Raw genomic sequence first — 57671 nt, forward strand, 5'->3', positions numbered from 1 at the left:
TGAGTAAGTCATGGTCTTTATGATAACAATTAGGTTTAATAATTAGTTTATAACACTTTTAAATGGGTTTGGCTATACTTTATTAATATTATTTTTTCTTATTCTTACTCTAGTTCAATCATCTTCTAACATGTATACAACAAGTGCAGTCATTTGGTATCAAGCTACTTTTTTATGCGCATCTTTTACCTTATTCATACAGAGTCATCAAGTTTTCTACTTTTTGAAAGAGAAATTATTTGATATGTCTGATTTTAGAATTAAAGTGATAGAAGGTTTTTTCATTCAGAATGAACTTATATCAAAAGAAATACCTAAACTTATCGAAGAAGTTAATGATAGATTAAGTGAAGATAGAACTAAAAAGTAAATACTAAAAAAACACCCAACCAAGTTGAGTGTTTTTTTATTTTAACCAAAGACTAAGTGATTAATTATTCCCACTCAATAGTAGCTGGCGGCTTGCTCGACACATCATAAGTCACGCGTGAGACTTCAGCGATTTCATTCATAATGCGATTCGATACCGTCTCAATCAAATCATACGGCAGATGGGCAAAGCGTGCAGTCATAAAGTCCACGGTTTCAACGGCACGTAACGCAATCACCCATGCATAGCGGCGGCCATCACCGACCACGCCGACCGATTTGATTGGTTGGAATACCGCAAACGCTTGCGCAGTTTTGTCATACCAGCCAGAACGCTCAAGCTCTTGCATAAATATCGCATCGGCTTGACGTAAGATATCGGCATACTCTTTGGTGACTTCGCCCAAGATACGCACGCCCAAACCTGGACCTGGGAACGGATGACGATAAATCATTTTTGCAGGTAAGCCAAGTGTGATACCCAATTTACGCACTTCATCTTTAAATAAATCACGTAACGGCTCAACCAATTCAAACGCCAAGTCGTCTGGCAGACCGCCAACGTTATGATGACTCTTAATGACGTGTGCTTTGCCTTGATGCGATTTAGCTGATTCAATCACGTCCGGATAAATTGTACCCTGCGCTAAGAACTCAACGACTTTGCCATCGCCTTGCTCACTCACTTGACGCGCGCTATCAGCGAAGACATCGATAAAGGTTTTACCAATGATTTTACGTTTGGCTTCTGGATCAGACTCGCCTGCCAATGCATTTAAGAATAAATCTTCGGCATCGACACGGATGACTTTTACACCCATATTTTCAGCGAAGATTTGCATCACTTGATCGCCTTCATGCAAACGCAAGAGACCGGTATCAACGAACACACAAGTCAGCTGATCACCGATGGCTTTATGCAATAGCGCTGCTACGACTGAACTATCCACGCCTCCTGACAGACCAAGCAATACTTGCTTATCACCGATTTGCTTTTGTAATTGTTCAATACGCATGTCGATAATATTATCTGGCGTCCAGTCACCGGCACAATCACAAATCTGATGGACAAAACGACCAAGTAATGCCTCACCTTGTAAGGTATGAGTCACTTCAGGATGGAACTGGAGACCATAATAATGGCGCGTATCATCGGCCATAATCGCAATCGGACAGCTCGGGGTGCTGGCAACAATATCGAAACCTGCTGGCGCTTCAATCACTTTATCGCCATGACTCATCCATACATTCAGCTTGGCTGACTTGCCTTCCGTGCTACTGTCTTCGATGCCTTCAGTCAGCTGCGAGTGACCATTAACATCAATCGTCGCTGCACCAAACTCATGGATGTCACTGGCATGAACCTGCCCGCCGAAACGATCTGCCATCGCTTGCATACCGTAGCAAATGCCCAATACTGGCACGCCGAGCTCAAACACCGCATCATTGATACGCGGGCTATCCTCAGCATGTACGCTCTCAGGGCCACCCGATAAGATAATGCCTTTTGCGCCAAAGTCATGGATGCGCTGAGCGTCGATATCGTAAGGGAACATCTCACAAAACACCCCAGAATCGCGCACACGGCGAGCGATAAGCTGGCTGTACTGTGAGCCAAAATCGAGAATGAGGATGCGGTCTTCTTTGATAGTAGGTAGTACAGGAGTGGCAGCGGCAGTGGTCATAAATCAATGTCCATCAAGAAAAAATTAGTGGCCTATTTTAACAAGTTTGAGCACATTAATGGCTATTAGATGATTAATTATTCGCAGTTATTGACGATTATTAGTAGTTATTGCCAGTTATTCGAATTTGACGAGAGTAAAAGCGACAAAAGAAGACGCGGTAAGGTCAATAATTAGAAGAATAAAAGCCCGCTAATCATCTTTTATACATAATTAAGTAAATAAAACCATGCATTTATAGCTAATATAAGCCTAGTGCAAAATAAAAGTAACGGAGATAGACGATGACTAAACCATTGCAAGGGCCGTCCAAAGAGCTATCGAAAAGGCCACTACAAGAGCAGCCGAAAGGCACTCAAAACTATGTCCTAAGCAAGTCTGATATCGAAAATACACCTGAGACCAAGCATGTTCACCAGTTCAATGAGCACGCCATTCGGCATACGGTTTCATTGAGTGACATCACTGGTCTGACGAAATTTGGCTTACATCTTGTACGCGTTGAGCCGGGTGATGAGACCACGCAGCATCACTATCATGAAGAGTCAGACGAGTTCATTTATGTACTATCTGGCCAGCTTTCACTGCGTTATGGAGACGACAGTTATCAGTTAACTGCTGGCGACTTCGTAGGTTTCCCCGCGCATGGAGACGCGCATTCTATGCTTAATGATAGCCATACAGACGCAGTCTATCTTATGGGTGGCAACAGACCGCCGATTGATATTTGCAATTATCCAGACATCAATCGCAAAATGTATACTATCCACGGTAAAAAGGAATTTGTGGACTTAGAAAATCTAGGTGAGGTATAAAATTTAACATCCAATATAAAGAGAAAACACAATGAGTAACTCTTTAGCCACTATCTTTACCGCCACGACTTTTGACTCCATCTCTTATATTTTGGCGTCCGTCGTGCAAGTAGAAGTAGACGATGAGCCGCACCGTTGGAATCGCCTATTTTGGGCATTCACGTTGTGTTTGTTGCCCGCTATTTTGATGTTCTTAGGAGACCTGCAAACCTTGCAGACCGCTTCTATCATCGCTGGTGCGCCGCTCATTATCATTCTCTCCATGATGATGGTCTCGGTAATTAAAGCTGCGCATTATGATCTCGCTTATCAGCCTGATTACAATATAAAAACCATTCATATCGAAGAGCTGCCCGATAATGCGCCGTGGGAAGTAGGCGAAACCTCAGTATCACTTGAAGGCTCAATCATGCATCAGCATGAGGAATGGGAGCAAATGCGCGAGGATACTGAAAACAATGGAAGCGAGAAGTAGCTTATGAAAATTGACTGTATTTGAGCTTTTTCTAAAATATCAAATTAAAAGGCTGGGCTACCAACGTAGTCCAACCTTTTTGCTGTTTCTATCTGTAATAGTTAATCTACTTTAAAAAGGAGCTAGAAACGGAGCTGGAAACAAAGGCAAAAACAGAAATAGTGCTAGTGGAACGAATTTTTTGCTAGCTTTATAAGTCCTTAACGACATCACTAAAAGTCGCATAAATACGATTCAACCCTTCTCTCAATAGTGCTTCAGGACAGGCCACGTTAAGGCGCATTTTAAGATGCCCTTCCGCGCCATATTTAATCCCTGCACTCAGCTCAACTTTGGCCTCTCTCAACTTGTCATACAGCATTTGATCATCTTGCCCATACGCCGAGCAATCCAGCCATATCAAATACGACGCCTCTGGGCGCATGACCTTGATATCAGGCAAATGCCCTGCTAAAAAGTCTAGCGTTAATTCGATATTTTTTTCAATATAAACCAGTGCCTGCTCCAACCATTCATCGCCCTCTTTATAAGCACTACGAATCACCTCATAAGCAAACAAATTCAACTCGTACTCGTCATTTAAGTGCTGCTGCTGACTGATTTTTTTGATTAACTCCTCATCTTTAGCAAATATCATCGAGCCTTTAATACCTGCGATGTTAAATGTTTTCGTCATCGAGGTCAGGCTGACTACTTTATGCGCGTAACCTTCTGCTAGCGTTAAAAAAGGCGTAAACGTATGACCGCTCAAGGTCAAATCTTGATGAATCTCATCACTGACAATCGCTACATTGTGCTTTTTACAAATCGACAGCAACGCCTCAAGCTCATCCCTCGTCCACACGCGTCCGCCAGGATTGTGCGGATTGCATAACAAATAAAGCTTTACCTCATGCTCGACTATCTTGGCTTCGATATCAGCCAAATCTAAATGATACTGTCCTTCGACCTCCTTTAGTGCAGAGGTCACAAGCTTACGACTATTTTGCTCAACCTTGGTCATAAAAGGCGTATAAATAGGATCATTGACCAGTACCGCCGCACCTACTTCGGTAAATATATTCATCATTAGTGCCAAGCTTGGCACAACACCCGGAGAAAACAAGATATTTTGCTTATCCAGCCGCAAATCATAACGACTGCCATGCCACTCAATAATTGACTCATACAAAGCCGCAGTAGGTTTGGTATAACCCAATACACCGTGCTGCGCTACTTGTTCAATCGTGTCCAAGATAGGCTGGGCGGCTTTAAAGTCCATATCCGCCACCCACAGCGGAATTGTGTCATCGCTATAATGCCATTTGAGTGACCCCGTATCACGCCTATCAATTATCTCATCAAAGTTGTATAACACCAGCATTCTCCTTTACGGTAGCTTTAATTTATTATAGTCCAAATATTACAGTGGTTTTTATGCTCTAAGCCACTCATAGCATAATGATTCGAGAGGTAATATATACAAGGATTTATCATTACTGCGACTACTGTTACTTCAATCTTTAGTAGCGTCACTTAAGAAAAATCAATTTTTCTTAAGTGACGCTACTGCTTATTGGTGGCACTGGTCATAGCATCTACCAATACCTGACTCACAATATCACTGCGCAATAAGTATATTTTTGCTGCTTAATTTAATAAGCTAATAAGCTAGCGTGTTTATAGACTATAACTGTTCATTCATCAGCTTAAATAACCTTTAAAAATATAACACTATCATTATTTGAATAATGGTTAAAAATTAGTGTTACATTAATATTGCGAATTCTACATATAATTGAGTTATTTATGCCAGAGTGCGCTGATATTGCAAGGATTATGCTCTATAAGCATCCACCCAAACCACCTACTAAGCCAAGATGGCTTTTCTAAAAGGATTTAGCATTATGAAAATGGACTTTTTACCAAACTTAGCACTCAAAATTAGTGCCCTTACTTTAGCAATCGTAGGCGTCGCTTCATGCACGACTATGGCAACAAGCACTGAGCCTCAACCAATGAATACAAATGCTACTAGCAGTACTGCCCTCGCTCTTGGCAATACCGCAACTGCTGGCGGTACGAATGATACCGTTGCTATCGGTAATCAAGCCAATGCAGGACTTAATTCAGCAACCGCTGTTGGTGGTCAAGCCAACGCTGCAGGTCTAGGATCAACGTCTATCGGTTGGCAATCCAAAGCCACCGCTGAACGTGCGCAAGCTTTTGGTCATCTAGCCAATGCTGGTGGCGTTCGCTCTACCGCAGTGGGTGAAGCGGCCATGGCTGGTGGCACAAATGACACGGTCGCTGTCGGTAATAAAGCCAATGCAGGTCTGAACTCAGCAACCGCCGTTGGTGGTGAAGCTAATGCCGCAGGTCTAGGCTCGACGTCTATCGGTTGGCAATCTAAAGCCACTGCCGAACGTGCGCAAGCTTTTGGTCACATAGCCATCGCTAGTGGGGTACGTTCTACCGCAGTGGGTGAGGCGGCAGCAGCACAAGGTGCAAATTCGGTAGCCGTAGGCAATAAATCTATGGCAGGCGGCATGAACAGCATCGCTATCGGTAACGAAGCAAAGGCGACTAAAAACAACCAAGTCGTCTTAGGCAATGCCGGACAAGTTCAATCAAGTACTGCGTCACAGTCAGGTACCGTCAGAATAGTCACTATCGATGATAACGGCACTTTAGGCACTATGCTCGTTGATTACTATAAATCAGCTAAATAGTCATAGTCAAACTGCTAACGCTGGCGCAAATATAACCAATAATACTCGATAAGATAATAAGACCTCGCTATTGCGGGGTTTTTTGATAACTAAAAAAGCTCAATTAGTACTCAGGTTCATTTAGGATTAGCTGTATACCTTATAGCTTTAAACTCTTTAAATAATACTTAGTTACTGCTGTAAGTATAGAGCTTCAACACCTTAAATTCAGTTCTCTCCTCTTAGTTATCGCTATCACGCCCTAGACTCTAAAATCCGACAGTCACCTGCCAATAAATAAGCACCGCACTCATACTAAAGAATGAGCCCACGGTAGAGACGATGACGATAGCAGACATGCGATCAACCAAGCCATAATGCTGACCGATGATAGCAATGGTAGAGAACACCGGCGCTGAGGCAAATAGCATAGCCACATATTTATCTTGTATCGAGCCGCCAGGTATTAATGTGATGGCGAGCAGTACCAACAGCGGATGCAGCAGCAGCTTACTTAAGCCGATGGTGGTGATTTTTGGTAAATCTCCTTTTAACTCTAGCCCATATAGGCTCATACCGATAACGAACAAGGCAAGTGGTGCCGCAGCGCCAGTGAGCATTTGCGTAGTTTGGGCGACAACTTGTGGTACAGGGATACTAAAGATAGAGAAAATCACACTGACCACGATGGCGATGATAAGCGGATTACGAGTGAAGTTTTTGCCAATGCCTAGCAGCACGCTTGCCAGCGACTTAGTTGAAGCAGGATTCATCTCAGCCATCACAAACAGCATCGGTAGGATTAAAAGGCTTTCGATAAGGACGTTCATCGATAAGTAGGCGGCAGCCTTGCTAGACCCGATAACCATAGAGACGACAGCAAAGCCGATAAAGGCGCTGTTAGAAAACGAGAGCGCAGCGGAATTTAAAGCGGCGGAGATGTTGTCTTGTCGCCAGACTGCTTTGGTGAGCATTATGCCAACCATAAAAGCCATGACTGAGCCCAAAGCATAGGTAAACAGATAATGCGGTAGGATAACTTCTTGAAAAGGCGTGCCAGCGATAGCGTTAAACATCAGTGCTGGCAGCGCAATATTCATCACCAGACTACCCATGCCTTTCGCATGCTTGGGGTCAATGACTTTGAAGCGTACACATAAGTAGCCAAGCGCGATGATGATAAAAATAGGGGCAGTGATGTTAATAATATCTAACATAGTAGTGATTGCCCCTTGTAGGCATTGATACAGATGAGCATTGTTATAAACAATCGATTTTAGAATAAATATAAACCCAAAATCTAACGTCCTTCTTTAGCGACCTTTAAACTCAGCATCCCTTCTCTCAACCATCGCCATTGCACCCTCACGGGCATCTTCTGAGTGGAATAAATGCGGCAAATAGCTATGAATATTAGCCAATGCGGCCGCAGTTCCACTACGACTGACATCTTGTGCTGAGGACAGTAGCCCTTGTACGCCAAGCGGTGCGGCTTTGCAAATCTCTTGCGCAATAGTCATTGCCCGCTCGTATTCTTCGCCATTCGGCACTACTTCACTGACCAGATTTAGCCTATCAGCGGTTTGCGCGTCAAAGGCTTTACCAGTCAGCAAATACGGCATAGCTTTTTGCCAACCTGCTGCCTGTATGAAGCGTACCGTTGCTCCGCCAAATGGCATGATACCGCGCTGCACTTCCATCTGTGCAAAGTTGCAGTTATCACTAGCGATAACTACATCACTGTTTAGCATCAGCTCAATCCCAGCGGTAAAGCAGGTGCCTTGTACCGCGACGACGACAGGTTTAGTACGTAATTTACCACTGATGCCCCACGGGTCAATCTCGTCATCGTTAAATTCAAACGCGCCTTTGTCCCACTTATCTTGCAGCTCCATCAGATCAAGACCAGCCGTGAAGTGCTCACCATGGGCGAATATCAGCGCACAACGTAGGTTATAGTCATTATCGTAATGAGTAAGTGCTTCAGATAGTTGTTGAATCATATGACTGTCAAAGGCGTTGCGTTTGTTCGCACGATTTAGTCCGATTAGGCAGATATAGCCGTCCGTTTCATAAGTGATGCGATTGTCTGTACTGTTATTACTTTCCGTAGTCATGGTATTTCCTTTTAAAGTTTATTCCTGTTATGAGGTCAGTGACATAGTTAGACTAACCCACAATAGATAAAGTATGGCTGGAAGAAATTTTTGCAGCCTCTGTCTGGCAAAGCGCACAGCAAGCAAAAAAATCTCTTCCAGCTATACGAAGATAGAGACATTCATTTTGGATTGTATTTATGTAGGGTGTTTTTAATATCGTTCACTTTCAATATAGACATCCGTCCCTTGCAACGCAAGCATGATCTTAGTGTTGAAGTTAATAGCTGCCATCAATATCAGTTGACCTGATTTACGATAAGTGCAACCATTATCCAAACTAAGACTTCACTCAGAGCATTTTATGGAATTTTGGCACGGTTTTTTGCTTATCACCAGCGTCCATCTACTCGCTGCCGCCTCCCCTGGCCCTGATTTTGTCTTGGTTTCACAACAGACATTAGCAAAAGGTCGCCGCACTGGTTTGATTTGTAGTTTGGGTATTACGCTTGGTTTAGCCGTACATATTATCTATTCGGTGCTAGGACTAGCGACAGTCATTGCCCATTCGCAGCCATTATTGACCGCTATTAAATGGTTGGGTGGTAGCTATCTTATTTATCTTGGGTGGCAAGGTATTCAAGCCAAACCTAAGAAGCCGTCAGATTTAGCAGCCTCAACAAATTCGGCAAACTTAGAAAATGCAGGCATTGATATTTCACAATCTGCACCTACCAAGCAAGTACCGCCACTTACTAACGAAAAATTATTAACACAAAGCCCTACTGCTAAAAGCTTGTCTAAGAACCTGTCTAAGAAACAACCCTCTACCAATACTGACTCAACGTTCGCCATTCTGCGACGTGGTTTTTTTTGCAATGTGTTCAATCCAAAAGCACCAGTATATTTCGTGGCGATATTTACCCTCGTATTATCACCCGGCATACCACTGTGGCAGTTAGCTATTTATGGCGTGTGGATGATGGTCTTGCAGATGGCATGGTTTAGCACCGTGGTGATGTTGCTCTCTATTCCTGCGATTCATCGTCGCTTTCAGCGTTTTGAGCATTGGATAGACCGCATATTGGGTACAGCGATGATAGTATTGGGATTAAACCTCATTTTACGTAGCCGATAAGACATTTGTTACCCGCGAAATCTGCTAAAATGGTTGGTTATATTCAAACATCAAAGCCCCACACTATGACCAGTAGACCAAACACTAATAAACACAGAAACCGCTCACCTGAGACCGCGAAAAAACTCGGCCAATTGCATCCGCGCAATCCACATCAAGGTCGCTACGACTTTGCCGTATTGACTCGCGCCTTACCTGAGCTTGCCAAGCATACTATTACCAATCCTAATGGCGAGCCGACGATTAACTTCTCTGACCATCAAGCCGTACGAGTGCTCAATCAGGCGCTATTGGCTCATTATTATGGCGTCAAGTTTTGGGACATTCCAGAAGGCTATCTCTGTCCGCCTATTCCTGGTCGTGCCGATTATATTCATTACATCGCTGACTTATTGGCTCAAACCACGCACATTAATGACGACAATACACCACCTACTGGTAAAGAAATCCACGCCCTCGATATTGGTACGGGTGCCAGTGCCATTTATCCAATTATTGGTAGCCAAAGCTACGGTTGGCGTTTTACGGCTAGCGATATCGACCCTATTTCGGTCAATACCGCAGCGCTTATTTGCGAAGCCAATCCGAAGTTAAAAGGTGCGGTTAAAGTAAAACTACAACCTGAGCCTAAACGTATTTTTAAGAATATTATCGGTCGCCAAGATTACTTTGATGTGGTCGTTTGCAATCCCCCATTCCATGCCTCATTAGAGGAAGCGATGGAAGCCAATACCCGCAAGCAGCACAATTTACAAAGACATCGCGGTAAGAATGAAAATGAGCAAATAAGCCGACACTCAACGAAGACTGGTAATGCCGCGCAAAACCTAAACTTCGGTGGTCAGCATAAAGAGCTGTGGAGTGAGGGCGGTGAGATTGCCTTTTTGACCAAGATGGCAAAAGAGAGTCAAGACTTCGCCGAGCATGTTGGCTGGTTTACTACCCTCGTCTCCAAGTCGGAAAACGTAAAACCTTTGCAACTACTGTTAAAACAACTCGATGTCGCCCAAATGCGCATTATTGAGATGAGCCAAGGTCAAAAAAACACCCGTGTATTGGCATGGCGTTTCAACACTGACGAAGAGTAATCGTTGGTCATATAAATAAAAAGTTTCACGTGAAACCAAATAAAGCACCGCTCTGGAGTCCAGAACGGTGCTTTTTATTGAGAAAATAAAATGTTTTTTTAGGCGAAAAACATAACTTTTAGCCCAATTGCGATAAGCACCAAGCCGCCCAACGCTTCCGCTTTATCCTCTAGCCATGTACCTGAGCGCCAACCTAAATAAACACCAAACAAACCAAATCCAGCGGTTACTAGCGCAATAATTAAACAAGCTAACCACGCATTAAGCGCCAATAAATTAAGGGTAAAGCCTGCTGCCATCGCATCAATGCTAGTCGCAATCGCGAGCGTAAACATGGTGCGATGATTGATAGTTTGATGACCCTTATTAATAGCCTCAATAGTCGTAACTGCATTATTAGCATCGGCTTTTAGATGAAGCGCACTATCTACCGCATCTTCCCCATAGCCAGCAAAAACCTCATAAAGCATTTTACCACCGAGACCGATAAGTATAATGCCTCCTATCCAAGGTGCAGCAGCAGCCAGCCAACCTAAGAGGGCCGCGCCTAATAAATAGCCGATAAGTGGCATCACTCCCTGCGCAATCCCAAAATATAACGCAGCATAAATAGCTAAACGCCATAAATATTGCTTACTCTGTTTTTGCGACTTGGCACCCAGCCCAATCGCGACGGCGAATGCGTCCATTGCTAGAGCAACGGCAAGTAACACGACTTCGATCATTTTATTTTTTCGCTTATACTAATAATTTATAACTGGGACACTTTAGGAAAGTGTCTATAGTCGATTAAATTTAAAAAGAATTCAGCGCTGCTGGAATAAATTTTGCGAAGCCTCTGGAGTGCGAAGCGCACAGCAAGCAAGAAAAATTTATTCCAGCAGAACGCAATTCTTAATTAAGTTTCACGTGAAACAACTCTAATATTAAAAAACCACCGCCTTAAGTGTCAAAGCGGTGGTTTTTATTATTTAACAGTTATTAAGCAACTTTCATAGCCAATTTAAATATCTAAATTAGAGACTGTCAACGCATTCTCTTCAATGAAGATACGACGCGGCTCAACATGATCACCCATTAAACAAGTGAACATATGGTCGGCAGCGATAGCATCTTCAATCGTGACACGTAGCATACGACGGTTTTCAGGATCCATCGTAGTGTCCCAAAGCTGATCGGCGTTCATCTCACCTAGCCCTTTATAGCGCTGAACCGATAGACCACGACGCGCATCTAACATCATCTGTTGCCACAGATAATCAAAGTCACGTATTGGAATGTCCTTACTAGCGCTAGTACTATCGCGACGGATAAATGCGCTGTCCTCTAACAAAGTATTCCACTCGCTTGATAAGCGTAGCAGCTTGCTATATTCGCCCGAGTTAATAAAGCTAGAGTCGAGCAGATAATGATGTGCCAACTGATGCACATAGACGGTTATCCGTGGCAACCATTGTGCTTTAGTAGATAACGCCTCATTATTAGACGCTTCGCCTGCTTCAGCTTCTACTACTGGCTTCATACCCAATAAATCTGCTGCCGCTGCATCCATATTTTTCGGTTGCGGTGCATGAATATTGACCAACTCAATCTCAGGGCTCAAATCACTACCAAAGTTATTAAGCTGAGCTTGCATGGCTTCTTTCCATGCTTGCATAGCAGACTTATCATAAGTCATGTCAGTACTAAGCTTTGGCGTATGCGTTAAAGCATCCAGAATCACTGCTGGAAAACGAATCTGCAAACGCGCTTTAATCAGTTGCGTTTGGTTATAGTCATTCAGTAGCGTCTCTAACGCATGCCCAGTAATGGCAGGGGCGTCAGCACTGATATGTAGCTTGGTATTATCAATCGTCGATGACAATAAATAGGCTTTGAGTGCTTCGTCATCTTTTAGATAGAGCTCTTGACGACCTTTTTTCACTTTATATAACGGTGGTTGAGCAATATAAATATAACCACGCTCAATCAGCTCAGGCGTTTGACGGAAGAAGAAGGTCAACAGCAACGTACGAATGTGCGACCCATCGACGTCCGCATCGGTCATGATGATAATTTTATGATAACGTACTTTATCAGGGTTATACTCATCAGGGCCAATACCGCAACCAAGCGCAGTGATTAGGTTGCCTACTTCAGCAGATGATAACATCTTGTCAAAACGTGCACGCTCAACGTTTAAAATTTTACCTTTTAATGGCAAAATTGCTTGGGTCTTACGGCTACGACCTTGCTTAGCTGAACCACCTGCAGAGTCACCCTCCACAATATAAAGTTCTGATAAGGCTGGATCTTTTTCTTGGCAGTCAGCTAATTTACCAGGCAGACCTGCGATATCCAAAGTAGTCTTACGACGCGTCATTTCACGTGCTTTACGAGCTGCATCACGTGCACGAGCTGCATCGATGATCTTACCAGCAATCGCTTTACCAGCACTTGGGTTCTCTTGCAGATAGTCATTGAACTTATCATGCATCGCTGATTCAACAGCAGATTTAACTTCGCTCGATACCAGCTTATCTTTGGTCTGACTTGAGAATTTTGGATCAGGCACTTTAACCGATACAATTGCCGTCAAACCTTCACGTGCATCATCACCGGTCGCGACCACTTTTTCTTTTTTGAATAAGTTTTCGCGATCCATATAAGTGTTCAAACAACGAGTCAGCGCTGAGCGGAAACCAGATAAATGGGTACCACCATCACGCTGTGGAATGTTGTTAGTAAAGCAAAGCACTTTTTCGTTATAAGTATCTGTCCACTGTAGCGCGACTTCGACACTGATACCGTCGGCCTGCTCACTGTTAAAGTGAAATATCTCATTGACGCTGTCTTTGCCCGCATTGATATAGCTGACAAACTCCGACAATCCGCCTTTGTGTTCAAACTCATGACGCTTATCAATACGCTCATCCGTTAAGACGATGCGCACGCCCGAATTAAGAAAAGATAATTCACGTAAACGCTTAGCTAAGATGTCATATTCAAAGATGGTACCCGTAAAGACATCGGTACTAGGATAAAAGCGGATCTGAGTACCCGTTCTATCAGTTGCTTCCATTTGTTGAATGTCAGCATCAGGCACGCCATCGGTATAAGTCTGATGATAGTGATAACCTTCACGCCAAATATTCATTTCAAGCTTTTTAGACAAAGCGTTAACCACGGAGACACCTACACCGTGTAGACCGCCTGAGACTTTATAGCTGTTATCATCGAACTTACCGCCAGCATGCAGTACGGTCATAATAACCTGTGCTGCCGATACGCCTTCTTCTGGATGGATATCGACAGGGACGCCGCGACCATTATCGCTAACACTCACTGACTCATCTTCATGAATGATGATATCAATCTGATCACAATGACCAGCAAGTGCCTCATCGATAGAGTTATCCACTACCTCAAAGACCATATGATGCAAGCCTGTGCCATCATCGGTATCACCGATATACATACCAGGACGCACGCGCACCGCTTCTAACCCGCGCAATACACGAATATCTTTGGAGCTATAATCAGATGGAAGTCCTTCAGGAACAACAGCGGAGGCAACAGTCTCAATGACAATATCTGACACCATAGTATCTGACGTCAGTTGTTCGTAATCGGTAGGTAATGAATCACTCATGTGCATTCCTTAATCTAGCCATAATCAGCCATATATCATCAGCTCACCACTACGGTGACACCTTATGACGTTATCTTAGACTTAACGTTTTACGGTCGAAATCTTTAATGCATATTATTAGCTAAAACACTGTTAGCTAAAGCTTTGTAACATGTAATATAGACTTAAAACTAGTACCTCAGTTTTAAGTCAAAGCTTCCGTTTTGTTTTAAACATTATTGAAGCTCGATAAAAAACGAAACGTATAGTTATCAAACACTTAAAAGCTTATAGATAATAAAAAACATCTATATAAATTCACAAAATAACTTGCTGAGAATAGGACAAAAATAAAGCCCCATTTTAGCATTTTTTTGCTTCTAAGTCACTGTTTACTGAGAGTTTTATCACTACTACTTGGTCTCTGAAGATAATAATGATTATAAGAAGACGGTAGGATAAATAACGAACAGTTTGGGAGGTAGATAGGGTTTAAAAGAAGATAATTGTGAGTGAAAAATAAATAGATAAGTGAAGATGTTTATCGAAAATCAGGTTAAAAAAGATAATACGCTACTCAAATAATAAGATATTACCTAAAACGAGTAATTTCACCCTGTTTCACATGAAACACTTTAGGTTCTGACCAGTACTGATGCACTAAGGGTAAAATATCATCCATCAAACTGGTCATAAACACCTGACATGGTAGCTGCGCTAAAGTCAACAATAATATCTCTATTGCTCTGCTATCTAGCTCTGCAGTAATATCATCTAGCAGTACTACTGGTGTCACTCTTGATTGAAAATCGCTGTTAGATGAAGAGACGCCTTTTTCAGTTTCAAGCAACAGTGGTAACTGAGACAAACGCAAAGCAGTAATCAACAGCTTTTTTTCACCGCGAGATAACACATTAGCTGCCTGCTCTTTTAAGACAGGCAGTTTAGGATTCGCTTCAACTTTTGATACTTTACCTATATTTTCATCTTCATCTTCACTGAAACTTGTCTTTTCTACTGAATCGATAGAACGCCAATGCACGTGAATATCGGCACGGTGGTTACCAATACGAGTATATCCTAACTGTAAATCCTGCTCTAGCCGCTCATTGAGCTGTACGTCTAGCCCAACATTAGTATCATAGCCAGCGTTATAACTCAGGCTCAATTGATCAGCATAAGCAGGCAATAACTGAGCGATACTTTGAGCAAAATAAGGCTGCCATTCAGTAAATATCCGTTCACGATAATGATGGATAAGTGCAGCATGATTACTAAGACCTTTGTCCCATGACTTTAGCTCAGCAAGCTGTACTTGAGTCAAATGACGCGTCTTTTTTAGCAAACTATTGCGCTGTTTCAATAGTCGTTGATAAGCAACCCATTGTGGATGAAAGCCCTGTTTCATGTGAAACACTAGCCAGTCTAATAATTGTCGACGGCTAGCACTACCCTGCTCTAACATATCCATCGTGGATGGATCTATCAGTAACGTTGGTAGCTGTTCAGTTAAGATACTTTGATTATAAACGGTGTTTTGATTAAGACGTAGAAGTGTTGTAGCATCGGCTTGTTTCTGGATAGCTAATGTACTGTTATCGTTGAGCTTAGAATGTACGATGGTAGTATTCTGATGGTGCTGAATATAACGTTTAGGCTGATGGTGGCGAAAGCTTTTACCTCTTGAAAGTAAAAATATAGCTTCAAGTAATGATGTTTTGCCACTACCATTTGCACCGATGATGACGTTGCAAGCAGCACACTCTAGATCGACCTGAGTTAAATTACGCAGATGTGAAACTTGTAGACGTTCAATCATAGTACCGACAGCCGCCTATTTTATAACTTGCTTAATAGCAGGCAAAAGTTTAATTCAATAGTAATTTTCTTAGTGATTTAGAGTTAGACTTTAAACGTAGAAACTTGCTAAAAACCGTTATGCGAAGAAAGTTTTACAGCCTAACTCACCGTCTTTTTAAAAACCAAAAATGCTATATACGCATTGGCATGATGACATATTGATGGAACTCATCATTAAGCTGATTGACCAGCACTGAGGCATTTGATTGGCTCATATGCATTTGTAGATCACCTTGGATCACGCCTAAAACATCTTGTAGATAAGCTGCATTAAATGACAGCTCCATCGGCTCACCTTGATACTTAGCTTGTATCATCTCGACGGCTTCATCTTGCTCAGCGTTATTAGCACGGACTTCTACCATACCGTCGCTGGCAAAATTAAAGACTACACCACGTGATTTTTCGTTACTTAAAATCGCGACACGGCGTAGCACATCAGTCATTTTTTCTTGATTGAATAAGGCCAGCTTATCGGTATTACTTGGCATAACGCGGCGATAATCAGGGAACTTGCCATCAATCAAACGCGCGGTAAAAGTAACCATTAAGTTTTGACTCACCTGTCCTGCACTATCAACTTCACCAAATGGTAGGCTAACTTGCAAGAATTCACGACCGAAGCTTAAAGTAACCGGATTATCTTGATCGCCAAGCATCTTACCAAGCTCAGACGCCAAACGCTCAAGCTCAATCACTGCTTTACGTGGCAAGATAGCCTGCATATTAAGATCAGCACTTACATCGATGACACTACGCGCCAACGCTAGTCTGTGCCCATCGGTAGCAACCGTAGTTAGTTGCTGCTGTGAAACATCAAATAGCATACCCGTTAGATAATAGCGTACATCCTGAATTGCCATCGCAAACTGGGTTTTATGAATCAGATCAGTAAGACGACTACGGCTGATGGTCAACGGTGTAATATTTTCTGGATTACCCAAGCTTGGATAATCTTCGCTAGGCAACGTACCTAAAGTAAAGCGACTCTTACCACTAGTCAGCAAGCAGCGCTCGTTTTCTTGAGTGGCAAGGTTAACTTGTGCTTGGTTAGGTAGTGATTTACAGATATCTCTTAACTTAGTAGCTGGTAAAGTCGTTGTACCTGCTTCAACACAAGCACCAACCGGCAATTTCAATGTCGATGTCAGCTCTACTTCTAAATCAGAGGCGGTTAAAATAAGCTCAGATTCAGACAACTGCAGCTTAATATTACCCAAGATAACCATATTATGGCGCTTGTCAGCAGCCTTGGCGATCAAGTTAATAGCTTTTAGTAACGACTCTCGATTAATCGATAATTGCATGCTTAGTTACTCTTATTTGAATGATTCTTTTTATAATGATATAGATAATGGTTCGATACTGTCCACCTAATATAATCCATATAGTAGATAGATGCTGAGACTATTATAAACCATATCACCCTACTAAAACATAGTGATCCTAGGCTCCTCTAAGCCGCTTGTAACATCAGCGCTAGCGTCTTATAGTCCTTATCGAATGCAGGATCCGCTGCTCGTAGTTGATTAACTTTATCACAAGCATGCATCACCGTTGTATGGTCACGCCCACCAAATGACTGTCCAATCTCTGGAAAGCTATCACCTGTTAACTCACGTGCTAATGCCATCGCTATTTGACGGGGTCTTGCAATACTACGAGTACGTTTACGCCCCATGATATCTTTAACTGTTACATCATAGTACTCAGCGACAACTTTACGAATATTGTCCATATTGACCGCTTGTACGCGCATAGCGACGATATCTTTTAGCGCATATTGCACCATCTCAAGAGTAATCGGCGCTCCAGTCAAATTAGCGTTTGCAAACACCTGATTCAATGCACCTTCCAAACGCCTAACATTTGAAACGACATTTTGAGCAATAAATAACGCGCATTCTTTAGGAAGTGCCATTCCATAAGATGCCGCTTTCTTTTGTAAGATTTGCATGCGAGTGTCGATTTCTGGAGGATCAACAGCTACCGTTAATCCCCAAGAAAAACGTGATCTAAAACGTTCGTCGAATTCAGTCATCTGTGATGGGTGACGATCAGAAGCCAAAATTAACTGCTTATCACCACTAGTAAAATCAGCAAATAAAGTCAAAAACTCATTGCTGCTTTTAGTCTTTCCAGCTAATACGTGAATATCATCTACAATTAATAAATCTACTTTTTTTATTTTCTTTTTAAAATCTTCTATTTTATTATTTCTTAATGAATAAACTAATTGATTAATAAATTTTTCAGAAGTGAAATAATAAAAACTTCTATTATTTTTTAAATAGCGATGTGCTACAGAATGCATTAAATGCGTTTTTCCCAATCCTGAAGGACCGTATATAAATAAAGGATTGTGACGATTCTTTGATTGGCGCTTACTAAGCTCATAACATGCCTTGTAAGCTAAATTATTAGACTTACCGGTGACAAAGGTTTCGAAGGTAAAATCAGGGTTAAGATAACTTAATGACTTAGCATCGGCTGAGTCGACCAATTCTGCATGACGCGTGTTGGCATCAATATCTGCTCTAGCAATATTATTATGCGTCGTTTCAAAATTGTGATCTGCAAGGGTAGGGGAGGGCTTATCTTCTGCAAATAAGGAACCTGACTCAAGCTGATTATTATCTTCAATGTCACGGCCAGCGTTATCAACACGCACAATAACTTCTTCAATACTGCCTTGGCTATGCTTAGCTACCAGCTGCTGAATATCATGCAAATGGTTTTTTTTGATATACGTTACAAAGTAATCATTAGGGGCAAGAATAATAAGTGTCTGCGCTTCTTGATGTGCTGATAGTGGTCTTAACCACATAGTAAATACATTATCTTTAACGTGATAACGTAAATCGTTTAGGCATTTATCCCAAATAGCTGCTGTATCTATCATGAAAAGTACGAACCCCATAACCTAAAATAAATAAGTGTGCATCAACGCTTTTGCTTGTAACTCTTTAGTCGCTATAACTTATGCGTACTGCATAAAAGTAATAGCGTTGAACAAGCCAAAACCGCACATCAAGCTGGGGGCTAATTTAACACAGATAGCCTGTGGATAACATCCTGTTTTTTGTGGATAAGACTGTGGACAGTTTTGTGGATAAGTCAATAAGCCAAGTTATCCATATTTCACCCACAGGTTATCCACAGGTTTACCCATAGCTTAGTATTTTGATAACAAACAATAAATTCGACTTAACCACAGATAATATGGTCCCCAATAACAACAATACTTATATATATTAATTAATTAGTTATTATAGAGTTCGACTAATTCTGTGGATAACTTTTGCACAAGATACCTATCAAATAGATATTTAACCATTCAATTTAACAAATAATAAGTGAGTAAAAACTGGTCATCACTTGAATAAAAATGATGGGTTAATAACACAGTAAATTAGTTTATTGACCAAAATATAATGGAATGGTATAATCCTCCGTTATTACGAATTTAGTCCATTATTTTGATAGGTGAGTTATGAAACGTACATTCCAACCAAGCGTGATCAAGCGTAAACGTACTCACGGTTTCCGTGCTCGTATGGCAACTAAAAAAGGCCGTCAGGTCTTAGCTCGTCGCCGCGCTAAAGGACGTCATCGCCTTACTGTATAATCAGTAGATTGCGATAAGCATGGCTAATAGTGCTTGTTTTGTATTTATTAATTATAGATTGCGATAGTCAATCATCACAACTGACACGTAGCCATATATTAAAAGCGCCCACATCGGCGCTTTTTTTGTTTCTACATTTTACTATTACATCTGATGTTGTCATTAGCTTCTATTTTAGGTTGTACTATGCCCAATACTAACTCAGCTACACCTACCGCCCGCTTCACTAAAGAGCAACGTCTACTGACGCCTGCTGCCTTTCGTGAGGTATTTGATGCACCTGAGCGTAAGCTCCATCAGAGTCATTTAATGGCTTTCGTACGCACTAATACTCATGAGCAACCACGTGTGGGCATGGCTATTACTAAACGCAAAGTACCTACTGCTGTTGCTAGGAATTTAATTAAACGTCAAATACGTGAGCAGTTTCGAACAAAGTCTTTTATATTAGAAAATAAAGATATTGTATTTATTGTTAAAAAATCTATAAAAGGCATAGATAATAAAGAATTAAAAAATCAAATAAATAATATATTTAAAAAAATAGAAAAAAAATAAAATGAATTATTTTTTTAAAGCTAAAAAAAATTTTATTTATAAGTTTTTATATATCTTAATTATTTTTTATCAAAAGGTAATAAGTCCAATATTACCTGCCCGTTGTCGTTATTATCCAACGTGTTCGAACTATGGCAAACAGGCTTTGGCATGGCATGGGGTTCGGGCAGGGAGCTGGCTGCTGTTAAAACGTATTGGAAGCTGTCATCCTTTAGGTGGGCATGGTATTAATTTTGTACCCTTACCTTTAGCGTCTTATAGTTATCAATATCTACCCTCTACTACATTAGTTAATTTCAGGGCACAAGGGTTTGGGGTGTACAAAGATAGCCAGAGTTATGTTTCACGTTTAAACTACTTGATGAAGTCAATCTCTTAAGGTGCGCCACAATAGACTCCTTATTATGTTTGCTGTTGGCATATTATTTCATCACTTCTATTTAGTTACCCACAAGTTATCCACACTCTTGGTATCATTCGAGACGAAATTTTAGTAAAATGATGCACATTTTATGTAAATGACTACCAATACAGTTGTCAGTTATGAATATAGCTGTGCTGTAAAGTCAGGACACATGCCCTAATTTTTCATTCCCTAATTTTTTAATCTAGGAAAGGTTTATGCAAAAGATATTTCGGGTGATGATCATCATTGCGATGCTAATCACCGCTTATCTGCTGATTTTGGCATGGCGAGATGATTATGCTGATGCACCAGCTGTAGACACTGCGCCAGAAGCTGCAACGTCAGTAGGTGCTGACATTCCATCTACTACCGGTGCAGCAGGTGATATTCCAGTGCAGACATCACCTGTCGATACTGGTGCTGTGACTACGACACCTGCTAAAAATTCAGGTCTAATCACGGTAACGACTGATCGCTATGACATCAAAATCAATCCAGAAGGCGGCGACATCGTCTATGCTGCTCTTAAGCAGTATGACGCTACGCTCGATAGCGATGAGCCTTTCGTATTGTTAGAGAATAACAGCAATCGTGTTTACGTCGCTCAATCTGGTCTAATTGGTCAAGATGGTATTGATACAGCAGAAGGCCGTGCTAATTACAGCCATACTGCTAGCAATTATGCGATGAACGAAGGGCAAAAAACGTTGTCAGTACCGCTAACTTATAAAAAAGATGGCGTGACAATTACCAAGACTTTTACCTTCACCCAAGATAAATATCCTATTGATATTAGTTATCAGATCCAAAACGCTTCTGCGAATGCTTGGCAAGGTCAAATGTTTGCACAGTTAAAACGCGACGATAGTAAAGATCCTGGTATGTCTGATAAAGGTGCGCTGAGCATGGCGACCTATTTGGGCGGCGCTTGGGGTACACCTGACGATCCCTATAATAAGCTGAAGTTTGGCAAGTTTAGCGATGGTGAGTTGACTACTACCAGTGACAAAGGTTGGGTTGGAATAGTGCAGCATTATTTTGTATCTGCATGGACCCCTGAAAACTTTACAGGTAAATTCTTTAGTCGTGAAACTGGTAGTGATTATTTTATTGGCTTTAATAGTCAGCCTGTCAATGTTGCGCCTAACAAGCAAGTAACGTTAAATGCAACATTATATGCAGGACCAAAAGTACAGTCTGAGCTTAAAGACGTAGCTGTAGGTCTGAACAAGACCGTTGATTATGGACTATTATGGCCAATATCAAAAATCTTATTCGCCATACTTGATGGTATCCACAAAATCATTGGTAACTGGGGTTGGTCAATTATTGTTCTGACTATCTTGGTTAAATTTGCCTTAATGTGGTTCTCTAATAAGAGCTACTATTCGATGGCAAAGATGCGAGCTATTGCACCGAGATTGGCGGCGCTTAAAGAAGAGCATGGCGACGATAGAATGAAAATGTCGCAAGAAATGATGGGCATTTATAAAGAAGAAAAAGTCAATCCAATGGCAGGTTGTTTGCCAATATTGATGCAGATGCCGATTTTCTTAGCGTTATATTGGGTATTGGTCGAAAGTGTTGAGCTGCGTCATGCGCCATGGATCTTGTGGATTCAGGATTTATCAGCGATGGATCCGTGGTTTATATTGCCACTACTGATGGGTGCTTCAATGTTTGTACAGCAGCAGCTAAACCCGCAGCCAGCTGATCCAATGCAAGCGAAAGTCATGAAGTTTTTACCGATTATCTTTACCGCTTTCATGCTGTTCTTCCCAGCAGGTCTAGTGTTGTACTGGACGGTGAACAACTTATTTAGTATGACGCATCAATACATTGTAAACAAAAAAGTAGAAGAAGAGCAAAAACAACGTACTGTTAAAGTTCTTGATTGATAGCTAATTAATACATGTAAATAATAAGGACCATCGCGCAAGCGGTGGTTTTTTTATACGTGACAATCTTATATCGCATTCAATTGACACTGAATAAAAAAGAGTAAAACAACATCAGAATATTGCTATTTAAAGTTTGCTTTGTCAGTCTGTCTTCAGCCGTCTATAATGGAGTTTTTAGTTAATGAGAGTAATTGTGGATTCCTTAGAGTTGGCATTAGCCGTACCTGATTCATCTAGAAAGTCTAACTCATCTGGATTGGCCACGATTGCCGCCATCGCCACACCGCTTGGACGTGGTGGTGTGGGCGTTATACGTCTGTCAGGTGCGCGTGCTTATGATATTGCCTGTGTGCTAACTGGTAAGTCTGCTTTTACGCCACGTATGGCCAGTTTTTGCCGTTTTTATCAAGCTGATGGCACGGTCATTGATGAAGGGTTAATACTGTACTTTAAAGGTCCGCATTCATTCACAGGTGAAGATGTGATTGAGCTGCAAGGGCATGGTGGCATGATTTTGCAAAACCAGTTGCTAGCGCGAGTATTTGAGCTAGGCGCAAAACAAGCCAGTGCAGGCGAGTTCTCTTATCGTGCTTTTGATAATGATAAATTGGATTTGGTGCAAGCAGAAGCTATCGCAGATGCTATTGACGCGACCAGTGCCGCTGCTGCTAGTAGTGCCATTCGTTCACTCAGTGGTGAATTTTCACAAAAGATTAATCAGCTATTAGAGCAACTTATTCATCTGCGTTTGCACGTTGAAGCTGCCATTGATTTCCCTGATGAAGAGGACGTAGACTTCTTATCTGACGGCGTCATACAAAATAAACTTGAGCAAACACAAGACAAGATACAGCAAGTGTTGGCGACGGCAAAACAAGGTCAGTTATTACGTGACGGTATTCATGTGGTCTTAGCGGGCAGACCAAACGCAGGCAAATCAAGCTTGCTCAATCGTCTGGCCGGACAAGAGCGCGCTATCGTCACTGATGTAGCAGGTACGACTCGTGATACGCTGCAAGAGACCGTCGTGCTTAATGGTCTAACACTGCATCTCACCGATACGGCAGGTCTACGTGACACAGAAGATACCGTAGAGCGTATAGGTATTGAGCGTGCGCGTACTGCCATTACACAGGCTGATATGCTGTTGATGGTCTACGACGTTACTCGTGATCTTGAAGAAGAGAGTACACCATTACAGCTTGCAGAACAGCTATTTGGTGAGCTACCAGAGGCCAAACGCTTATTGATTATTGCTAATAAAAGTGATTTATTAAACGATACTAATAGTGAAAAAACAATCTCTGTGTCGCAAAATGAAGTAAAAGACCGAGGTTATGAACAAGTCAATGTTTCATGTGAAACAGGCGCTGGCATCGATACGCTAGTTGAAGTATTGTGTGCTAAGGTAGGCTTTCATCCACCAGAAAACAGCCTCATTGCCCGTACACGGCACTTAGATGCGCTGAGGCGGACGGCTGATTATTTAGCAGAGGCGCACGAACAGCTAACTATTTTTCAAGCAGGTGAGCTCGTTGCTGAAAGCTTACGTCAAGCTCAGCACAGTTTGGGTGAGATCACTGGTGAATTTAGTGCTGATGACCTATTGGGTAAAATATTTGGCAGTTTTTGTATTGGTAAGTGATTAGCAGATGTATTTATTTTTGACTACTCTATATAAAATGTTAAATTTTTAACGTTTTGGTTTGATGAATAAAGGCTCTTGCTCTTAATATTAAAATAAGGAAAACGCTATGCACTGCCCGTATTGTAACGCGTCAGAGACCAAAGTTATCGACTCGCGTCTTGCTGCGGAAGGTGCGCAAGTGCGCCGTCGCCGTTCCTGTAGTAGCTGTCAAGAGCGGTTTACGACCTTTGAGATGGTAGAAGTCGTGATGCCAAGAATTATCAAATCAAGTGGCAAGATTGAGCCCTATGATAATGAGAAACTGCGTCGCTCCATCTTATTACCCTTACAGAAGCGCCCCATCACAATTGATGAGCAAGAGGCAATGATTAGCCGTATTGAGAAGCGGGTCAGACAGATGGGTGAGCGAGAGATTAGTAGTAAGGTCTTGGGCGAGATTATTATGAGTGAGCTTAAAACATTAGATGATGTTGCTTATGTGCGCTTTGCCAGTGTCTATCGTGATTTTCAAGATATCGATGCGTTTCATCAAGAGATTGCCAACATCCGTCCTAATGAAAAATAAGCTATAGTCGATACCAAATAAAATCAATACGTTGTAATGTGATGCGCAACTGGTATAAATTTTTCTTGCTTGCTGTGTCTACGCTGACAGAGGCTGCAAAAAATTTATACCAGTCTCGCTGTATCGTTTTTATAGCGAATTTACTATAACTTGCTTCAATTTTCTCTTATAAATTAAGTCTACCTCTATGTCGATTCCAAATCACGCTCAAGATGCGCAAGACTGCTACTTTATGATGCTCGCTATTGAGCAAGCTAAGCAAGGTTTATATACCACTAGGCCTAATCCAGCCGTAGGCTGTGTCATCGTTCAAGCAGAGACGATAGTTGGTCAAGGATTCCATCCCAAAGCTGGTGAGCCCCATGCGGAAGTATTTGCGCTCAAAGATGCTGGTGCGCAGGCAATAGGAGCAACCGCTTATGTGACTTTAGAGCCTTGTAGTCATACAGGGCGTACGCCACCATGCGCTTTGGGTCTTATTAAGGCTGGTGTAAAACGTGTCGTGATTGCCGGTCTTGATCCTAATCCACAAGTTGCTGGACGCGGTGTGAGACTTTTAGAGCAGGCCGGCATTGCAGTCACGGTTGGTGTACTAACAGAGCAAGCAGAGGCATTGAACCGTGGGTTTTTAAAGGCGATGCGTACCCAAATGCCTTATGTACGTCTCAAAATCGCCACTAGCCTTGACGGTCGTACAGCGATGGCGTCTGGGGAGTCGAAATGGATTACTTCGACAGCGGCTCGTGAGGATGTACAAAAGCTACGTGCGCAAAGTGGCGCAATCATTACAGGCAGTGAGACCGTTATTGCTGACAATCCACAGCTTAACGTGCGCTCTACTCAATTAAGTGTGCCTGCTGAGCAAGTTCCGGCTCCAAAGATAGTGATACTCGATAGACGCCAGCGCTTAGAATACAGTCTACAGTCTGATTATCAGTTATGCCGCCAAGCAGATACGCTTTATTGGCGTGAAGATAACTTAACGGCATTACTTAAAAATTTAGTCAGTGAGCATCAATGCTATGACGTATTGGTAGAAGCGGGCGCTAGCGTCGCTGGTAGCTTTTTAAGCCAACAATTGGTAGATGAGTTAATTGTCTATCAAGCACCTTGTTTATTAGGAGCGCAAGCACGACCGATGGTCGATTTCAATCCCTTAACTTTAGCTCAGCAGCTACGGTTTGATATTCATAGACATGAACAACTAACTCCTGATCTTAAACTGACCTTGCACCCTCTATAACTTGTTATTTATAAACAGCTTATCCACAATCTGTGCTAAATATGTACTAAGTGTGGATAAGTAGCTGGTTTTACATTGGGTTTCACATGAAACTGTGTATAACTTTGTTTCACATGAAACTAATAGATCGAAATTTTTATTGAAAAATAAATAAAAGTACATATTAATCAATGGCTTGGGTTTATAGTTCAACAAATTCCTAATTTTGGTCAAAGTTTGGTTTTCTGTGGATAACTTGACGGAAACAAAGGTTTTTAATGTGCCCTAGGTTGATTTATGGTTACTTATCCACAACTTATCCCCTAGTGAGCTTAAAATGAGATCGTGTTTCACTAAAAATCTAGTTCAGACAAATGCTATCAATAAATCAAAATACGTTGTCGATAACGGCAATATAATAATGAGATGAGGTCTATATGTTTACCGGAATTATAGAAAGTGTTGGAAAGGTTAAATCCATGCAGCCTACGGGCGGTGACATACGTTTGACGATAGAGTCTGATGATTTAGATTTTGGTGATGTAAAGTTAGGGGATTCTATTTCTTCAAACGGTATTTGTTTGACAGTCGTAGAGTTTGGTAGTAATCATTATTCTGTTGATGTCTCACGTGAAACGATTGCTCGTACAGCGCTTGAAGAGCTAAAAGCAGGTCATATTGTCAACTTAGAAAAGGCGATGCTCCCAACGACTCGTTTTGGGGGACATATCGTTGCCGGTCACGTTGACGGAGTAGGGGTGGTCAGTAAGCTACAACAAGATGCGCGTTCTATCTATATCGAAATTGAGATACCACAAGAATTGGCTCACTATACGGCGACTAAAGGCTCTATCACGGTTGATGGTATTAGCCTGACGACCAACCTTGTACGTGACAACATTGTCTCTTTAAATATCATTCCTCATACCGCGCAAGTGACCAATATCGCTAAGCACTGGCTGGTTGGCAGCAAAGTTAATATCGAAGTGGATATCGTTGCGCGCTACTTAGAACGTTTAATAAACAAGTCGCAAACTAGTGGCATGAATGCGCCAAGTCCGCAAAGCCAGATTACAGAAGCTTTTTTAGCGGATAATGGCTTTATGAAATAACAAATATTTTGTTAAATACTAGGGCGTGTCCTCATTAAAAGTTCGTTCATTCAGATTGAGGACTCGCCCTAAGACAGTTATCAGAGCTATTGAAAATAACGAAAGCAGAATGAAGTGATAGTCGATAATAAGTGATAGATAGCTTATTCGGTTGTCATTAGGCTTTGCAAAACCGTCTGCAATTTATCTTTGTTGATAGGTTTGGCCAAAAAATCATCCATTCCCGCCAAGCGACAGGCCTCACGATCATCTTCTGTATTATTGGCAGTTAATGCGACGATAGGAATATTATCTCCTTGTGATCGTATGATTTGGGTAGCTTGCAAGCCATCCATAACTGGCATACGGCAATCCATAAGAATTAGGGCAATTTGTTGTCTCTGAACATCAAGTTGCTCTAAGGCTTGTCGGCCATTATCTGCAACCAAACAAGAATAGCCTAATTTGTCCAATAGCTTACAAGTAATCTTTTGATTGGTCGAGTTATCATCGACAACTAAAACCAAAGGAGCTGTAGATGCTTCCTTAGTATTAATCTCTACAGTGAATTCCTTCTTACTCTCAAAATCGTCAATAGTATCTTTATTTTTCTGAGTAATGGTTGCTGGCTGTGCTAAACGTATTAGCTCAGATAGTAACAATGCAATATCTAAAGGTTTATTCAAAAATCCGTCAAATTTGTCCAATAACGAAGAAGTAATACTGCGTTCGGGCTTCATGCTCAATAAGAGTTTTGGTAAGGAAGTATTATTCAGTAAGTCGTTAATAATATTGCTTTTTTTATTATCATTGGGTTTCGCTGGGCTACCTGTTTTTGAGCTTTCAGTAGCCACTGGAAGATGAGCTGGTAAAAGGCTGTGAGTCTCATAATATTCATAATCTAGTAGCAATACTGGTTTTAGTATTTGTGCTTCCTTTTCTAGCTGCTCATATAACTGTTGGGCAGCAGCACTGTCTAAATTGGTATAGATACTGACAGGCAACGATAGATGTGAGCACACCTGCTGTAGAAATGTTGCGCAAATCTCTTGTTCAACTACAGCAATGAGGCGAATATGGGTTAGGCTGCTGTGGAAATGATATATCGGCTGATAAGTTGGCGTATGACAAGGTAAGTACAGAGAGAAGTTACTGCCTATGCCAAGCTCACTATCTAGTTGAATAAAGCCACCTAATAACTGTGCGAAGCTATTGGAGATAGCAAGACCGAGTCCTGTACCACCAAATTTTTGGCTAATTTGCTTATTTGCTTGATTGAAGTATGAAAAAAGTCTGTGCTGCTCAGAATCTGCAATGCCAATACCTGTGTCTTTGACGCTAAAACGCATCCATTGATGGTTATCCCCAGTATTAACGACCGTATTAGGTAGGCGGTTATCAGATGCTAAGTTTTGGTTACGTGCAGCACTGGTTAAGGTGCGCTTACTGTTAAGACTAGTGATAAAACACATCTGCTCATAAGTAATGGGTTCAACAATTAACGCCACATAACCTGCTGGGGTGAATTTGATCGCATTATCTAGTAAGTTAAGCAGAATTTGGCGTAGGCGGTTGCCATCAGTGCTGACATAGCGCGGACAGTCAGGGGCAAAGAAGTACAATAAATTAATGCCTTGCCTGCGCGCGCTACCGACCATCAAATCACTAATATGTTGCCCAAGTTTAAAAATATCAGTAGGCTCATTGACGATATCAGCCTTACCTGCTTTTATTTTTGCCATGTCGAGCATATCGTTCAGCATCGCTAGCATTGACTGACTAGACTGACTCAACATGGATAGCACTTCTTGCTGACCTGGCGTTAAGCGATTCGCCTCTATCAACTCTAACGTACCAATAATTGCGTTTAGCGGGGTACGTAATTCATGACCAATAATAGATCTAAGTTTAGCAAATTCTTTTATTTGTAATTGCGCTTGCTGGTTTTGAAGCTGTAGGTCATCTGCTTGTTTAACGAGCTTATCGACGTTATTGAGTAATACGGTAAAGCCATGAACTTGTCCGTGTGCCCCAAACCATGGAGTGATATGTAACTGATAAGCTTGTTTATCTTCTAAGCCATAAACTAACAGATTACGAGTAACGCGTAGAGTAGATAGTTTCTGTAATAGTTGTTGGGTCGCTTTATCACTGCCAGTCAAAAAATCCGTTAAGCTATAATTAGAGTCACGCTGGAAAGCGGTAGTAAAAACTTGTTCAAAGCGTTGATTAAAAAAACTTATGTGACCTTGGCGCATGACCATAAGCATTGGCAAAGGTGCTTGATTAACCAAATGTTCCAAACGCTGGCTAAGCGTTTTGATGCGTCGATGATGATCGTGTAGCTGATAGCTGACTCGGCTTAGAGAATGACCTAAGCGCAAGAATTCGGGGGTGGTTTTTTCCTTTACAAACGGTGGCGGTAAATAGGCTTCCTTAGATGACATCGTCAGGCTTTCTGTATACTGTACTAACTGGTCCCAATTAGTCCGGCGTTTGAGCATATAAAGTAGTGCTAGACTAAACAACATAATTGCTGTCATCAAAGGCAACCAAAATCGGTAAGATATCCAATTTATATCAAGAGGTTGGTGGCGCAATACTACATATATCTGATGACCACTTTCAACCTTAATCTTACCTGTCAGCGTATCATTATTTATCTGATATGAGCTGGTGGCAGTCTTAGATGTAGTCGTAAGTGTAGGAAAAGTGATATTAGAAAATTTTTGTTCAAAAGGCTGAGTGTGACGATAGACGTATGTCTGCCCAGAAGGCATCATGAGAATTAGCTGATAACTGATATCCTGAAAAAAAGGTTTGGTAAGTATTTTTTCGATATCAGCCTCTGTCGGTACGGCATGATCAGTCGTTTCATGTTTCAGCGCCGTAAAAACAACTTGGCTATGTTCTTGGCTTTGGGTTTTGAGTGCCGAAAACATCATGGCATAGTATAAGACCAGCATTATCAGCAGCGTCAAGATGTAAAAGAAAAGCAGACGTTTTAATGACTGAAACTGTTGCATGGGGATATTATCCTATACCTGCGCGACAAGGTAGTGCGATGGTAAGCTAAAATAATCTACTCTAATAATTGGATGGTACGTTTTAACCGCTAGTTTTCACCTATAATTCTTGAATTTTATTGTTAAATTTTTTTAGATTATTGTGATAAGCAGTAATATAGATTACTTATAGTAACAAATTTACTACCAGCGCGGTTATGGTAATCGTACTAATTTAGCAGCTTAGCGAACTTTTAGGTCAGGAAAAAGAAGTTTATCTAGTCAAATATTTAAACATAATGTGATAAGTATGGGTTAATAGTTAGTTTTGATAAACTTATGTCGATATAGAATAAATCAGTAATATAGATTGCAAATATAACCCAAAATAGACTGCTATGGTCTTGAACCACAATCATAGCACTACACTGTAAACTCACCTATAATGTAACGACTACTAATCTAATATGTAATATGGGTGTTATGACCACAATTAACTCTGCTTCTGAAAGTATTGTACGACCCAATCGCTTGCGCATAGTGTTTGCAGGCACGCCGGAATTTGCCGCTTCTAGTCTTGAGTCATTAATTGCTCAGCAAGAGCAGCTTAATATAGATGTGGTCGCGGTATATACGCAGCCTGATCGGAAAGCGGGACGTGGCCAAAAGCTGGCTGCGTCTGCGGTCAAGCAAGTAGCGCTCACTCATGACATTCCTGTTGAACAGCCTGCTACCTTCAAAAAATCCAGTGGAGAAGGTATGGCCGCAAGGCAAACGTTATCAAGCTATCAGCCTGACGTGATGATTGTTGCAGCATATGGTCTTATTTTGCCCATTGGTGTGTTGACCACACCTACCTATGGTTGTCTAAATATTCATGCCTCACTACTGCCACGTTGGCGCGGTGCTGCACCTATCCATCGCGCGCTATTAGCAGGAGATTCTGAGACCGGCATTACCATCATGCAGATGGATAAGGGGCTGGATACCGGCGATATGCTCCATAAAGTAAGCTGTACTATCGCTGATAATGATACGGCGGCAAGCTTACATGATAAATTAGCCGACTTAGGGGCAACTGCTATAAGCACTGTCCTACAAGATTTGCCAAGCTACCAAGCAAAAGCAATTGCCCAAGATGACAATCAAGCCAATTACGCTGAAAAGCTGGTAAAAACTGAGGGTGAAATTGATTGGACGCAGTCTGCTAGCGTTATTGAGCGTCAAATTCGTGGTTTAACACCGTGGCCAGGTGCTTATACTTTTTTAGATGGTGCACGTGTAAAGATATTAGAAAGCTTAGCAGTTAATCCGTCGCAGCAAACGACAGAGCCAGCAGGCAAAGTTATTAGTGTTGGACGTAAAGCCATTTTAATAGCCTGTGGTAACAATCAGCAAGCCGACGATAAAGAACAACCTGCTAGCACGCTCGCCATAACCAAATTACAGTTTGCTGGTAGCAAACCCGTTACCGCTGAGCAAGTCTGTCATGGCAATCAGCTTGATGATGGTGACCAGTTTACGACTGATTCGAAATAATTCAATTAAGCTTAATGTACTTTAATTATAAGCAATCCCACTTGCACAAGACGCTATCGATCATGCGTCAAGGAAATCAAATTTAATGAGACAAACCAGCACTGCGCCAAGAAATAATAAGCTCAAACGTTCAAGCAATCTCATTATGAATGGCAGCGTACGCGTACGAGTAATTCGCACCTTACTGGCTATTCAAAATGGTCAGTCGCTCTCAAGCGTTCTTGACCCATTGTTAAACAGTTTGCATGATGGCGATAAAGGCTTTGCACACGCCCTATTGCTAACCACTCTACGTCAATGGCATGCACTTGCACGATTGCTCGATAGCTTGGCAGATAATCCTATCGATGAGATTGAGGTGCGCACCACCATTCAAGTGGGCCTAGTACAACTACTATACTTAGAAGTCGCTGACCATGCGGCCATTCATGAAACGGTCGAAGCGGCGAAAGAAATCGAGTTTGCGCATGCGACAGGTCTTATCAATGCCATCTTACGTAAAGTAGCTAAGAACCCAAGCAAGTTCCGTAAGAAGTGCGACAAAAAGCATAGTCTACCGAATTGGCTCGCCTATCAGCTTAAGCAAGACTGGAGCGAGCAGTATGATGAGCTGACCCAAGGTTTACGCCAAGCTGCGCCGATGTTTTTACGGGTAAACTCAGGAATTAGTTCAGTAGAGGATTACCAGCAAGCATTGGATGGGGCAGAGATAGAAGCGGATTTGGTTGAGCTAACCAGTGGTTTTAACTTAACGAGTTCGTCAGATACAGCCACGCTTACAACATTATCAACCAAAGGTCTTAGGTTACATCAAAGCACTGCAGTGAACGCTTTGCCTCATTTCGCTGAAGGTGCTGCCAGCGTACAAGATATGCATGCTCAACTTGCTGCGCCACTCATTCATACCGCTTTAATGAATAAAGTTAGTGCTGATAAGTCTAATACCGACATTGATTCAGACGCTGATAATAACCAGCTACACATTTTAGATGCTTGCGCTGCACCCGGTGGTAAAATGGCTCATTGGTTAGAACTATTGAGCTCAGATGAGTCGTCGTTGTTTCACGTGAAACAAGAGGATGTTGAAACGTCACCTGTGATTAATAACATCAAGGTAACGGCTATCGATAATGAAGCACCGCGTATCGAGCGTATTTATGAAAACTTACAGCGCCTAAATTTAACACAGCAAGACTTAGAGCAAGCTGAAAAAAACATCGCGCTCAATATTGTTTGTGCGGACGCCACGACATGGCAAGGGGCTGGTAAGAAAAAGAGCAAGCTCGTATTTGACGCTATATTACTAGACTCACCTTGTACAGCTACTGGGGTGATTCGTCGTCATCCTGATATCAGTATCTTGCGTACGGAAGAAGACGTCGAGCAAACCGCACTGTTACAAGCGGATATCTTGCATAATCTGTGGCCACAACTTAAAGTCGGTGGCTATCTATTATATGTGACTTGCTCTATCTTAAAGCAAGAAAACGTCGAACAAATGCAAGAGTTCCTCACTCACTATAACAATGCGACTGCCATTGAGTTTACCGAGGATTGCAACTGGGGCATCGCGCAAGCTATCGGTCGTCAGTGCTTACCGATTGATAATATGGGTGGCGATGGTTTTTATTATGCTTTGCTGCAAAAGACGGCTCAATAAAATACAATATTATAGAACCTCACTCTCAGCCTTCTAAATTCATTGATATAGGCTGGTGCTTACTAGCCAAGCATAAACCTTTGCGCAAGCAAAATGCTAGGCTAAAAACACTAGTCTACGATAGTTTATACGATGTTGAGACTCAGGTACTAATTCAGGTACTAAAGACTAACTTTAGACGTTTTAAGTAGGGAATAACCATGAAATATATCAGTACCCGTGGTCAGACAGCGCCGATGGATTTTAGTGATGTGCTCTTAATGGGGCTTGCACCTGATGGTGGCTTGATGTTGCCTGAACACTATCCAAATATCGATAATGCGACGCTTGATGGATGGCGTACGCTTAGCTATCCAGCGTTAGCGCTAGCTATCATGCAGCGCTTTGCTACCGATATTCCTTATGCTGATCTAAAAGATATTGTAGAGCATACTTATACGACTGAGGTATTTGGCAGTGCAGAGATTACGCCAGTACGTAAGCTTGAAGATAATCTCTACATTTTAGGATTGTCCAACGGTCCAACGCTAGCGTTCAAAGATGTGGCGATGCAGTTTTTGGGCAATGCTTTTGAGTATGTACTTAAGCAAAAAGAGGCACGCATTACCATCATTGGTGCGACCAGCGGTGACACGGGTAGTGCGGCAGAATATGCACTGCGCGGTAAAGAAAACATCGAAGTCTTTATGCTGTCACCACATGGCAAAATGAGCGAATTCCAGCGCGCGCAAATGTATAGCTTAACGGATGACAATATTCATAATATCGCTATCGACGGTATGTTTGATGATTGCCAAGACATCGTCAAAGCCTTACAACAAGATGCAGAGTTTAAAGCCGCTTATAATTTAGGCACGGTCAACTCCATTAACTGGGGTCGTATCTTGGCGCAGATTGTTTACTACTTTAAAGCTTACTTTGCAGTGACAAATAGCAATGATGAACAAATCAGCTTTAGTATTCCTTCAGGTAACTTTGGTAATGTTTGCGCAGGTCACATTGCTCGTGAGATGGGGTTACCCATAGGGCGTTTAATCGTCGCGACCAATGAGAACGATGTGCTCAATGACTTCTTTAATCAAGGTGCTTACCAGCCACGTGCGACCGACAAAACCTACGTGACCTCTAGCCCTTCAATGGATATCTCCAAAGCTTCTAACTTTGAGCGCTTTGTTTATCTATTACTAGAAAAAGACAGTGCGCGTGTTCATGAATTGTTTGAGGGTGTAAAATCAGGTCAAGGTTTTGATTTGTCAGATGTACTGGATGCCGTTAATAGCCGTTATGGCTTTGCTGCGGGCAAGTCTACCCACGCCGACCGTTTACAAACAATCAAATCTTTATATGAACAATATGGCGAATTGGTCGACCCACATACGGCTGATGGTATCAAAGTCGCCAAAGAGCTTCAGCAAGAGGGCGAAGTTATTATTTGCGCAGAGACTGCGTTGCCAGTCAAATTTGCAGAGACTATCGTTGAAGCTATTGGCCCAATAGATATCGCACGTCCAGTCCACACTGAAGGTTTGGAAGATTTAGAGCAGCATGTTGTTATCTTAGACAATAAAGCAGAGTTGGTCGCTGAGCAGATTCGTCAGCATGTACAACCAACTCTAGCCTAAACAATCCGTTTCACGTGAAACTTTGAATAGTTAACCAAAAGCCTCATTACCTAAATAATCTAGGTAGCGGGGCTTTTTAATGCTTGCTTAATAATAATGAATAAACCATGAATAGCACCACTCAACAACCAGTATTACTGGTTGAAAATAATAGGAAAAAAAGTCACGTACTCTCTTTCGGCATCGGTAAAACAGATTTTTTCAAATGAATCATTGATTGGTATTATGAGTGATATAGGTCTCATACATACCTCTTATCTATTCAAGAATCAATAAAATATTCTGCAGGTTAACTTTATGTAAACAGATGTCTAATTATATGCTAATGTGTATATAATTGTAATTTTAACTGTCTTGGCGATTAATCCACCAACTAGGTAACTTGTTGGATTCAATCTTGCAGGGATAAGTAATAAAACAACAAAAACCCTATTTACGCGGTACCTTAAAACTTGTGGATACAACCATGAAAATGAGCCTAAACTCTATAGCAAAAGCGCTGCTTATCACAGCTTTCAGTAGTGTAATGTTGATGAATACTGCTCAAGCTAATAACCCAGCCCCAACCATTAAAGCAGATGCGCCCAACCGCTATATTGTCAAAAAAGGCGATACTTTATGGGATATCTCAGGGCGTTATTTAGACAGCCCATGGCGCTGGAAAGAGATTTGGGCAACCAATAAACAAATTAAAAACCCTAACCTTATTTATCCTAATGACGTACTCATTTTATGCGTCATTCAAGGTAAGACGTTAATTGGGGTCGATACAGGCGAAGGTTGTGCTGGTATCGAAAAGCAAATAACAGGCAATGTAGTCGTTAGCACGGTTGCGGTTACTTCAGTAGCCAATAGTATTCCACCGATTCCACGGGCAGCGATCCAGCACTGGTTAGATAAAACGATTATTGTGAATCCAAAAGATTTCAACACTACCCCTTATGTCTTGGCGTCCAAAAAGCGCAACCTGATTACTGCTAGTGGCGATAAGATTTATACCAAAGGAATTCCGCTTATCGTTGGACAACGTTATGGCGTATATCGTGAAGGTGAGCTGTATGTCGACCCCAGAACCCAAAAAGTTATTGGTCTTGAAGTCACCCAAGTAGCAACTGGCTTGGTAACTAGCGTTGAAGAGAACGGCGTAAGTAGTTTGCAACTTACCGACTCTTATGGCAAAGAAGTACGTGAAGGCGATCGCGTGTTTGTAGAGCTGGATAATTCTATTCCACCAGTGTTCTATCCTGAGCCTGCAACTGTAAATCGTGGTGGTTTGATTGTTCGGGTTATGGATTCAATCAGCTCAGCGGCAAAGGGTAGTGTGGTAGCTATCAATTTAGGTAGCACGCAAGGCGCCAAACCTGGTGATGTGCTGTCTGTCTACCAAAAAGGGCCTTTAGTACGTGATACTAAAGATAACGACACGCCTGTACGCTTGCCAAGCGAGCTGTCTGGTATGGTGATGGTATTCAACACTTTTGATGATATCAGTTACGCTTATGTTTTAAGCTCAGAGCTACCACTGAATGTTGGCGATCAACTGTTACCACCGCCTTATCTATAAAGCTTCTATAGCAATTATCTACGAGTAAAACAGTCATGACGGTACATTTACTTCCTTTATCAGTTGAACAGCGCGCTATATTGGCATTGTGGTATGAGGTAAATGCATCATTGTCTGCTTATCATAAGCTTATTATGTCTTTTGGTGATGCACAGCTTGCTTGGCAGGCTACGGTAGAAGCATGGCGACAGTTGGGTATTCACCACACTCATCTCAAACGTCATGAGCAGCCAGAGCAAACGCTCACCAATATCGATAAAATTCAGCAAGCGCTGATAGAGAAACGTTATAGCCTGCTATTTGCCGATCAACCCGATTATCCTGTTCAGCTCCTACAGATTTATGATCCGCCACCATTGCTATTTTATCGTGGTAATAGCGCGCGCTTGCAGCAAGCACAAATCGCTATCGTGGGTAGCCGAAAACCCACCGCCCATGCGCAAAAAATCACTTTTGATATAGCACAGTACTTAGCGCAGGCAGGTTACGTCGTCACAAGCGGCCTTGCAATGGGCGTCGATAAGCGGGCGCATTTAGGTGCGTTAGCTCAAGCCGATCGTGAATATCAAGGTCGTACCGTTGGTGTCATGGGTACGGGTATTGATGTGTACTATCCCAACCATCATGATCAATTATTTGCTCAGATTATCGAGCAAGGTGGCTGTATTATCAGTGAGCTATTACCACACACGCAGCCGCACAAACATACTTTTCCGCGTCGTAACCGTTTAGTTGCTGGACTGAGCTTGGCGACGATTGTAACAGAGGCTACTGTTCAAAGCGGTTCGCTAATTACTGCGCGTCTAACCTCTGAGCAAGGCAAACAAGTCTTTGCGATTCCAAGTCATATTGATAATAGTAATGCTGAAGGCTGCCATCACCTGATACGTGAAGGCGCGACTTTGATTTATCATCCTAAGCAAGTGCTAGAAGATGTTAATGGTCAGCTGGATTATGATAGTAAAAACTATCAGTCAGTAAATATACTCAAATCTAACAGTAATCAATTGCAGAGCGTCCCGTCCTCTAGCTCTATAGACACTAGCGAAAATCTTGTCGCAAATGCTAGCCTACCGGCATCGTCTAATATCAAATCTCCTCGTAGCGCAATAGTCGTACCTGAGCACTTAAAGGTCGTTTATGCTCAACTTGACTGGCATGGACAAGATTTAGATGCGCTATTGGTTGCCACTGAGATTGTACCGCCGCAGCTCATTGGGCAGTTGATGGAGCTTGAGTTATTGGGCGTTATCAGCGTGCAGGGCGGGCGTTATTTGCGCGTCTAAAGCCATGTTTTATTTACCTTCAAACTTTTCTGTTTATCAATTTCTAAGTCGTTGAGCTGGGTACAGTTTTGGCAGTTTTCAAATTCTGTCATCCTAGTCTTTCTTTATCCTGTGTTATTATTAGTGCTTAATCTTCTATTATCCTGAAGTATTCAAGTCATGAAACAATCCGCACCATTCATTACCGACTCTGTCGTTCAAGCTGCTAAGTGGCTTAAAGAAGGGCAGCTACTTGCTTATCCAACGGAAAGCGTTTGGGGTATTGGCTGTGATGCTTATGATGAAGCGGCAGTTCAGCGCATTTTGAATATCAAACAGCGTCCACAAGCTAAAGGTATGATTGTCATTACCGATAGTGCAGAGCGTTTAATACCTTTATTAGAAGCTTTAGAAGATGATCAACGTGAGCAAGTAATCAACAGCTGGCAGACAGATAACAATACTGATTATACTCAAGAGCAGCAAGCGCATACTTGGTTATTGCCTATTCCGAGCACACTTGCTACAAGTATACCTCCTTGGATAACTGGCCAGCACCAAACTGTCGCTGTTAGAGTTATCGCTCACCCTATTATCCGTCAGTTATGCCAACAGATGGTAAGTGCTCATAATCCGTTTGGGCTATTAGTTTCCACAAGCTGTAATCCATCAGGGCAGCCCCCTGCTATGAGCTTTACTGATGCCTATGCTTATTTCGGCGAGCAAATCAGCTACTTAAAAGCTGAGACCCTAGGTTATACCTTACCAAGCCAAATTTGTGATGCAACCACAGGTCTCATCGTTCGTTAGGGGGTAGCAATCATTCAAACAGTCAGTATGATTACTTAATTTCACTATTGACAGAAATAAAAGAATGGCGCACTATGAGTCAAGAAGGCAGTTATAAATTCTAGAAAATAGTGAGTAGATATCAATCATGAAACTAAATCCTGTGACCGAAAAATTTATTTTACATTGGGGCGAAATGGGCTCGCAGTGGGGTGTCAATCGCACCATGTCACAAATTCATGCATTGTTATATATCATTGGTAAGCCGTTAGATGCTGAAGAAATCACCGAAATTCTTGGGGTTGCTCGCTCTAATGTTTCAAACAGTATTAAAGAATTGCAAAATTGGGGATTGGTACAAAAGGTTTCGATATTAGGTGACAGGCGAGATCATTTTACGACCAATACTGATGTTTGGGAGCTCGCACGTATCATTGTAGTTGAACGCCAAAAGCGTGAGCTGGATCCAACAGTACAGTTTTTACAAGAACTGATGAATAGCCCTGAGTTTGAACATGAAAATAGCGAAGTAAAAGCACGTATTCGTGATACCCAAGAATTCGTTGATACAGTTACCACTTGGTCATCTGAGATGCTTAGACTACCGACTAGCGCCCTTAAAAAAATTTTGAAACTAGGCGCGAGTATTAAAAAGGTTCTAGGATAATCTAACTATGTAAAAATAAAAAATTTTGAGTACATATTTCTGTTTTAACAGAAATTAATGTAATGATGTAGCACTTATATAGACTCCCTTTATTAGCAGTAATGACAAATGGATGTGTGAAATGAAAGCAAATAAAACACATGGTAATAAAGAGCAAGCGATCAAAGATGCTGTTAGCTCAGTAGAGTGGAAAGACTTGCACCAGCTGACTCGCGGCCAAATTGCTTATAACCTTATTTTGCCTTATCCGTTTTTATTGCTGTCATGGTGGTTTGCCAGTCAATCTTGGTATGTACTAGCGTGCGGCGCGTCGTATCTGTTTTTTGCTGCGGCCTTTCGCCAAGCTCACGATGGTTATCACCATAGCTTAGGTACAGGTAAACGCATGACTACCGCCATATTACTGTTGCTTAGTGTGCTATTGGTGACCAGCTTGCATAGCATTCGAGCTACTCATATGGCGCATCATCGTGACCCCCTAGGCGATAGTGATATTGAGGGCAGTCTAGCAAAAGTGTCATGGTGGCAAGCGATGTTGGGTGGCATAACCTATCGGTTCGATATCTATCGTCAAGGACTGCGTCTAAGCAATCGCCGCAATCAAAACTTGGCTTGGTTAGAGTTTGGCTTAATTGCTTTAGTCATCTTAGTTGCCCTTGTATTGACCACGCTTACTATCTCAATTCTTGCCATGTTAGCGCAAGTGTTGATGTATCACTTGCTGACCATGACGTTGGCAAATGCTAGTGTCGGAATCATTGCTGTGTGGGGTGTGCATCATGATTGCGATGAAACGATAGCCCGCACTGAGCGTAACCCATTGGTCAACATACTAACTTTTAACTTACTCTATCACGTAGAGCATCATCTATTTCCTGCTGTGCCATCCAATCATTTACCTGAGTTAGCCAAGCGTTTGGATGCAGTAGCGCCACACCTGACCGATCAGCATGTATTGCCCAATATATCTGTTGTTATGGACTTTATAAATAATCGATGGAACAAAATAAAAGATAGCTATCATCATAGTAACGATGATGGTGAGTGTCCTATTCGTAAGCGCTTTGCATAGTAGGTAGGCTAGATAAAACTGAGATACTTATCTATTAATTATTCACGATGAATTCACTAACCACTACCGACGCTCTATACTTTATGTTGGGTTACTCAGTTTCCTTCCAGCGCTATTGACGGGTGTTATTATCGCCAGCAAAAAGATATGGCTTGGTGATCATAAAAGTATATGTATGTCTTTTTTAATTGGATTTATGATATCTGCATTTTATATGGGTTCAATCGTCATCTATTTAGGTATAAATTCATGGATAGAAATAGGAGTGTTGTTGGCTTTTATGTTTATCGTAGGTCTGTTCGGCGCTGTAAATGCTGTTATCGCTAGTTGCCTTGCTTTACCAAAAGTATGTAAAAGTGGTTTTGATATAACATCCGAAAAGGAAGAGGATAGTTACAAAGGATTAATTTCAACTGAATGCTAAGCAAAAGATATAGGGAGTAAGGTATGAATATTCTAATCAGTGGTGGCTCAGGATTCTTAGGTAGTGCATTTAGTCGTGAGCTGATGACACGTTACCGCTCACAGAATAAAGAGCTGCATATTACTTGGTTGACTCGTGATAGCAGCCAAGCACACCCTGACGATATCGCTATGATGACTTATGATGAGCTTGCAAAGACTGATAAAAGCTTCGATGTCGTTCTAAATCTAGCAGGTGCTGGGATTGCAGACTCGCGTTGGAGCGATACCCGTAAAGAGCAGCTAATGGCGAGCCGCGTTAAGCCTACCGAGTCAATATTAGCATTTATTGCACGCAGTAGCGCCAATCCTAAACTGCTAGTTAGCGGTTCAGCGATTGGCTGGTATGGAGTGCAAGGTGATAAGCCATTGACTGAAAGTAGTAGTTTTGAGACGGATTTTGCTCATAAATTATGTGATGATTGGGAGCAGTTAGCGCTCAAGGCCACTGAACATGGCGTACCTGTAGCTATTGTGCGCACTGGTGTGGTGATTCATCCTGATGGCGGTATGCTGGGTAAGCTTTTAACACCGTTTAAGATGGGCGTCGGTGGACAATTGGGTGATGGCAATCAAATTATGAGCTGGGTCAGTCGTGAAGACTGGGTAGGGGCTGCGATATTTATCATTGAAAAGCATTGTACTGATTATACGAACGGTCAGACCACGCAGGATAACTCGCTAAAAACCACAAATGATACGCCAGCGCTGGTCTATAACCTCACTGCGCCTAACCCAGTAACCAATCATACTTTTACCAAAGCACTTGGATCATGGCTAAATCGTCCAACGTTTTTCACTTTGCCAGAGTTTTTGCTTAAGCTTATGTTCGGTGAGATGTCGACGCTACTGATTGATGGGCAAAGGGTATTGCCACAAGCATTACAGGACGCAGGATATGAGTTTAAGCAACCAACGTTTAAGCAGGCGTTAGAAGATCAGAAATAGTGAAGATAGCAAAAATTATAGAAGGTAATACTGTTTCACGTGAAACCTATACAGTAGATATATATCCTAATAAGTCATTAGATTTTGTAAGGTAAGGATGATAAGAATAAAGGCTCGAACAAAGTTTTTGATAAAACTGGGGCATGTCATCATTTAGATTTTAAGACTACTAATTTTATAAATGTGCTAATTGATGACACGCTCTAATATTAGTAGGCAGAAAGTGGAATATCTATGAAAAAAGTTTCAGCAATACAGATTCGCATAAATTTGTTATAAGATGATGCCATCTTTATGCAATCAGATATTATTATGTGGTTTTTCTTTATTATCATCACCCAACTGCTGGCGTTAACCACAAGCGTTATCTTATGGTGGCTCATTAAGCCAAAACGTTCGATTATAAAAAAAGCAATTTTACCATCCATTTTCATCATTAATAATGTGGCGCTCGTTTATGGGCTTAGTGATTTTTGGCTCGCACCTTTTCATATCTATTTAGTCGTGGGTATTTTGCAAGGCTTTATGATCTATGCTGCGCTGATTACCGCCGCTATTGCTCTGATATATTATAAGTTATTGAAAGGTCAGCGCCGACCTAAGCTCATACGTAGTTTCGGGGTAATGATATATATTGGCATCGTAAGTTTAGCTGTGTTTAATGCCTACTCGCCAGTGGTACATCAGTTAACTGTTACGACAACCAAGCCATTTAATGAGCCAATAGATATTGCCTTAGTATCCGATACGCACTTAGGTAGATGGTTTGGCAATCGACAGATAGATAGGTTGGTCAATCTCATCGATGCTCAGGATGCTGACATGGTAGTGCTGGCAGGTGACATTATGAATGATACTACTATCTATTACGACAAAACCAATATGCATGAGCGATTATCAAAACTGCGAGCGCCGCTTGGCGTGTATGCTGTATTAGGAAATCATGATTATTTAGGGTACGAAGAAGCAATCGCTGAAGCGGTAACAGATGCAGGTATCACAGTACTGGATAATGAGAGTGTATTGCTTAACGAGTCAGTGTGGTTAGTCGGGCGTTCAGACGATGTAGATTCTACACGCTTATCAGCATCAGAATTACTGTCGAAGGTTGATACCGATAAGCCGACTATATTTTTAGAGCATCGTCCTACAGCGCTAGAAGAGATCAGCGATTTACCCGTAGATTTGCACTTATCGGGACATACGCATGGCGGACAGATATTTCCATTGACGATGCTAAAACAGTGGTTTCAACCACTGGTACACGGTACCAAAAATATAGAAAATACGCAGTTTCTAGTATCTTCAGGCTATGGTTTTGGTCCTGTACCATTTAGGCTAGGAACGCGCTCTGAGATATGGATGATTAGGTTACAATCTGCTCCATAAACTGTTTAAATAAATGACCTAATGCCCATGCTAAAAGCCTCTACTATATAAGCATAGTAGAGGCTTTTTATACGTTACCAAACTTCCGCTTAAACTTTTTTGTCTTGTCTAAATTTCTTTAAATACCAAAATCACTCTGGAATTACTCATGCGCTACGCATTTTTTATCACCATTTTTGTACTGTTGCAGCTTTTTAGTTTAGGAGCTGCGCTAAGCTTACAATGGTGGTTACAGCCTTGGATTGATATCGCGCTACAAATTTTCATATGGATTGCTATATTTATCATTACCAATAGTTTGCTGCTACTGAGTGTAAAAAGGGTGTTTGCCAATAGCTATCGCTGGGTGAGTGGTTGGATGTTATTCATGCACTTTATGGTATTAACCGCGCTGCTAATCAGCTTGTTATACGGAGGTTATTGGTTAATAGTAACCTTTACTGACTACCGTGTTCTTAATCCTTCGGTAGTGGCAACGGGGTTGCGAGTACTTGCTCTGCTTATCTTTATTGGTCTATTTATTTATGCTTTATATAGCGCCTACGTACCTGTTGTGCGTAAAAAAACGATTCATATTAATAAACCGATGGTAGGGCAACTGCGTATTGCGGTGGCCAGTGATTTACATATCGGTCGACTGTTTGGTAGTGGAGCGATAGATAGGCTACATCGCCTTGTCGTCCAGTCTGAAGCGGATATAGTGTTAATGCCGGGCGATATTATGGATGACAATACCGAAGCATTTACAGCCTATGATATGCAGGCAAACTTAACTGAACTATGTGCCAGCCTGCCTTACGGGGTCTATGCGACGCTAGGTAATCATGATCTATACGGACATGAGCAGCCCATTAGTCACTCATTGCGTAGTGCTGGCGTGCATTTATTGAACGATGATGTAGTCTGCTTAACGCATCAAGGTCAACCGATTTGGTTGGTTGGCCGTTTTGATAATCACAAACGTGAGCGCGTAGCGACGACAGAATTACTGGCGCAAGTAAATGTAGATGAGCCCATCATATTACTAGACCATCGTCCTAGTGATATCGTTGAACATAGCCAGCTACCCATTGATTTACAAGTGTCAGGACATACTCATAATGGTCAAATATTTCCCGCTAATTTTATCGTCAGTGCTATTAACCGTCTAGGTTATGGTTATGAAGCCATTGGCAAAGGACACTTTGTGGTGTCATCCGGCTATGGTTTTTGGGGTATTCCATTTCGCTTGGGTTCGCGCTCAGAGATTTGGTTAATCACTCTTAGTGGTAAGTAATTGACGGACAAAGCTGGCAAACTTGTCAATAATACCAGCCGTCTCATGACCAAGACCTTTATGAATACTCATTAAATGAATGAAGCCATGCGGCGCGCCTAGCACAGTGTAGGTCTTAGTCGCGATACGACTATCTTGTAATTGGTCAGCATAAATCAAAGCCTCATCACGTAAGATATCTAATTCAGCCGCCACAATATAGCTTGGACACATGCGCGTGTTATTGCCGTGCATAGGCGATGTAAGCGGGTGTGAGCCTGGCAAAGTACTATGTTGCATGTAGGCTGTGTCAAACACTTCCACATCATTGTAATCGAGCAATAACCCTTTACCGTATAGCGCCCAGCTAGGATAATTCGCATCAATATCGGTGACAGGATAGAGAGGCAGTTGGGCTAGTGGACGAGGCAAGTCTTGCAACTTATTAATCATGTCTTCTTCATCTAACCCTAAATTTAACCATTGCGTAGCGTCTGGCGCAGTGACTTGCTGAGCGACCAAGATTGCTAAGCAACCACCGGCACTGTCACCCGATAATACAATACGTGAGGGCAATGCACCCAAAGTATGGCAGTGCTCAGCTAACCATTCATAAGCAGCTAGACAGTCTCTAAGAGCGGTTGGGGCAACATACTCTGGCGCCAATCGATAGTCAACACTGACCACCGACCAGCCTGTTTGTCTGCAGACTGCGTGACAAAACTCATGATGAGTATCAAGGTCGCCAATACAAAACCCGCCGCCATGAAAGAACAACATGACTGTTTTATCGCGGTTAGTTTCATCAACACTTTGCCCATGCTGCTGATAACAGCGCACCGTCATATCATCGCCGTCAGCGTTAGCTATTATTTCATCTTGCCAGCGAACCGTTGCGCCAGTTTCTGCCTTACGTTGTGTGCTAGTTTTCGCGTTATTTTTTGCGTTGATTTCTGCATTATCTTTAATCGGCAGCTTTAAATCATTATCCAGTTGTTGCCAGACGTTTGGCGCTTGCATAGCGACTGTGTCAGCTGCAAATTTATGTCGTAACGTAGTCAGTTTATCGATACGTAGCGGGCGCTTAAGCTTATTATTTAGCGCTATAATCAAACGCAAGTGGGCATCAGCATGTGGGTATTGCTTAGTGTTAGAACCCTGTAAAGAGGTATTAAGCCTTTCAAGTAGGGGCGTAGGCAGATAGCCGAGACCTTTTATCACATAGTGAAATGCATGCTTTTGATAGCGCGCTTTTGAGTGGTGAATATCACTAGAAAGGCTATTGTTTAGATGATTAATTAGCAGTTTACTATCTTTTGCTGAACTGCCTTTTGATGGACTACGCTCTGATGCATCACTGCTTGCTCGACTGCGTAGCGCTTTTATTGTATTAGCAATTTTACTTACCAGTACATTTACGGATGGAATTGGTAGGACTGGCATAACATTCCTTAGTAAATTCAACCAAGTGAGAGAATGAGTTCGAAAATATATAAAGGTTAACAGCCTATGACAGATAATAAAATTATCATTTTATTGAGCCACTGACTCTCAGCTTTTAGTATCTTTTAAGTCCATCGTTGTCTATTAAAGCTCATTATTTCATCAAAAGCTAAAAATTCATCTTATTTAGGCTTGAAATTTGCCTCTATGGCCTTTATCAAGCAGCTATCAGAACATAATTATATAAAGTATTTATTTCCAACAAATCTATTGATAACAAATCCGCGCTTAGCGGTTTTATTTTACATTAAGTTTAAGACTCATTAATAAAATCATAAGGAGCTATCATGACTGAACAAGCACCCAACCACGAGTTTGACGCAAATGACCCAAAAGCGGCACAGAGCAATATCGACCGTGATGAAAGCATTTTAGAGGAAACTATGAAAGAGTTTAATCCAGGAAATAACTCTGGCGAAGACAATACTATCGAAAACGATATCGATATCGATGCTTTTCACACGCGTATCGCTGAGCTTGAAGGTGAGGTCAAACAAGCTAAAGAAGGTACCGCTCGAGCCAATGCTGAAGCTTACAATGCGCAAAAGCGTATGGAGCAAGAAGCGGATAAAAGCAAAAAATTCGCTTTGCAAAAATTTGCTAAAGAATTGTTAGAGGTCGTCGATAACCTAGAGCGTGCTGTCGAGATGGCTGATCCTGAAGATCCAGTCGCTGAAGGTGTTAAATTGACTCATAAAGCGCTGCTAACCGTACTCAATAAGCATGGCGTAGAAGTGGTTGATCCACAAGGCGAGAAGTTTAATGCTGATTTCCATGAAGCAGTAGGTATTGACCCAGAAGCAGAAGCGGATATCGTTGGCACTGTGTTGCAAAAAGGCTATAACTTAAATGGTCGCCTATTGCGTCCCGCTATGGTACGTGTCGGTCAGTAATCGAAGTGGGAATGAAGGTAAGCCTTAGCAAAAGTAGGGATATTCACAAAACTTCACACAAAACCGAGTTAATGTACTGTCATTGACTTGAAAAACCATAAACGTAAACCGATATAAAGCAACAAGTGACCACTTAAGGTCTGATATACCAAGTCTAGTCGCATTTATTCAGTACAGCTCAATAGTATGAACAGTAAATGCGCCTAGCAACCAACATACAAAGTAGCTTAGATAAGCAGCAATCTTATAAACAGTAATCTAGAATAAATTTGGAGTAATTAATTATGGGTAAAGTAATTGGTATTGATTTAGGTACAACTAACTCGTGTGTAGCCGTAATGGAAGGTGATAAAGTTAAAATCATCGAAAACGCTGAAGGTACACGTACTACACCATCTATCGTCGCTTATAAAGATGACGAAACGCTTGTTGGTCAGTCAGCCAAGCGTCAAGCAGTCACCAACCCAAACAACACTTTGTTTGCAATCAAACGTCTGATCGGTCGTCGTTTTGATGACAAAGTTGTGCAAAAAGACATCGGCATGGTGCCATACAAAATCGCTAAAGCTGATAATGGCGATGCTTGGGTCGAAGTTAACGGTAAGAAATTAGCACCACCACAAGTTTCTGCTGAAATCTTGAAAAAAATGAAAAAGACCGCCGAAGACTATCTTGGTGAAAGTGTGACTGAAGCGGTTATTACCGTACCAGCTTACTTTAACGATTCACAGCGCCAAGCAACTAAAGATGCGGGTAAAATCGCTGGTCTTGATGTAAAGCGTATTATCAACGAGCCAACAGCGGCTGCACTTGCTTATGGTATGGACAAAAAGCAAGGCGATAGCACGGTTGCTGTTTATGACTTAGGTGGCGGTACGTTTGACGTATCAATCATCGAAATCGCTGACGTTGATGGCGAGCAGCAGTTTGAAGTACTAGCAACCAATGGTGATACATTCCTTGGTGGTGAAGACTTTGACTCAGCTTTGATTGAATATTTAGTTGCTGAATTCAAAAAAGAGCAAGACGTGAACCTTAAAGGTGACTCTCTTGCGATGCAGCGTCTAAAAGAAGCGGCAGAGAAAGCTAAAATTGAGTTATCAAGCGCGCAAAGCACTGAAGTGAACTTGCCATATATTACTGCTGATAGCAGTGGTCCTAAGCATTTAGTCGTCACTATCAGTCGCTCAAAACTAGAGAGCCTAACTGAAGAGCTAGTTCAGCGCACGATGGGTCCTTGTAAGATTTCTCTTGAAGATGCTGGTATTAAACTCAGCGATATCGACGATGTTATCTTAGTCGGTGGTCAGACTCGTATGCCACTAGTACAGAAAAAAGTACAAGAATTTTTCGGTCAAGAGCCACGTAAAGACGTGAACCCTGACGAAGCAGTAGCCGCTGGTGCAGCGATTCAAGGTGCGGTATTGTCTGGTGACAAAACTGACGTACTATTGCTTGATGTTACGCCATTGACACTAGGTATCGAAACGATGGGCGGTGTAATGACGCCTGTTATTGAGAAAAACACCATGATTCCTACCAAGAAATCACAGGTATTCTCAACGGCAGAAGACAACCAGCCAGCAGTAACGATTCAGGTGTATCAAGGTGAGCGTAAAATCGCCAATCAAAACAAACAGCTTGGACGTTTTGATTTGACTGAGATTCCACCAGCGCCACGCGGTTTACCACAGATCGAAGTAACTTTTGATATCAACGCTGACGGTATCATGAACATCTCAGCAACTGACAAAGGTACTGGTAAAGCACAAAGCATCCAGATCAAAGCAGACTCTGGCTTGACGGATGAAGAAGTTGAACAAATGGTGCGTGACGCTGAAGCCAACGCTGAAGAAGACGAGAAATTTGCTAACTTAGCGCAAGTTCGTAACGAAGCTGATGGTCGTATCCATGCGGTTCAAAAAGCATTGAAAGAAGCTGAAGACAAAGTGACTGATGAAGAAAAATCAACAGTAGAAACCGCTATCTCTGAGCTTGAAACAGCTGCTAAAGAAGATGATCATGATGACATCAAAGCGAAGCTTGAAGCGTTAGACAATGCTTTCTTGCCAGTCAGTCAGAAGATTTATGCTGAAGCCGGTGCTGGCGCTGAAGGTATGGATCCAAGTCAGTTCCAACAAGGAGCTGAATCAGCTGATAGTAACCAAGCTGATGATGACGTGGTCGATGCTGAGTTTACTGAAGTAAACGAAGACAAAAAATAAGAACTTATATAATCATAAGTAATTAAATTAAAAAAACGCATCCTTCGGGGTGCGTTTTTTTTATGGTTATTATCATTACTACACGATACGTCGTGTTTTTATGGTTTAAAAGCATTCACTGTCAGTACCTCATAAGTCAAATTAACGTAAGCCTGACTATCTTCATCTTGTGCTGAAAAATGCTGCCAATAATCCAGCTCAAATTGTTTTAAACGTGCTTTTGTCCATATAAAAGGTTGGGAGTTAGTAGATTGGGTCTGCGTTAGATTGGTCGACACTCCTGTCAGTTTCATATGTTTCAATACAGCGTAGGGATTAGCAAACGGTAAATCAAAGCGCTGAGTCGATAGCTGAATTTTCTCAAAGCCGGCATCAGCCAGTGCAAATCGCCATTCATCAACATCTGGATAGTGTAGTCCTTGACCAGTTAATGCTTTAACTTGGAGAAAGTTATTTGAAGTAAAGGTATTAAATAACAATTGACCTTTAGCTTGTAAGCACAATGCTGATTGCACTACAAAATTTAAAGGGTTATCAAACCACTGTATCGCATTGGCACTAATGATCAAGCTATGTAGTCTCTCGAAATCCATCGTCTCAGCATCACCAATCGCTATTTTGGCGGTTGGTAAAATTGATTGCAATGTAGTAGCTTGTTCCGCGCACAACTCATTGATAAGCCAATGCTGACTTTGAATACATGCCGCTAGTAGGCGTGTCATTTGACCGGTGCCTGCACCAATTTCTAACACACTATCTTGTCTGTTATGAGCAATACTGGCCAATAAATACTGACAGACTTGCTGCTGAATATTGGCATGTTGGTCATAGTCGCTGGCATTAGAAAAATGACGAGCGATGGTCTGTTTTCTGGCGCTGAAGTTATAAGGTGTGGCGAGCATTTCCATATTGTTTATCACATCCAAGTAAGTCAATTGTCGCTTGATATAGTCAATCCTATCTAAATCGGATACGGTGTCAGGCGCTCTCAGTCTACTATTGGCAGTACTTGTACTCGCCTTCCTAGTATTCAAATTATCTTTGAGCGACTCTATATAGTCGGCCTTCTGCTGAATAATAAAATCATAATTGTTGTATTAGTCGCTCGCAGTCTTCATTCGTCAGTTTGGCATTCATGACTAGACGAATACGAGCCGTGTTTGCAGGAACGGTAGGCGGTCTGATAGGCAATGCATAAAATCCAGCCGCTTGCAATTGTTGTGCTTTGGCCAGAGCACGCCCATTATCACCCAATATATAGGGCACAATAGGTGAATCATAGCTTATATTTTGGGTAGTGGACGACACACAATGTCTGTGATTGATGGCTTGACTGAGCTTTATAGATAACTGTGCCAGATGTGTGCGTTGGTCATTTAGCTTTGGTATTTTTGCCAAAATAAAGCGTGTCCATGCATGATTGATGGGTGGTAATGCGGTACTAAAAATCAGCGGGCGCATGGTGTTAATCAGCCATTGCTTGACGATATCATCACACATTATATAAGCACCAACTGAAGCAAATGCTTTCCCAAAAGTACCGACCAAGTAATCAATGTCGGTCAATGTTTGTGTTTCTTCTGCTAGTCCCAAACCCGTAGCGCCTAAAATACCGACTGCATGTGCTTCATCAACATATAACTCAATGCGAGAATCTTCGGCTTTTAATTGCACTAACCGCAGCAAATCAGCACGGTCACCATCCATACTAAAAATACTTTCGGTGACAATAATAATGCGCTCAACAGTTGGATCTGCTTGCGCAATAAATTTGGCTAAATGCTCATAGTCATTATGACGATAGCGACGATAGGTGACCAGCTTGCTTTGGCTCAAACGTAATCCATCGATGATACTCGCATGTACCAGTTTGTCTGCCAAAATAAGTGTCTTGATTGGCAGCGCAGTTAGGACTGGCAAAATGCCAATATTAGCATGATAGCCACTGTTCAATACCAATACCGATTTTGAGTTATCTATATCCTGTTTATGCACTGCTGCTTGATACCAATCTTGCAACTCAGATTCTAGTGCTTGCAACTGTGTATCATTCCCTGTGAGCAGCCGTGAGGAAGTTGCACTCATCTTAGGTAGCTGTGCCAATGGTAACTGTTCTACTTGATTGAGGAACTCAGTTTGCAACTCAGTGTCGCAGCCTAGGCCTAAATAGTCGTTACTCGCAATATTAAGTAGGGTGTTGCCTTGGCTGATTACGTAACGCCCCTGATGCTCTAGGCTTGGCAAACAACGATATTGCTGCTGGGATTTTAAATGCGCTAACGATTCTTGCAATTTCGTCACTATAGGACTTGCCATATTTATGTATTCCTCTACCTTACTTTTGATTTTTGGCATTAATTATCCAACTAATAAGTGGGAAGTATTGCACAAAACAGCTACTTGTAACAAAAAATTTCATATCTTGGGGTTTGTAACCAGAGTGATGATAAACACTTGCAAATCTTAACCCTCGTACCATTAAACACTGACAGAGTCTTTGAAATAGTTTGTTACTATGTACTCATCGTTAGCAAACAAGGCGATATGGCTATAACAGCCAACACTAATAATTAACTTGTTTGTCAAATTTCGTTTCAAGGAGATAACAATGAAAACTCTACAAAAAACTCTACTTGCGTTAGCAGCTGGTTCTTTATTAAGCGTGAGCGCACAAGCCGCTGTATCTTATGGTAATGGCTATACTGGTCAACCATACGTTGGTGTAAAAGTTGGTCAGTTTGACCTAGATGTTAATGGTGCTGATGATCCAACAGCGTACGGTGTATATGGCGGTTATAACTTCGATCCTAACTTTGGTATTGAAGCTGAGTATGTAGGTTCAGATGATGCCGATTATAGAAATGGTGACATTGATGCTAAGACATACGGTGCCTATGGTACTTACCGCTACGCTTTCCCAAATACTGGACTATACGCCAAAGGTAAACTGGGTGTTGCAAAGACTGAAGTAGAAGGTAATTACACAGTCGGTACTAACCGAGTCTCTTTCTCAGACGATGATACCAGTCTTGCTGGTGGTGTAGGTCTAGGTTATTCAGTAAACCCTGACTTCAGTGTTGAAGCTGAGTATGACGTATTAGGTAGCGATGCGGACCTTATGACAGTTGGTGCACATCTAAAATTCTAAGCTTATCAATAGATAAGTTAAGAAAATTAGGCCTCAAAGCCTAGCAGAAAAAACGATCACTCAATGTGGTCGTTTTTTTTTGCTTAAATTTATTCAAAAAATATATCTTCATGAACTAAGTAGTATCTTACTATAAACGACAATACGGTATTGATTTTTAAGACATTATTAAGCGTCAAAATGTGCTACATTAAAAGCTAGAACTGCAAAGGAGGGTACGGCGATGATTGAAGCTATTTGGATGATTGAACCTTGGCACTGGCTCGTATTGGGCTTTTTATTAATGATTGCTGAGATATTTATTCCTACCTTTGCAAGCCTTTGGTTTGGTGCTGCTGCTATTATCGTTGCTGCGCTATCATGGCTGTTACCCGTTCCTTTAATACTGCAAGTCATTATCTGGCTAGCTTTGTCGGTATTGTTTATGTTTGCTTGGGTCAAATACATCAAGCCATTATCGGTAGACCGTACAAAAGCTGGACTGGGTGGCAGTGTGATTATCGGTGAAACTGGTATGATTGTCGTTAAGCCGCAAGCAGGTAAACTTGGGATGGTACGTTTCAATGTACCAATTGTGGGTGCAGATGAATGGCCATGCCGGACAAATGATGAAGCGGTAGAGGTGGGTGATCGAGTTGTCGTCACTGATATCAGTGGTAACGAGCTGATTGTTGCGCCAACCAAGCGTATAGAAGCGCCTATTATTAATCAGCCTAATATTACCCCTGCTGTTGGCAGTCATTCTGTCGCAGGTAAAGCTCAGGTTAATAGGTTAAATCTCAATAAACCGGGTCTTGATAGAGATCGCCTAAAGAAAAAATTCACTGACAAGTGATAGGTTTAAGTGTTTTATTGGTAACGTTTACTTAGTAGCATGAGATATTACTTCCTTTTCAGCATAGCAATTACTTTTAATATCGTAAGATACATCGGATTTGTATAGATTAAATAAATAAGACATTGCTGCACCATTGATGGCAATGGTTCAAGGAGAGCATTATGAATAGTATCTTGAGTGGCATGAATAGTATTAGTATCGTTATGCTGGTATTGGTTGCCCTAATTGCCTTTACCGTCTTTAAGGGCGTGCGTATTGTACCGCAGGGCTATAAGTGGATTGTGCAGCGCTTAGGTAAGTATAACCAAACACTAGAGCCTGGTCTGACGTTAATTATTCCTTTTATCGATACGGTGGCCTATAAAGTTACGACCAAAGATATTGTATTAGACATTCCGTCACAAGAAGTGATTACCCGCGATAACGTAGTGATTATCGCTAACGCAGTCGCTTATATCAATATCGTACGTCCTGACAAAGCGGTCTACGGTATTGAAGACTACGAGTACGGTATTCGCAATCTAGTACAAACCTCATTACGTTCAATTATCGGTGAGATGGATCTTGATAGTGCTTTATCTAGTCGTGATGAAATCAAAGCTAAGCTTAAGCATGCGATTTCAGAAGATATCTCTGATTGGGGTATCACTCTAAAGACCGTTGAGATTCAAGATATTAACCCATCAGCAACCATGCAGATGGCGATGGAAGAGCAAGCAGCTGCCGAGCGTCAACGTCGTGCAACAGTGACCCGTGCTGATGGTCAAAAGCAAGCAGCTATCCTAGAGGCCGACGGTCGCCTAGAAGCCTCACGCCGCGATGCAGAAGCGCAAGTCGTACTGGCCAAAGGGTCTGAAGAATCTATTCGCTTGATTACTGGTGCAGTAGGAGAGGAAGAGATGCCGATTGTCTACTTGCTTGGTGAGCAGTACATCAAAGCTATTCGCGAGTTAGCTGAGTCTGACAACTCGAAAATGGTTGTGATACCTGCTGATATTTTAAGTACGGTTAAGGGTATGGTTGGTGATAAATTAAAAGTTTAACAGACGATAGACGACTATAAACATACACGAAAAAGACCTCAACTGAGGTCTTTTTTATGGCTACTTTTTAATTTAGAAGATAATAAAATTAAATCACTTTAGAGAAGCGATTTTTATGTTTCTTATCAAGATATTCATCAAACACCATGGCCACGTTACGCCCTAATAGACGACCTTTCGGTAAGACACGAATACCGGCGGCATCCATATCGATGAGCTTATCTTCTTGCATCTCGCCCAACTGTTGAATTTCATCAATAAAGTAAGTAATGGCATCGATACCGAATTTCTGATTAACGTCTCTAAAGTCAATATAGTCATGACAGAGTAAATTCATAATCACATATTCACGCAAGCGATCTTTAATAGACGTTTTAATAACTTTTACCGCTGGCATGACAGTAGGGTTGTTTTGCGCCGCATCGATACTGGCTTGATAAGTTTGTAGATCCGTATCGTTTTGTAGGATATAGCGGGTATTGGCATTGGCAATTTGACTGATGGATGAGACGCCAAAGCCTAGCAAGTCACAGTCACCCATGATGGTGTACCCTTGGAAGTTACGGTGTAATTTGCCTTCGCGCTGTGCGACAGCCAGTTCATCATCGGGCTTGGCAAAGTGGTCAATGCCGATATATTGATAGCCAGCTTCGGTCAGCGTATTGATGGTATTGCCAAGCATAGTGAGCTTAGCTGCTGGATTTGGCAGGTCTTCATCTTTAATTTGACGTTGGGCTTTAAAGCGCTCTGGTAGATGCGCATAGTTAAATACCGATAGACGATCTGGCGACATCTCGATGATACGGCGTACCGTTTTGTCCAAGGTATCTGGCGTCTGATGTGGCAGGCCATAGATCAGGTCAATATTGATAGAATGAAAACCTAAGTCACGTGCTTCAATGAGCACGTTTTCAATCAACTCTGCTGAATGTACGCGATTGACCGCGATTTGTACGGTCTCGTCTAAATCCTGCACGCCCAAGCTGACTCGGTTAAAGCCAAGGTTGCGTAGAGTCTTTAGGGTATTATCACCCAGCTCACGTGGATCGATCTCGATAGAGTAGTCACCTTCATTTTTAGGTAAAAACTCAAACTGCGTCTGTAAAAACTCCCAAAGTTGTACCATCTCATTATCACTAAGAAATGTTGGCGTACCACCGCCTAAATGCAACTGTTTAACGAGTGGCTTGCTACTATCTTCTGGCGCAGATAATAAGCGACGTTTGTGCTTAATCTCTTTGATGAGATATTGAAGATAATCGCCTGAGTCGCTATTTTTTTTGGTGATAATTTTATTACAAGCGCAGTAGTAGCAAAGATGACGACAGAATGGAATATGAAAATATAAGGATAGTGGAGCGCGAGCTTCTCGATTTTGCAGGATTTTTGTCTCAAGGTCGTCAGGTATCGGTGAGAATTCTAAAGCGGTCGGGTAGGAGGTATAGCGTGGCCCTGAACGGTTATATTTATTGATTATCGTTTTATCGAATGCTGGTAGCTGTTTAGTCATGATGCTGCCGCGCGTACTGGCATACGGATTATCAGGCTGCATGACAGGGCGTACCGTAGTAGGCTGCTCATTAGCATGGTTGTAAGGCTGCTGGGTGTTACTGTTCACATCACTCATGGGGCATTCCTTATACCAAATCCATCTATCTAAGATAAAAATAGCTATACTTTAAAGGCTAAAACATGGTCTATCAAAGTTTTTGATAGGGTATTAATGGCTAAATATATAGTGACTATTATAGCAAATCCTTACTATTATTGTGGTGGTTGATTGATTTTTGTACCCTCACACTTGACTCAAGAGCTATGAATTAATTGTTTAAAGAATTATTGTCCAAAAAAGACTGTAAATATTGGCGCTCACTGATTGTCAATTCGTCTTCTGCCACTCTGATTTAACCTCGTAGTATAGAATAAGGGCTAATAGTCTATTTAGTTTTTAGAAAACTACGGTCGTTGTTAATCAGTTATTAGATATACTTTTTCGATGATAAGCAAAGAACCCCAGAGTTTATCTGAGGTCTTATGTATGTGTTTATAATATTTACTTCAATTTACCCTAGAGCTATTCTCTTAATTTAATCTTATTACCAACCGCTTGATTGGAGATTTCACTAGCGCTAAAAGGTAGGCGAATCCACTCTTTATTCGAGTAGCGACGCGTTTGGTCACGGTGATACGGTCTTGTGGTATCCGCCGATTGCGAGTAGGCCAGCAACGCTTCTACAACAGGCCCTTTATCATCAAAGGTCACTGTCTGCATATAAGTTGGACCGTTACTAATTGGTTTATAGGTACCATCCTCATTTAAACCTTGACCTTGTGCAACGTTGAATATTCCTTCACGTCCCAGCCCGCCATGCATAGGGATTTTTGCGTTGTTCAAGCCTGCATCGATTACATATTGTAGATCCGCTAACTTGGCATCAAGGGCTATGTTTTTGCCATTAAAAAACGCGATTGAATCACCTAAAGCTTTACGCGTATCACTATCGATGATTAAATCGCGAGGCGTATTGAGCGGATCATTCACATCAAATTTAACATTAAACGCAGCATCAGTTGTTTCAGTGAAGTTGACATTACGCCAGAACTCTCTAAATACGTGAGCGCCTTTGCTATCAAGATTGTCACGACGATCCCAGTTGGTTAGCACGTTACAAGCTTGAGTAGCATCGATGGTTGCACCACTAGTTAACGGCATGATTGGATTGGCATTACAATCCGCTAATACATCGTCAAGTACCAACTCGGCAACATAACTGCGATTGCCATAAACGGCATCTTGAAGGTTGTCTACAGTAAATTTAGTACCACCAAGACCGTCCGAATTGTCGAGTCGATCTAATATCTGCTCAAATGCCATGCGAGTACGCATCAGCAGCGGCACACCGTTTACAGGATTAGGCCCTACAAATGGCTGCAAGCGTCGACGTAGCAGTGGTGAAAAACCAGTTAGTGGCTCTTCAGGGTTGCTCAACCAATAACTGTCATTTGAGTTGGCGACATAGTCATTACGAATTAAGAATGGCAAGTTTGAGCGTCCAAAGATGCCCGCTTGTGGTGAGTCTGCATCATTACCCCATTCACAGTCAGCCGTGCTGCCGTTTAGTGCTGGCAAGTCGAAGCTAACCAACGCTTGTAGATATGGTTGATTGGTAATACAGGTATTTAATTTTTGTGTCGTAACATGAGGTACTGTCGAGATATCAGCGTAAAGTGCTTTGCCATTTCTGTCAGTGGCAATGGTATTAACAAACCCTAAGCCGACGATATCTTGCATACTATCTTTTAAACCTTCAACACTGGTGGCTTTGTTTATGCCCAGCCATTGATTAAGTGATCGTGGGTTCTCCGATGCTGCATCACGAATCGTAAATGCCAAATTATTAGCACCCCAAGCTGGCAAGCCACCGTTAACCTTATCAACCGCTAGCATAGGACCAAAATGCGAAAGATAGATGGGCTGCACCAACGTTTCATTATTAGGCAATTGGATAGTCACATCGACCTTCTCGATGTCACGTTGTTCGACACTACCGTCACTATTTTTATAGTTGTACTTCATGGGGTCGCCGTTCACTAGGCTCAACTGATAAAGAGTAAAGCGTTTGGCGGTAGAAACAGTATGACTCCAAGCGACATCTTTGTTAAAGCCGATATTGGGGAACGGTTGACCTTGTTGGGCAGCACCCATGACGTCAAGCTCACCGGGTAAGGTAAGATGGAATTGATAAAAGCGCTGGACTCCGTTCCACGGTTCGTGTGGATTGCCATATAATATACCGCTTTTGGTATCGGTCACATCTTTGCCTAACGCATAAGCATTACTGCCGCCATCTAGTACATTGATGGTGGTCATATCAAATTCAACTTCGGGTTCTGGGCCAATAGAACGCATTCTAGAGCTACTCATTATGCTGTTCTGTG

At 41.8% G+C, this 57671-nt stretch carries 44 protein-coding genes and 1 pseudogene (1 of these 45 running past the window's edge); 30 read left to right on the plus strand and 15 right to left on the minus strand.

From position 1 onward, the window contains the following. Nucleotides 1-434: 434 nt before the first annotated feature. Complete coding sequence (guaA, locus tag AAEY87_RS10990) at nt 435-2054, minus strand: glutamine-hydrolyzing GMP synthase (RefSeq protein ID WP_350657199.1); 1620 nt, start codon at nt 2052-2054, stop codon at nt 435-437. Nucleotides 2055-2338: 284 nt separating this feature from the next. Between guaA and AAEY87_RS10995 the strand changes: the two genes are divergently transcribed. Further along, a complete protein-coding gene (locus tag AAEY87_RS10995) occupies nt 2339-2869 on the plus strand; it encodes a cupin domain-containing protein (protein ID WP_350657200.1) in 531 nt (176 codons plus the stop codon). Nucleotides 2870-2900: 31 nt separating this feature from the next. Further along, nucleotides 2901-3344 (plus strand): BCCT family transporter, encoded by a 444-nt coding sequence (locus AAEY87_RS11000; protein ID WP_350657201.1) that lies wholly within the window; start codon nt 2901-2903, stop codon nt 3342-3344. Between the two features lie 190 nt (nt 3345-3534). Here AAEY87_RS11000 and AAEY87_RS11005 read toward each other — a convergent pair whose 3' ends face one another. Continuing rightward, nucleotides 3535-4707, minus strand: coding sequence for a MalY/PatB family protein (locus AAEY87_RS11005; RefSeq protein WP_350657202.1), 1173 nt, complete (start codon nt 4705-4707; stop codon nt 3535-3537). Nucleotides 4708-5230: 523 nt separating this feature from the next. On the opposite strand from AAEY87_RS11005, the gene AAEY87_RS11010 reads away from it, so the two are divergent. Then, on the plus strand, nt 5231-6055 hold the full coding sequence (locus tag AAEY87_RS11010) for a hypothetical protein (RefSeq protein WP_350657204.1): 825 nt from the start codon (nt 5231-5233) through the stop codon (nt 6053-6055). Between the two features lie 248 nt (nt 6056-6303). Here AAEY87_RS11010 and AAEY87_RS11015 read toward each other — a convergent pair whose 3' ends face one another. Both AAEY87_RS11015 and AAEY87_RS11020 read right to left on the minus strand, forming a co-directional pair. After that, nucleotides 6304-7251 (minus strand): AEC family transporter, encoded by a 948-nt coding sequence (locus tag AAEY87_RS11015; protein WP_350657205.1) that lies wholly within the window; start codon nt 7249-7251, stop codon nt 6304-6306. 96 nt (nt 7252-7347) lie between these two features. Next, nucleotides 7348-8151 carry a crotonase/enoyl-CoA hydratase family protein gene (locus tag AAEY87_RS11020; protein ID WP_350657206.1) on the minus strand — a complete coding sequence of 268 codons (804 nt, stop codon included), beginning with the start codon at nt 8149-8151 and terminating at the stop codon, nt 7348-7350. Between the two features lie 343 nt (nt 8152-8494). On the opposite strand from AAEY87_RS11020, the gene AAEY87_RS11025 reads away from it, so the two are divergent. Together AAEY87_RS11025 and rlmF are read left to right on the plus strand one after the other, a co-directional pair. After that, complete coding sequence (locus AAEY87_RS11025) at nt 8495-9268, plus strand: LysE family translocator (protein WP_350657207.1); 774 nt, start codon at nt 8495-8497, stop codon at nt 9266-9268. A 29-nt stretch (nt 9269-9297) separates the two neighbouring features. Then, nucleotides 9298-10356: a 23S rRNA (adenine(1618)-N(6))-methyltransferase RlmF gene (rlmF, locus tag AAEY87_RS11030; RefSeq protein WP_350657208.1), complete on the plus strand. Its 1059-nt coding sequence runs from the start codon at nt 9298-9300 to the stop codon at nt 10354-10356. A gap of 98 nt (nt 10357-10454) precedes the next feature. On the opposite strand, the gene AAEY87_RS11035 is transcribed toward rlmF, so the two are convergent. From AAEY87_RS11035 to dnaA, 5 genes are all read right to left on the minus strand, one after another. After that, a complete protein-coding gene (locus AAEY87_RS11035; RefSeq protein WP_350657209.1) occupies nt 10455-11081 on the minus strand; it encodes a manganese efflux pump MntP in 627 nt (208 codons plus the stop codon). 278 nt (nt 11082-11359) lie between these two features. Then, entirely contained in the window at nt 11360-13987 is a 2628-nt protein-coding gene (gene gyrB / locus AAEY87_RS11040) for a DNA topoisomerase (ATP-hydrolyzing) subunit B (RefSeq protein WP_350657210.1), read from the minus strand. 571 nt (nt 13988-14558) lie between these two features. Further along, the gene (gene recF, locus AAEY87_RS11045) at nt 14559-15785 is read right to left on the minus strand and encodes a DNA replication/repair protein RecF (RefSeq protein ID WP_068325268.1); all 1227 of its coding nucleotides are present in this window, start codon (nt 15783-15785) and stop codon (nt 14559-14561) included. Between the two features lie 172 nt (nt 15786-15957). Next, nucleotides 15958-17133, minus strand: a complete 1176-nt coding sequence (gene dnaN / locus AAEY87_RS11050) for a DNA polymerase III subunit beta (RefSeq protein ID WP_068033534.1) — start codon at nt 17131-17133, stop codon at nt 15958-15960. A gap of 149 nt (nt 17134-17282) precedes the next feature. After that, entirely contained in the window at nt 17283-18728 is a 1446-nt protein-coding gene (dnaA, locus tag AAEY87_RS11055; protein ID WP_068329983.1) for a chromosomal replication initiator protein DnaA, read from the minus strand. A 591-nt stretch (nt 18729-19319) separates the two neighbouring features. Between dnaA and rpmH the strand changes: the two genes are divergently transcribed. The 8 genes from rpmH (at nt 19320) to AAEY87_RS11095 (ending at nt 26866) form a co-directional block, all read left to right on the plus strand. Continuing rightward, nucleotides 19320-19454 carry a 50S ribosomal protein L34 gene (rpmH, locus tag AAEY87_RS11060; protein WP_007394757.1) on the plus strand — a complete coding sequence of 45 codons (135 nt, stop codon included), beginning with the start codon at nt 19320-19322 and terminating at the stop codon, nt 19452-19454. A 186-nt stretch (nt 19455-19640) separates the two neighbouring features. Beyond that, nucleotides 19641-20012: a ribonuclease P protein component gene (gene rnpA / locus AAEY87_RS11065; protein ID WP_068038808.1), complete on the plus strand. Its 372-nt coding sequence runs from the start codon at nt 19641-19643 to the stop codon at nt 20010-20012. A gap of 1 nt (nt 20013) precedes the next feature. Continuing rightward, nucleotides 20014-20391: a membrane protein insertion efficiency factor YidD gene (yidD, locus tag AAEY87_RS11070; RefSeq protein WP_350657211.1), complete on the plus strand. Its 378-nt coding sequence runs from the start codon at nt 20014-20016 to the stop codon at nt 20389-20391. Between the two features lie 242 nt (nt 20392-20633). Further along, entirely contained in the window at nt 20634-22316 is a 1683-nt protein-coding gene (gene yidC / locus AAEY87_RS11075) for a membrane protein insertase YidC (protein ID WP_350657212.1), read from the plus strand. Nucleotides 22317-22500: 184 nt separating this feature from the next. After that, nucleotides 22501-23964, plus strand: coding sequence for a tRNA uridine-5-carboxymethylaminomethyl(34) synthesis GTPase MnmE (gene mnmE, locus AAEY87_RS11080; protein ID WP_350657213.1), 1464 nt, complete (start codon nt 22501-22503; stop codon nt 23962-23964). A 109-nt stretch (nt 23965-24073) separates the two neighbouring features. Continuing rightward, nucleotides 24074-24532 carry a transcriptional regulator NrdR gene (gene nrdR / locus AAEY87_RS11085; protein ID WP_350657214.1) on the plus strand — a complete coding sequence of 153 codons (459 nt, stop codon included), beginning with the start codon at nt 24074-24076 and terminating at the stop codon, nt 24530-24532. A gap of 187 nt (nt 24533-24719) precedes the next feature. Beyond that, entirely contained in the window at nt 24720-25775 is a 1056-nt protein-coding gene (ribD, locus tag AAEY87_RS11090) for a bifunctional diaminohydroxyphosphoribosylaminopyrimidine deaminase/5-amino-6-(5-phosphoribosylamino)uracil reductase RibD (RefSeq protein WP_350657215.1), read from the plus strand. 416 nt (nt 25776-26191) lie between these two features. Then, nucleotides 26192-26866 carry a riboflavin synthase gene (locus AAEY87_RS11095; protein WP_350657216.1) on the plus strand — a complete coding sequence of 225 codons (675 nt, stop codon included), beginning with the start codon at nt 26192-26194 and terminating at the stop codon, nt 26864-26866. A 143-nt stretch (nt 26867-27009) separates the two neighbouring features. On the opposite strand, the gene AAEY87_RS11100 is transcribed toward AAEY87_RS11095, so the two are convergent. After that, complete coding sequence (locus AAEY87_RS11100; RefSeq protein WP_350657217.1) at nt 27010-29871, minus strand: response regulator; 2862 nt, start codon at nt 29869-29871, stop codon at nt 27010-27012. 462 nt (nt 29872-30333) lie between these two features. Here AAEY87_RS11100 and fmt point away from each other — a divergent pair, with 462 nt between their 5' ends. From fmt to AAEY87_RS11160, 12 genes are all read left to right on the plus strand, one after another. Beyond that, entirely contained in the window at nt 30334-31389 is a 1056-nt protein-coding gene (gene fmt / locus AAEY87_RS11105) for a methionyl-tRNA formyltransferase (RefSeq protein ID WP_350657218.1), read from the plus strand. Nucleotides 31390-31474: 85 nt separating this feature from the next. After that, nucleotides 31475-33049, plus strand: coding sequence for a transcription antitermination factor NusB (locus AAEY87_RS11110; protein ID WP_350657219.1), 1575 nt, complete (start codon nt 31475-31477; stop codon nt 33047-33049). A gap of 200 nt (nt 33050-33249) precedes the next feature. Beyond that, nucleotides 33250-34671: a threonine synthase gene (gene thrC / locus AAEY87_RS11115; protein ID WP_350657220.1), complete on the plus strand. Its 1422-nt coding sequence runs from the start codon at nt 33250-33252 to the stop codon at nt 34669-34671. Between the two features lie 466 nt (nt 34672-35137). Next, on the plus strand, nt 35138-36235 hold the full coding sequence (locus tag AAEY87_RS11120) for a LysM peptidoglycan-binding domain-containing protein (protein ID WP_068038776.1): 1098 nt from the start codon (nt 35138-35140) through the stop codon (nt 36233-36235). Nucleotides 36236-36270: 35 nt separating this feature from the next. Further along, entirely contained in the window at nt 36271-37521 is a 1251-nt protein-coding gene (gene dprA / locus AAEY87_RS11125) for a DNA-processing protein DprA (protein WP_350657221.1), read from the plus strand. 159 nt (nt 37522-37680) lie between these two features. Then, a complete protein-coding gene (locus tag AAEY87_RS11130) occupies nt 37681-38310 on the plus strand; it encodes an L-threonylcarbamoyladenylate synthase (protein ID WP_068329944.1) in 630 nt (209 codons plus the stop codon). A gap of 127 nt (nt 38311-38437) precedes the next feature. Next, the gene (locus AAEY87_RS11135) at nt 38438-38956 is read left to right on the plus strand and encodes a GbsR/MarR family transcriptional regulator (RefSeq protein ID WP_350657223.1); all 519 of its coding nucleotides are present in this window, start codon (nt 38438-38440) and stop codon (nt 38954-38956) included. 121 nt (nt 38957-39077) lie between these two features. Next, nucleotides 39078-40028 (plus strand): fatty acid desaturase family protein, encoded by a 951-nt coding sequence (locus AAEY87_RS11140; protein ID WP_350657224.1) that lies wholly within the window; start codon nt 39078-39080, stop codon nt 40026-40028. Between the two features lie 175 nt (nt 40029-40203). Next, nucleotides 40204-40452 carry a hypothetical protein gene (locus tag AAEY87_RS11145; protein WP_350657225.1) on the plus strand — a complete coding sequence of 83 codons (249 nt, stop codon included), beginning with the start codon at nt 40204-40206 and terminating at the stop codon, nt 40450-40452. 23 nt (nt 40453-40475) lie between these two features. After that, nucleotides 40476-41438, plus strand: coding sequence for a TIGR01777 family oxidoreductase (locus tag AAEY87_RS11150; protein WP_350657226.1), 963 nt, complete (start codon nt 40476-40478; stop codon nt 41436-41438). Nucleotides 41439-41732: 294 nt separating this feature from the next. Next, nucleotides 41733-42827, plus strand: coding sequence for a metallophosphoesterase (locus AAEY87_RS11155; RefSeq protein WP_350657227.1), 1095 nt, complete (start codon nt 41733-41735; stop codon nt 42825-42827). Nucleotides 42828-42975: 148 nt separating this feature from the next. Next, on the plus strand, nt 42976-44103 hold the full coding sequence (locus AAEY87_RS11160) for a metallophosphoesterase (protein WP_350657228.1): 1128 nt from the start codon (nt 42976-42978) through the stop codon (nt 44101-44103). On the opposite strand, the gene AAEY87_RS11165 is transcribed toward AAEY87_RS11160, so the two are convergent. Beyond that, complete coding sequence (locus tag AAEY87_RS11165) at nt 44080-45525, minus strand: alpha/beta hydrolase (protein ID WP_350657229.1); 1446 nt, start codon at nt 45523-45525, stop codon at nt 44080-44082. The two genes, AAEY87_RS11160 and AAEY87_RS11165, sit on opposite strands and share 24 nt — an antisense overlap. A 347-nt stretch (nt 45526-45872) precedes the next feature. Here AAEY87_RS11165 and grpE point away from each other — a divergent pair, with 347 nt between their 5' ends. Both grpE and dnaK read left to right on the plus strand, forming a co-directional pair. Continuing rightward, nucleotides 45873-46478: a nucleotide exchange factor GrpE gene (gene grpE / locus AAEY87_RS11170; protein WP_068038751.1), complete on the plus strand. Its 606-nt coding sequence runs from the start codon at nt 45873-45875 to the stop codon at nt 46476-46478. A gap of 284 nt (nt 46479-46762) precedes the next feature. Then, nucleotides 46763-48703 carry a molecular chaperone DnaK gene (gene dnaK / locus AAEY87_RS11175; protein ID WP_350657230.1) on the plus strand — a complete coding sequence of 647 codons (1941 nt, stop codon included), beginning with the start codon at nt 46763-46765 and terminating at the stop codon, nt 48701-48703. Between the two features lie 98 nt (nt 48704-48801). Here dnaK and AAEY87_RS11180 read toward each other — a convergent pair whose 3' ends face one another. Together AAEY87_RS11180 and AAEY87_RS11185 are read right to left on the minus strand one after the other, a co-directional pair. Next, the gene (locus AAEY87_RS11180; RefSeq protein WP_350657231.1) at nt 48802-49611 is read right to left on the minus strand and encodes a methyltransferase domain-containing protein; all 810 of its coding nucleotides are present in this window, start codon (nt 49609-49611) and stop codon (nt 48802-48804) included. A 175-nt stretch (nt 49612-49786) separates the two neighbouring features. After that, nucleotides 49787-51019, minus strand: coding sequence for an 8-amino-7-oxononanoate synthase (locus AAEY87_RS11185; RefSeq protein WP_350657232.1), 1233 nt, complete (start codon nt 51017-51019; stop codon nt 49787-49789). Between the two features lie 292 nt (nt 51020-51311). Here AAEY87_RS11185 and AAEY87_RS11190 point away from each other — a divergent pair, with 292 nt between their 5' ends. From AAEY87_RS11190 to AAEY87_RS11200, 3 genes and pseudogenes are all read left to right on the plus strand, one after another. Continuing rightward, on the plus strand, nt 51312-51851 hold the full coding sequence (locus tag AAEY87_RS11190) for a porin family protein (RefSeq protein ID WP_350657233.1): 540 nt from the start codon (nt 51312-51314) through the stop codon (nt 51849-51851). 223 nt (nt 51852-52074) lie between these two features. Next, a pseudogene (locus AAEY87_RS11195) lies at nt 52075-52530 on the plus strand (NfeD family protein); the annotation flags it as partial. A gap of 341 nt (nt 52531-52871) precedes the next feature. Then, a complete protein-coding gene (locus AAEY87_RS11200) occupies nt 52872-53732 on the plus strand; it encodes an SPFH domain-containing protein (RefSeq protein ID WP_350657262.1) in 861 nt (286 codons plus the stop codon). A gap of 88 nt (nt 53733-53820) precedes the next feature. Here the strand turns inward: AAEY87_RS11200 and hemN are convergent, their stop codons facing one another. Both hemN and AAEY87_RS11210 read right to left on the minus strand, forming a co-directional pair. Further along, entirely contained in the window at nt 53821-55359 is a 1539-nt protein-coding gene (hemN, locus tag AAEY87_RS11205) for an oxygen-independent coproporphyrinogen III oxidase (RefSeq protein WP_350657234.1), read from the minus strand. A 447-nt stretch (nt 55360-55806) separates the two neighbouring features. Then, nucleotides 55807-57671 carry the 3' portion of a penicillin acylase family protein gene (locus tag AAEY87_RS11210; RefSeq protein WP_350657235.1) on the minus strand. The gene runs 583 nt beyond the window's last position, so only the last 1865 of its 2448 coding nucleotides appear in the window; its start codon lies off the right edge, out of view; the stop codon is at nt 55807-55809.

This window comes from Psychrobacter sp. S1-30-MNA-CIBAN-0213, from assembly GCF_040309845.1.
Taxonomy (GTDB): Bacteria; Pseudomonadota; Gammaproteobacteria; order Pseudomonadales; family Moraxellaceae; genus Psychrobacter.

Bases quoted from the DNA above. Each gene is read 5' to 3' on its own strand.
- AAEY87_RS11190 (WP_350657233.1), top strand. From the start codon at position 51,312: ATGAAAACTCTACAAAAAACTCTACTTGCGTTAGCAGCTGGTTCTTTA.
- AAEY87_RS11095 (WP_350657216.1), top strand. From the start codon at position 26,192: ATGTTTACCGGAATTATAGAAAGTGTTGGAAAGGTTAAATCCATGCAG.
- nrdR (WP_350657214.1), top strand. From the start codon at position 24,074: ATGCACTGCCCGTATTGTAACGCGTCAGAGACCAAAGTTATCGACTCG.
- AAEY87_RS11005 (WP_350657202.1), bottom strand. From the start codon at position 4,707: ATGCTGGTGTTATACAACTTTGATGAGATAATTGATAGGCGTGATACG.
- fmt (WP_350657218.1), top strand. From the start codon at position 30,334: ATGACCACAATTAACTCTGCTTCTGAAAGTATTGTACGACCCAATCGC.
- AAEY87_RS11020 (WP_350657206.1), bottom strand. From the start codon at position 8,151: ATGACTACGGAAAGTAATAACAGTACAGACAATCGCATCACTTATGAA.
- AAEY87_RS11145 (WP_350657225.1), top strand. From the start codon at position 40,204: ATGTCTTTTTTAATTGGATTTATGATATCTGCATTTTATATGGGTTCA.
- AAEY87_RS11160 (WP_350657228.1), top strand. From the start codon at position 42,976: ATGCGCTACGCATTTTTTATCACCATTTTTGTACTGTTGCAGCTTTTT.
- AAEY87_RS11100 (WP_350657217.1), bottom strand. From the start codon at position 29,871: ATGCAACAGTTTCAGTCATTAAAACGTCTGCTTTTCTTTTACATCTTG.
- ribD (WP_350657215.1), top strand. From the start codon at position 24,720: ATGTCGATTCCAAATCACGCTCAAGATGCGCAAGACTGCTACTTTATG.
- rpmH (WP_007394757.1), top strand. From the start codon at position 19,320: ATGAAACGTACATTCCAACCAAGCGTGATCAAGCGTAAACGTACTCAC.
- AAEY87_RS11150 (WP_350657226.1), top strand. From the start codon at position 40,476: ATGAATATTCTAATCAGTGGTGGCTCAGGATTCTTAGGTAGTGCATTT.
- yidC (WP_350657212.1), top strand. From the start codon at position 20,634: ATGCAAAAGATATTTCGGGTGATGATCATCATTGCGATGCTAATCACC.
- AAEY87_RS11025 (WP_350657207.1), top strand. From the start codon at position 8,495: ATGGAATTTTGGCACGGTTTTTTGCTTATCACCAGCGTCCATCTACTC.
- recF (WP_068325268.1), bottom strand. From the start codon at position 15,785: ATGATTGAACGTCTACAAGTTTCACATCTGCGTAATTTAACTCAGGTC.
- guaA (WP_350657199.1), bottom strand. From the start codon at position 2,054: ATGACCACTGCCGCTGCCACTCCTGTACTACCTACTATCAAAGAAGAC.
- AAEY87_RS11110 (WP_350657219.1), top strand. From the start codon at position 31,475: ATGAGACAAACCAGCACTGCGCCAAGAAATAATAAGCTCAAACGTTCA.
- AAEY87_RS11185 (WP_350657232.1), bottom strand. From the start codon at position 51,019: ATGGCAAGTCCTATAGTGACGAAATTGCAAGAATCGTTAGCGCATTTA.
- AAEY87_RS11130 (WP_068329944.1), top strand. From the start codon at position 37,681: ATGAAACAATCCGCACCATTCATTACCGACTCTGTCGTTCAAGCTGCT.
- hemN (WP_350657234.1), bottom strand. From the start codon at position 55,359: ATGAGTGATGTGAACAGTAACACCCAGCAGCCTTACAACCATGCTAAT.
- AAEY87_RS11180 (WP_350657231.1), bottom strand. From the start codon at position 49,611: ATGGAAATGCTCGCCACACCTTATAACTTCAGCGCCAGAAAACAGACC.
- AAEY87_RS11140 (WP_350657224.1), top strand. From the start codon at position 39,078: ATGAAAGCAAATAAAACACATGGTAATAAAGAGCAAGCGATCAAAGAT.
- dprA (WP_350657221.1), top strand. From the start codon at position 36,271: ATGACGGTACATTTACTTCCTTTATCAGTTGAACAGCGCGCTATATTG.
- rnpA (WP_068038808.1), top strand. From the start codon at position 19,641: ATGCCCAATACTAACTCAGCTACACCTACCGCCCGCTTCACTAAAGAG.
- yidD (WP_350657211.1), top strand. From the start codon at position 20,014: ATGAATTATTTTTTTAAAGCTAAAAAAAATTTTATTTATAAGTTTTTA.
- AAEY87_RS11135 (WP_350657223.1), top strand. From the start codon at position 38,438: ATGAAACTAAATCCTGTGACCGAAAAATTTATTTTACATTGGGGCGAA.
- AAEY87_RS11035 (WP_350657209.1), bottom strand. From the start codon at position 11,081: ATGATCGAAGTCGTGTTACTTGCCGTTGCTCTAGCAATGGACGCATTC.
- AAEY87_RS10995 (WP_350657200.1), top strand. From the start codon at position 2,339: ATGACTAAACCATTGCAAGGGCCGTCCAAAGAGCTATCGAAAAGGCCA.
- AAEY87_RS11200 (WP_350657262.1), top strand. From the start codon at position 52,872: ATGAATAGTATTAGTATCGTTATGCTGGTATTGGTTGCCCTAATTGCC.
- thrC (WP_350657220.1), top strand. From the start codon at position 33,250: ATGAAATATATCAGTACCCGTGGTCAGACAGCGCCGATGGATTTTAGT.
- AAEY87_RS11155 (WP_350657227.1), top strand. From the start codon at position 41,733: ATGCAATCAGATATTATTATGTGGTTTTTCTTTATTATCATCACCCAA.
- AAEY87_RS11010 (WP_350657204.1), top strand. From the start codon at position 5,231: ATGAAAATGGACTTTTTACCAAACTTAGCACTCAAAATTAGTGCCCTT.
- AAEY87_RS11120 (WP_068038776.1), top strand. From the start codon at position 35,138: ATGAAAATGAGCCTAAACTCTATAGCAAAAGCGCTGCTTATCACAGCT.
- rlmF (WP_350657208.1), top strand. From the start codon at position 9,298: ATGGTTGGTTATATTCAAACATCAAAGCCCCACACTATGACCAGTAGA.
- AAEY87_RS11015 (WP_350657205.1), bottom strand. From the start codon at position 7,251: ATGTTAGATATTATTAACATCACTGCCCCTATTTTTATCATCATCGCG.
- dnaN (WP_068033534.1), bottom strand. From the start codon at position 17,133: ATGCAATTATCGATTAATCGAGAGTCGTTACTAAAAGCTATTAACTTG.
- mnmE (WP_350657213.1), top strand. From the start codon at position 22,501: ATGAGAGTAATTGTGGATTCCTTAGAGTTGGCATTAGCCGTACCTGAT.
- gyrB (WP_350657210.1), bottom strand. From the start codon at position 13,987: ATGAGTGATTCATTACCTACCGATTACGAACAACTGACGTCAGATACT.
- dnaA (WP_068329983.1), bottom strand. From the start codon at position 18,728: ATGATAGATACAGCAGCTATTTGGGATAAATGCCTAAACGATTTACGT.
- dnaK (WP_350657230.1), top strand. From the start codon at position 46,763: ATGGGTAAAGTAATTGGTATTGATTTAGGTACAACTAACTCGTGTGTA.
- AAEY87_RS11165 (WP_350657229.1), bottom strand. From the start codon at position 45,525: ATGCCAGTCCTACCAATTCCATCCGTAAATGTACTGGTAAGTAAAATT.
- AAEY87_RS11000 (WP_350657201.1), top strand. From the start codon at position 2,901: ATGAGTAACTCTTTAGCCACTATCTTTACCGCCACGACTTTTGACTCC.
- grpE (WP_068038751.1), top strand. From the start codon at position 45,873: ATGACTGAACAAGCACCCAACCACGAGTTTGACGCAAATGACCCAAAA.